The organism is Methylobacterium sp. GXF4 (assembly GCF_000272495.1).
Taxonomy (GTDB): domain Bacteria; phylum Pseudomonadota; class Alphaproteobacteria; order Rhizobiales; family Beijerinckiaceae; genus Methylobacterium; species Methylobacterium brachiatum.
In genome coordinates, this window is the sequence record NZ_AKFK01000003.1 from 1 (window position 1) to 56,650 (window position 56,650).

The window sequence follows — 56,650 nt, forward strand, 5'->3', positions numbered from 1 at the left end:
GCCTACCCCACCCCACCCCTACCCCCCATCAATTCACTGGCACCGGCCGGCAAGGGTGTAGGGCGGCGGACTTCAGCCTCCCGAACCGGTCTCCCCCGGATGCCACAATAGGGGAGCGTGTGAGACGTGACCGGCGAAAGGCCGGCTGATCTCCACGGCGCGACCGCACCCTACGCATCAACCCGGCTACGTCTGCTTCGGCAGGCTCGGGGCTCGGCGGGGTAGTGTCGAAGCGTCAGGGATAGAAGCCTCCGAGGCACCCTGGCCGCGCAACAAGGACGGATGTGGGTAGCGAGTAGCTGCCAAACCGCTAAGAACTTCGATTGCGGAAGTGACGCGTTTTGGAATGGCGAAAACTACACTCTACCCGATCCCCAAAACTTGAGCGCCGAAAGCGCCGGTTTTGGATGAGCCATCCGCGAGGGTGGTTAGAAACCACAATATTTGGGGGCGTCGCGGACCGCCATCTGCGGCGCCCCAAAACTACGCGTTTAGAATGCCCCCAAAACTTGTTTTAGTTTTTGGTGCGTTTTGGGCAGGTATGGAGACATTCGTGCCTGATTTAGAAACGCCCTAAAACTAGAATGAGTTTTTGAAGGGGTAAGTTGCGTGGACGGCAAACTTACTGCCGTTATCAATTACGTTTGGAAAGTCGGTTTGGCCCAGCCAACTGTTGTGACAAAAATAGAACACTGGGCGGTTAGGACGGCAAGTTTTTGCTGTTCTGACAGGGGTTTAGCCCCTTAGTTACTAACTTTAATAGATATATATATATTGATATAATTGATAATAGAAACCCTCAGGGAGGACGCGCAGCCGTTTTGGTGACGATCTCCGCCGCTGGACCGCCGCGCCCCGGCCGGCAACCCTCCCGCATGCTATGTCTTATCTCCAGACCCCGATCAATTATTTCAATTAGCAATCCGCCAAATACTTTTCCTAACGCTACCAGGCACTTAGCCCACTTCACCACCCTGTTTAATTGATAATCGCCACCCAACTACGCCATCAATTAGAACTTCGATTAGCAATCCGCAAACGAGTTTGCCCCTGCGCCGCGTGCAGCCAAAACGCGCCCCTTCAATTCACTAAAAACGGCCAACAAGTGTGCCGACCCGACTGCCTGAAAGTTCGGACAGTTCGCCCGGCCCAAATGAGGTGCCGATCATGCCAGCCATCCGCCAGAGCTTTAGAGTGACGCTTTCAGGCCCAGAGTTGTCTGCGCCAGCAATCGGGCATTCCGCCACAAAGTTTGGAGCGTTCGAGGCGGCCATCCGCGAGATCGCTCAACCACATCATGCTGCCAGCTTCATCGATCTGTTTCCGAAGTCGGCATATCGCATGAGCCATTTCGGCAAGCGCTCGATCACTGTGCGCTCACCGGATGGCCAGAATTCCCTCACCCTCGAATACACTCCAGATTGAGGCCCATCATGTTCCGCACCATCGCCCGTCACTTCGCCAACTTCTTCGGCCCCGAGCCGCGACCGATCCACCACGCGGTTGCGACCGTGATCCGCCACGACAACGACGCCTTCGCCGCACACCTCAACAGCAGCATCGGCAAGCTCATGTCTGCCTGTAAGCGTGCCGACCCGAGCAACCTGCCCCGGATCAAGCGTGCGCTGGCCCACCTCAACGCGGCTCGCACGCTGCACAGCCTGGGCTACATCTCCGACGCCCGTGCCATCGTCGCCCGGTGCTTCCTGGAGGTGCGCCAGAACCAGGTTGCCGGCTTCCCGGCCCTGACCTAGTATTACGTAACAGACGGTCTAGGAACTTATTCATAATATTGTTCCATGGAACATAGGAGCCATCCGCTATGTCGCTCAACCGTGTCACCGATCTGTGCCGCAACGTCCTCATGCAGGGTGAAGGCTTGCGGCCCGTGCTGCGCTATGCCCGGCTCAAGCCCGTCACAGCCATCCGCGTGGATATCAGCGTCGAAGATCCCACCCGCTACGCGGTGACGTTCTACTTCAACGGCGGCGCGCAGTGCCTGACCCGCTGGGTGTCCTGGACTGTGCTCTGCGAGTGGATCTTGGCTCGCCGGAGCTGGGCGCCTGACCGTGTACGCTTCGCCCACCGCGGCACGTTCGAGCAAGTCTTAGAGCACGGCTACGACGCCACCCTGCGCAAGCGCGGGATCGAGGTTGCCGGCCCACCCGCAATCGCCTTCGCCGCCTGACCATCCATCACCGGAGTACACGACATGGCACACTTCATTGGCACCGTTCAGGGCGCCCGCGGCGAGGCCAGCCGTCTGGGTCACAAGTCTTCCGGCATAACCGGCTACGTTGCATCGTGGTCGGGCGGATGCCGGTCTACGGCTTACGTCAGCGCTGCTGGCGTGGATTGTGTACTGATCGAGCTGGTGCCCCACCAGGGTTCTGGCACCCACCAGGTTATCTATGACGGGCCGATCTGCGGCGGCGTCGGGATGACGGACCTTGAGCGCAAGTGCGCTGTAGCCTAAGTTGTTCCGCGGAACAGGAGCCTGACCCATGCGCATGCCCAAGCCCCGTCAGATCTGCATTTTCCACCGCCAGGGGCGCAACCATCCCCCTACCCTGCTCACCGTCACGAAAGCCTGCACCCTGCATGAGGCCATCGTTACGTTCGCGGCGCTCTCCTGCTACGACGTTCGGGAGCTGCGGGCCGAGTTCGCGTAATCGCCACTTCGGACAGGAGCCCTCGACATGCACAGCCACAGCGCTATAGTTGTTCCGCGGACCAATCCGCGGAGACCCGCCATGCCGAAGTTCCCTGTGATGCCGCCGCATTCCGATCTGCCGCCCCCGGCCAATGCGCCCGGCCTGTTCGTGGTCATCGTCGCCTATGGCGGTGTCGCGTTCCTGTTCTGGGCGCTCATGGGCTTCCTGCTCTGGCCCTAAGTGTTCCGCGGAACAATTACGCTATCATTTCGCGCTGGCCCGATAGTTGTTCCGCCTTGCAAATCATGTCAGGATGCAGGTGCCGGGCATGGCACCTGTTCGCAAATACGTAGTTTGACCTAAGCCCCTGATATAGCTCAGCTTTACTCGATGGCGCGTCCGCTGCGGTGCACCATAGTTGCTGCGACAACGTGCAGTAACAAACAATTGCGCTTGTATCTAAGCTTAACCTTTTCCATCTATGCCCGGAACAACCTCCCCCGCCAGGGAACGGGCATATGAACTGGGCTGACAAAATACCGGGCCTCGATCCGGCCGACGCTAGGCGTGCGGCTGACATCCAGGCCCGCAAAGAAGCATTGAACCGCGAAGCTGCCGAGTTGAAGGACAGCATCGTCAAGCGGATCAATGCACTAGTGGATGAAGAAGTCGCCCTGTACCGCGACATCGTTCGCAAGAAACAGTGGAAAACTGCGCTGTATCCAGCCGCAATCGAGGTGATGGATTACAGCACTCTGGTCCGACTACTTGAGGGCAGGCCAGTTACTGCCGAAGCCCTGACCGAGCGCCACACAAAATCGAAAGTCAGTTGATGCTCTACCTGCGCAGCCGCGCAGGGTTGATGCAGGCAATCCGCGACGCCCGCACGGCCCGCGTGACCCATCCGCGTGCCCGTTACATTCGCCACGTCGCCAGCGACGGGGCGTTCTGCTTCTCGATCTGGCAGGGACATTGCCGGGTCGGAACCCTGGCGCCTGCCGATACATCACAGACCTGAAAAACTTCGCGGGGACTCTTGCGTCGTGAACGCACGTCCCTATAACTCTCACCTCTCACTTGTTCCGAGGAACAATCAATGCGCACCGATGCCTTCGCCAGTGCCCCCGCTGCTCCCAACGCCCCGACCCCGCCGGCCGCTGGCCAGCCCGGTGCCAACGCTTCCCCGGCACCCGCTCAGCTCAACCAGGATGTGCCGACCCCAACGCCGCCCGTGACCGCCCCGGCCGCGCCGCCCGCCTCCGACACCACCAAGGCTCCCGAGCCCAAGGCGCCGAAGCCCGCCAAGGCCACCAAGCCGGAGCCCATCGCCCCGCACATGCCGCCGGTCGGCACCGTCACCAAGGACAACCCGACCGGTGCGCCGCCCGCCGACGCCAGTGTGGGCTCCAACAGCGGCGCCCAGGACGAGGCGATGCAGGGCCTGATGGCCACCGTCGCCGAGCTGGGTGCGGCTGCCGGCCAGGGTGCCAACTCGCTGGGTGAGCTGGCCGTCACGGTCTGCGCAGCCGCCAAGAACGGCACCATCTCGGCCGCCCCCTCCAGCGATGACGTGGCGATGATCTACGCCGCGTTCCGCCGGGCCAAGGTCGAAGCCCAGGTCGATGCCTCCGGCGACAAGGATGCCGAGAAGGACGACAAGACCCAGGTCGCCACGCTCCGGGTGTTCGCCAAGCTCGGCGCTGCCGACTGGAAGGGCAACGCCCCGGTGATCCTGTCCAAGGCGCGGACCTTCATCAACGAGAAGCTGACCCGCGCCGAGACCGGCAAGTCCGCCTACTCCTCGCTGAAGATCTTCGCCCGTGCCCAGCTCAAGGCGATCAAGGCCGACGAGAAGTCCAAGCCGCTCTCGAACGACGCCATCAAGCAGCTCCTGGTCAAGCCCGAGGCCGGCGAGGACGAGCGCACCCTGGACGAGTTCGCCCGCGACGAGCTGGCCGCGGTGATGAAGAAGATCACCAAGCTGCGCGACGGCAGCGACGAGCGTGCCGGCTTCGATCACACCGACGTGGATCGGGCCTACGAGCTGATCAACCGGGTCAAGCTCCAGCTCGACAAGAAGATCACCCCGGCCACCGAGGACTGAGCGGCGGGACTGTGACGGAGCGGTATAGGGGACAGGCTCAGCCTGTCCCCTTTTTCATGGGAGCGGCGCCGTGCGGCTGAGCGACATCACCTGGACCTTGCAGAACAAGAGCGCCGAGCGTTCGCAGGTTCTGTACGATGGCGAGACGTTGTACATCCTGGTGCGGTTTGCGCGGCTGACCCCGAGCGGTGTGCCGGTGGTGCCGACCGTCTACAGCTACACCGCCTATGAGCACGGCGCGCAGCCGCGCTGGTCCGGTGAAGACCCGGCAGACTTTCTCGACAACCTGCACACTCACAAGATGACGCCGCTCGAACTGAAGTGCTGGCGCATGGAGCAAGTCAAATGAACACCGCCACGTTCACCACCCACCACGCCGGCACCAACGGTCACGCCAGCCTGGACGATCTGCTCGATCTGGGCGCCGAGCCCTTCACCGCACCCCAGCCATCCGCGCAGCCCGTCAAGCGCAAGGGCAAGGCCCCCTCTCCCGCGCAGCCCAGCGTCGTGCTGGCCCCGGTGGTGAGCGCCCCTGCCCCGGAGCCTCAAGACCAGCCCGAGCCCGCTATCATCAGCCTGGCCGACGACACCCTGGCGCTGACCCGGCGCCTGGCTCGCTCGCTCGGCATGCCGATCACCACCGACGCCCCTGCCCCCAGCGCCTTCGTGGCGGCCATCGAGAAGATCCACGCCGGGCTGACCCAGGCGCGCGGCGACCTGGGCACCTGGGCTGACGAACTGGCCGAACGCGAGCGTGCCCTCCTGGCGCGAGAGAAGGCCGTCCAGCGGCGTGAGGACGAAGCGGCGGCTTCCCTGGCTCTGGCGCGGCTGGCGCCGCCCACGGGCCGCCCTGCGCAGCGTCTGGGGTTCCTGGCCCGTCTGTTCAAGCGGAGGGGGTGATGCGGCCCGATGAGGTGCAATGGCGTAAAAGCGCCCCGCAAGGGCAACATGCTGAACTCTGGACAGCGCGGTTCGACACGTTGTCAGAAGATGGCAGCCACCGGTTAGGGCGGACTGTGAGTGCAGCGTACTGGCCGGCAAAGGGCACCTACGCGTTCACGGCGCCGGATGTTGGCCGCGTAGTAGATGCCGGCGAACTGGCGTTCAAATGCTGGCTTCAGGACAAGTGCCAAGTGTTTTTCAACGAATGGGGTGAGTTCTAGTCTGGTCCTTGACTGTATTACGTAATACCCCTAGTTAGTTGTTCCGAGGACCAGGCCATGCGCATCACCGACATCCCCTGGAAGCGATCCGGTATGGGCCAGGCCGCTACGCTGTACGGCAAGGGCGACCGGGTGTTCGACCTCTACCAGGATCGGCTGGACAACCCGCTGATCCAGGTGTGCGAGTTCCCCTGCATCGACGCGCAGGGCGACGCCCGCACCATGACCTACTGGGTCAGGAGCACCGAGGCGCTGGCGCAGCTCCTGTCGCAGAACAGTTGTTCCCCGGAACAGATTACCCGAGAGGCCGCCTGACATGGAACGGATGGAACTGCTGGACGAGCTGCGGCGCAGCTTCGTCCTGATCACCCTGACCCACCGCGACACCAACCGCCTCAAGTGCGACGGGCTGTCGAAGGAGCAGCGCAAGGCGCTGACCAACTTGCACGGCGAGATCGTAGGCGCCTTCCACGACAACTCCATCGCATTCGGCAGGCGCCGGGCGGTGCCGATGTTCATGGTGCCGGACCTGGTGGAGACCGCTGGCAAGGGGCTCGCTGGGCTCAAGCAACAGCTTGCCGGCATCGCCCCCGACGCCGCCAGCGAGTTCTCCATCGGCATCCGCTACGAGCCGGTGCCCGCGGCCGAGCCGTTCGAGGCGCTGCCCGACCGCTTCCGCCATGGCTTCACCCGCCTGCTCGTGGACGGCGCCGTGCGCGATTACGAGGCTGGCATGGAGGAGCTGCTGCTCGGCCTGCACAGCGCCGCTTCGCGATCCCTGGATCGGTGGACGGCCTACCACGGCTACATCGCCAATCCGCTCAAGGGCGAGCGCATGCTGGTCCGCGAGAGTGTGAACCTCTCCGTCGCCCACAAGGCCCGCGTGCTGCGGGCGGCCAACGTCCAGCAGGACCGCAACATCGAGCGGTTCGCCGCCATGGCCGAGTTCGCCCGCATCGACATCAAGGATCTGCGCCAGGAGGCGTCGGTGCGCCACAGGATGCTGACCGAGGCTCGCGCCTTGGTCGAGGCCCTGCGCGGCTACCTGGGCATCGGCACGGGCGACGACATCGAAGAAGACGACGAGTGAGCACCATGCAGCGTGGACGGCCCCCCGAGCATGGGCTGCGGAACACGGCGACCTATCGGGCGTGGGCCTACATCCGCGCCGTCGTGCACAACCCCAATCGCAGGGGTTACGCCACGGTCGGCGGTGCCGGGCTCAAGCACGATCCGCGCTGGGATGAGTTCGCGGAGTTCGTGACCGACATGGGCGAGTGCCCGGAAGGTCACTGCCTCCGCAGACACGACGCGAGCAAAGGTTTCGATGCCGGCAACTGCTTCTGGCATCTGCCTGGCCGAAAGGAAGGTTGATGTCGAATGAGGCTTGGGCAGGGTTAATGGTCCTGCTTGGAATAATCGCGGCAGTATTGCTGGCATACAGCAGATCGCCGTTCACGGTTCATTTTTAATTAAATCCGCCAAGACCGAGGATCACATGAAGCTGAATACTTTCGCCGACCGTTTCGTCGGGTACTACAATGCTGGCAACTGCATGACGCTGCGGTCGAAGCCCGGTCGGGGCAAGACCACGGTGATCGAGAGCGCTCCCGCTATCATCGGCGCGGCGCTCGGCAAGCGGATGGGCTACAGCTACATCTCCTGCCCGACGCTCACCCCGGCCGACACCGTGGGCTACCTGATCCCGTCGAAGGATGCCAAGGGCAACGCCGCCTCGTTCTTCACCCGGCCGTTCTGGTGGTACACCAGCGAAGGTCTGCCGCTGGAAGACTACGACGGTGGTGTCCTGTTCCTGGACGAAGAGGACAAGGCCGACCCCGACATCAAAAAGATCATCGGCGAGATGGCGCTCACCGGCCGCTGCGGGCCGCACACCCTGCCGCCGGGCTGGGTCGTGTGGATGGCGGGCAACCTCCGCTCGGATCGTTCGGGCTCGACCCGTGACCTCGACCACCTGATCAACCGCCGCTGCGAGATCAAGATCGAGGACGATCTGGAGAGCTGGAAGGCGTGGGCGATGGCGGTCGGTATGCCGCCGCTGGCCTTGGCCTTCGCCGAGAGCAACTGGCACATCATCACCGCCGACGCCCCGGAGGTGCAAGGACCGTGGCCGACGCCGCGCTCGTTCGTGATGTGCATCAACCACCTGATGCAGTTCGCGGAGAAGACCGGTGAGCATGCCGGCAAGCTCCCCCACGACAACGCTGCACAGCAGGATGCACAGGGTTACATCGGCTCGGCAGCGGCGGCGCAGCTTATGAGCTTCATTCGCCTGGAGTACGAGCTGCCCTCGCTCGCCGACATCCTGGCCGATCCGCTGGGCACCCCGGTGCCGGTGCGGGCCGACGCCCAGATGCTGGTGGCGTACTCGCTGGCCGCCCGTGTCGATGTCGGCAACATCGGCCAGATGGTCGCCTACCTCGACCGGTTCCCGCAGGAGTTCTCGGTGCTGTTCGCGGACGCCGCATGCAACCGAGACCGCAACATCTTGAACACGTCGGCGATGGATGGGTGGTGCCAGCGTAACGGCACGCTGATGGTCACGATCTCCAAGCTGCGTGCCAAGCGCTAGTTGTTCCGGGAACAACAATGGCAACAATCATGGCTGTGATCAAAGAGCTGGACGCTTTGAAATACAGGTGTCCAGCATGCGGTGCCGACCCAGGCATTCGCTGCCGAACCGATACGACGAACAACGGTAAGCCTGCTCGTCGTAAGAAGCGCAACCGTATTCACCCTGCCCGCCACGCAAAGCGGATACTTGCGGAGGGCTCGTGAATGGGCGGCATGCCACCTGTACCGAAGCCAAGCTATGGTTCGGAAGACATGGTCAATGTCTATCTCAACTTCCGTACCCTGCAATATGGCTGCCCCGATTGTGGGGCAGCTCCTGGTGTGTACTGCAAAGGCACTCAGGACTTTCTCAAGCTCAGTCTGAGCCACGACGCTCGCCACGCCAAACGAATACTCGCTGAGGGCTCATGAACCAAAACGACATCGACAACCTCGCCAAGGATACCTCCAGCACATCCCAGTTCGTGCTGGAGCTGTACACGATGAACGGGGGGTTCACCCCCGACCAACGGCGTGCCGTCGCTGAGATCATGCAGCGGGTCTGCACTGGGCTCAACGTACAGCTCGGGATGGCGCTGCCGGAGGGCTACGACATCAAGCTCCGGCACATCAGCTCTCGCCGGGGCACCACGCATATCGATGTCGGGGATGGGTGATGCGGTTGGCAGATGTGGAGTGGAGCGATGCCAGACTAAGCAAAGTCGGTTACGTAAAGACTTCAAGGTATACTTTTCGCATCAGGCAATGGAAGGGTAATTTTTCATATTCTATTTACACAAGGCTTACGGTTGTTCTTAAAGACTTAACTGATTTAGAATTTTCCTGCTGGCTTGCTGACAAGGAACCCGCCAATGAAGCTCAATTTAATTCCAGCGACGAGCCTCACACCCAAGCAACGTGAAGCCTGGGCCGAGACGCGCACCGCCCTGCTCTACCAGGCGCCGATGTTCTCGCACATCATGTACTCCATGATGACCGGCGCGGACGGCGACCAAGCCGTCTGGACCCGAGACGTGCCGACTGCGGCCACCGACGACAGCCGCATCATCGTGAACCCCGAGGGGTTCTTGAACCGCCCGCTGGGCGACCGGGTGTTCATCACCGCCCACGAGATCAGCCACGCGATGTTCCGGCACTCGGGGCTGGCGACCGAGCTGGCCCGCACCGGCAAAATCCGATTCCAGGACGGTAAGGAACTGCCGTTCGACTTCAACCTGTTCGGCCGGGCCGCCGACACCTTCATCGACAAGATGCTGATCGAGAGCGGCATCGGCACCTCGCCGCCCGAGACCATCGAAGGTCTCCAGGATGCCGACAAGTACAGCACCAAGATGTCCGTGCTCGACATCTACCGGGGCATGTACGAGGACCAGGAGAGCGACGACAAGCAGGACGATCCGCAGTCCGGCCAAGGCCCTGGCCAGGGCGCCCCCAAGCCTGGGTTCGACCAGCATCTGCCGCCCGGCGCCGGCACCGCTGAGCAGCCCCAGCAGGCGATGGACCAGCGCGACGAGGAACGGTGGCAGGCTGAGATCCAGGCCGCCCTGGAGGCTGCTGACGCGCAGGGGAAGCTATCGCAGAACCTGAAGACCGCGCTGGGTGTCCTTCAGACCACGCAGACCAGCTACCGCGACATCATTCGCTCCATGCTCGACCGTGCCGTGGGCACGGGCGGATACGACTGGCGGATGCCGGACAGGCGGATGATCACCCGCGACGATCCGGTGTTCGCCCCCGGCCGGCGCGGCTTCAAGTGCCGGCTGCTCGTGCTGGTCGGCGACAGCTCCGGGTCAGTCAACGATCCGACCGTGACGGCGTTCATGAACCAGGTCTCCGGTGTCCTGGAGGAGATGGAGCCCGAGCGCATCCTGTTCGCCTGGTGCGACACGCGGGTGCACGGCTGGGAAGAGATCACCTGCTACGCCGACATCGAGCGGGTGCACAAGGCCGGCGCCAAGGGCCGGGGCGGCACCGACTTCCGCCCGGTGTTCGACGGGCTGGCCGAGCTGGGTGAGGAGCCCGAGGCGCTGATCTACCTGACAGACGGATACGGCAGGTTTCCGGAGGCGCCGCCGCCCTACCAGGTGATCTGGGGCAGCACCACGGATGGTCGGGTCAAGTATCCGTTCGGCGAAGTCGTCCACGTGCCGGTGCAGGCCGAGTGATGCGGTTGGCGGATGCGCAATGGAACCCGGAATGGGAATGTGGCTATCCAGTTCTCACTGTATCTGATGGAACAAGTAAATATGAAGTGTACGACTATGAGCAGGACGGAGGACACTTTTGGGGATGCAGATATGTTGCGTGGTTCAGAGCCGCCATGGACGACGTAGGGAGGTTTAAGACAACACTAGAACTAGCCTGTTGGCTTGCCGACAAGGAACCATGCGAGTCTTCCTCATTCTCTGCATCTTCTACCGATACATGAGCGCCGCGCTATGAAGCCTGTCACCGACGCGATGCTGCACCCGCTGACCCTGGCGTTCGATCAGGGCCTGCGGGATGGTGTGATCCAGATCGACTACGCTCTGGAGTTCTGCAACCGGGTGTTCGACGCCTACCTGGAGGCGGTGGTGCGGCGGCATGACGATGCTTCCGCTATCATGCACGACTTCAACCTGAAGCAGATTGTTCCGCGGAACAAAAAAGAAGCCCGGCACACCGATTAAAGTGTACCGGGCTCCCTCACCGAGGATCACCATGAGCGGCCCCCGCCAGGGCCGAGCGAATAGTTAATGCAATAGAGGCGGGCCGTCAAGTGACGTTCACCAACTACATCGTGCTCGACTTTGAAAGCTTCTATTCGACTAAGCTCGGATACACGCTCAAGAAGATGACGCCGGTCGAATACATACTTGACGAACGCTTTGAGCTGATCGGCTGTGCCGTAATCGACAAGGGCCGCGGCTCGAACTTCCACGATCCATACTGGGTCGAGGGCGGCTTGGAGTTCAAGGCGTTCCTTGCCCGCCTGAACGAGCGCCGGGCGCTCGGCGAGAAGATCGTCATGCTCTCGCACAATGCCCTGTTTGACATGTCACTGCTGGCCTGGCGGTTCGGATTCGTGCCCGACCTGATGGTGGACACCATGGGCATGTCCCAGGCGCTGCTGGCACCCAAGGTCGGGTTCGTGTCGCTCGCCAAGATCTCAGAGCACCTGGGGCTCGGCCAGAAAGGCGACACGGTCATGCGCGTGGACGGCATGACCTTGGCCGACATCAAGGCTGCCGGGCTCTACCAACGCTACTCCCAGTATTCCCTCAACGACGCCGTGCTGTGCGATGGCATCTATCAGCGGCTCGCCCCTCTGTTCCCCCGGCAGGAATACCTCGTGAAGGACACGGTGCTGCGCTGCGCCGTGAAACCGCACTTCGTGCTTAACGAGGAGATCTTGCACGAACACTTGGCCCAGGTGCGTGCCGACAAGGCGCAACTCCTGGCAACGGCTGGCGTCGAGGTGGACGAATGGGGCAAGGCCCCTGCCCTGATGTCCAACGACAAGTTCGCGGATCTGCTGCGCGAGCTGGGGGTGGAGCCCCCGATGAAGATCAGCCTCACCACCGGCAAGCCCACCTACGCCTTTGCGAAGGCGGATCAGGGGTTCGCGGAGTTATTGGAGCACGAAGACCCGATGGTGCAGACGCTGGCAGCCGCCCGCGTCGGCGTGAAGTCCACCATCGAGGAGAGCCGCACCGAGCGGTTCATCAACATCTCCCGCTTGGATTGGCAGGGACGGCAAACGCCGTGCAGCATGCCGGTGCCTCTGAAGTACAGCGGTGCCCACACCCACCGCCTGTCTGGCGACTGGAAGCTGAACTGCCAGAACCTGACCCGCGGTGGCAGGCTCCGCGACAGCCTGGAGGTGCCAGCCGGCTACGTTGTCGTGACCTGTGACGCCTCACAGATCGAAGCGCGCATCGCGGCGTGGCTCGCCGCTATCATCCGCAACGAGCAATCCGCGCTGGTCGATGCGTTCGAGCGCGGCGACGATGTGTACTCGCTGTTTGCCACGGATCACATCTACCACCGCACGATTACCAAGAGCGACAAGCCGGAGCGGTTCGTCGGCAAACAGGCAATCCTGGGCCTGGGCTTCGGCATGGGCTGGCTCCGCTACATGATCCAGGTCCGCAAGGACAGCCGGCTTCAGCTCAAGATCGAGATCATCCTGACCGAGGACGAGAGCAAGGCCATCGTCAACGGCTACCGGCACGGCATGGCGCCCGCCGTGCCCAAAGCGTGGCGCACCCTCCAGCAGAACATCCCCCTGCTTCAGGGTGGCAACAGCGGGTTCCAGTTCGGCCCGATGACATTCGGGGATCGCGAGATCATCGGCCCCACCGGCTTGCCGCTGTTCTATCCCGAGCTGGAGCAGGTGCCGGGTGACAAGGGCCTGGAGTGGAAGTTCCGTTCCGGCCGCATGCACAAGCGCCTGTTCGGCGGCAAGCTCTACGAGAACATCGTCCAGCACCTGGCCAGGTGCTGCAACACCGAGGCGATGCTGAAGGTGCGCATGCGGACGGGTGTGGATCTGGCGCTCCAGGCGCACGACGAGCTGGTCTACGTGGTGCCGGGCGGCGTCAACAGCGCTGGGGAGCCCACAGGGTTCGCCAAGGACTTCCGGGACACCCTGCTGGCCATCATGCACGAACGCCCGTTCTGGGGGCCTACGCTGCCCCTGGCGGCCGAGGCTGGTGTTGGGCTGTCATATGGGCAGGCTAAGTAAATGGCTTCTTGGCGCAAAATTGAGGGTTGGCCTTACGAAGTAAGCAGGGCCGGGCTCGTGCGTAGAGTTGGTTCTCGTAAGCCGCTCAAGCCTATGTGGACTGGATGTCGTCGCAAACAATACGCGACTGTTAGCCTTTGCAATCAAGGCCATCGTAGGGACGCCAAAGTCCATGTTCTCGTCTTGGAAGCATTTGTGGGTCCGAGACAAGACGGTATGCAGGGTCTCCATAAAAGCGACAACACACGGAACAACCGTCTGTCGAACCTGTACTGGGGTACGCCCAGCCAGAACGCAGTTGATGCCGTTCACAACGGCGACCATCTAGACGCCTGGGCGATCCGTGACATTCGTGAACTGCGCGAGCGTAAAGTGCTCGGGCGGATCGTTGCTGCGAAGTACGGCATCTCCGAGCAGATGGTCTGCGATATTTTCAAGGGACGCTGCTACTCGCATCTGTGAGGCGAAAATGATCGCATATATCACCGTCTGCATCGCATGCCTGATGGTCGGCAACTGGGTCCACCACATGGAGATCGTGCGGCTTCGCAGAGAATTGAAGCAAATCCGCCAAAGACTTGACGGTCAAGAATAGATCTATTACGTAATACTCGGGCGTTGTCTTCGGGTACCGCCCTATGAGCTGTGAGCAACTGATGGCCTTCACCGCGACCACCACACGACACCGCCCCCGCTACGTCGCCTGGAGCTACAGCAAGCTCAAGAACTGGCGCGATTGTGCCCGCCGGCACGCGGAAGTCGATCTGGCCAAGAAGTGGTCCGAGGGCGGGGAGAACGAACACATCCAGTTCGGCAATGCCGTCCACGAAGCCATGGAACACCGATTGTTCCGCGGAACACCTATCCCGGCACACCTCCAGTCCACCCTCCAGATGAACCTTGAGGGTGCGGCCGGGAAGGTGCTCCAGGGCGACGCCAACGCCGAGGCGTGGATGAAGCGAACCGGTGGGCTCCTGCTGCCGGAACAGCAGCTCGCCATGACTGATGACTTCCAGCCGGCCGAGTGGATGGACAGGACCAAGATGGTCTGGCTGCGCGCCAAGATCGACGTGGCTAAAATCCTGGGGCCGGCGGCCCTCCTGTACGACTGGAAGACCGGCAAGGTCAGCGACCGCGAGAGTGACCAGCTCGTGATCTCGGCCGCGATGATCTTCGCACACTACCCCCAGGTGCAGAAGGTTCGCACCTGTTACGTCTGGCTCAAGCCGGACGCGACGACCACTCTCGACGTGACCCGTGATCAGATGTCCGAGTTTTGGACGAAGATCCTGCCGGAAGTCGCGCGCTACACCAAGGATGTTCAGACCAGCAACTTCCCTCCGCGGCCTTCGGGGCTTTGCGGATGGTGCCCTGTGAAGTCGTGCGAGCACAATCCGAAGGATTAGCGATGGCTGGGTTCGCGGTCGATAACTTCGGCGACCAGAAATTCTGCGCCGCGCTATGCGATGTACTCCAGAAGTTCATCCCGCAGAACGTGATCATCGTCCGCGTGGAAATGATGATCATGCCGGAGATAGCCAGCCGCCGGCTGATGTTCTGGTACTCGCTGGTGGATGAGGGCCTGAAGGCACGCACCGCTGGAAAGCCGGCACCTGAACATCTGATCGCGGTCAATGTGCCGATGTGGAACACTCACATCGACGCGGATCTGATCTTGGCAAAATTCGCATTGGTGAGGTGAGCATGACGCCCGAAGGCAAGGTCAAGAAGAAGGTCAAGGATCTATTCACCCAATACCCGCATATCTTCTACGACATGCCGGTGCCGGGCGGATACGGTAAATCTACCCTGGACTTCATCTGCTGTATCAACGGCCTGTTCTTTGCAGTGGAGACCAAGGCACCCAACAAGGAACCGACCAAGCGCCAGGAGGGTCTGATGAACGACATCCTGGCCGCGGGCGGTGCCGTGTTCGTAGTGGCCGGCGATGACCAGTACGGCTTCACGCAACTCAAGAAGTTCCTTGACGCGAACTCCAATGGCTGTACCTCGATTAAAGTTGTTCCAAGGAACAATGAATGATCCACGTCGATCCGAAGCTGCTTGCAGATCCGTTCGACCCCAACACCTTCGACCCCGAGCTGTTGGACGACGCGTGCTTCATCCACCTGTCTGATCGGATCGATTGCTACGCCATCGTGGATCGGCAGGACTACGAGTGGGCACGGCATCTGAAGTGGTGCCACACCTACGGTTCGGGGAAGATGTTGCCGGTCGCGAATGGCGTCTATGCCATTCAGAACCCCGACCACATCTATGCTCGCAACTGTGCAGGCGGTGAGACTCGGTTTCTCCACCGGGAAATACTGGTCCGCTGGAAGGGCTACCCGCGCCGCCCCGGCATGATCGGCGACCACAAGAACGGCAAGACGCTCGACTGCCGCCGCAAGAACCTTCGCTGGGCCACCAAGTCTCAGAACGCCAAGAACATCGCCGGCAGCAAGATCAGAGCGCGGTATCTCAGGATTGACCAATGATCCACGTAGCCCAGAAGCATAAGGTACTTGCCGTCCCGGCTATCCCGGCGGTCCTGGCGCAGTTCCCATCCGCCAAGGTCGTAGACTTCCACGGTAAGTCCGCGCTGATCCCGCACACATTCAAGGATACGCGCCTGCTGCGGGCTATGGGGTTCGAGGTGCCGGCCCCGGTCCTGCACCACTACGACTGGCCACACCCCCCTGGGCAGCCGCCGTTCGAGGCGCAGCGCAAGACGGTGGCTATGCTGACCACCAACCAGCGTGGCTACGTGCTCAACGACAAAGGCACCGGCAAGACCCGCTGCGGCCTCTGGGCGTTCGACTACCTGAAGAAGGCCGGGCTCGCGAAGAAGCTGCTTGTGGTGGCCCCGCTCTCGACCCTGCACTTCACCTGGGGCCGCAGCGTGTTTGAGATGGTGCCGCACCTCTCCCACGTCGTGCTGCACGGCGACCGCAAGAAGCGCCAGAAGCTGCTGGCCCAGGACCACGACATCTACATCATCAACCACCACGGTCTGACCGTCGTGCTGGACGAGCTGATCGCCCGCACCGACATTGATGTCATGCTCATTGATGAGCTGACTGCGTTTCGCACGTTCAACACCACCCTCAACAAGGCAGTGCGCAAGATCGTGGCGACCAAGCCGTTCGCCTGGGGCATGACCGGCAGCCCGACCCCGGAGAGCCCTGTGGACGCCTACGGGCAGTGCATGGTGCTCACCCCCGACAGCGTGCCGCGGCGGTTCTCGCACTTCCGCGACATGACCATGACCAAGATCAGCCAGTTCAAGTACGTCGCCCGCCCCGACGCCAAGGACACCGTGCTGCGCGCCATGCAGCCGGCGGTGCGGTTCACCCTGGAGGATGTCACCGAGCTGCCGGATGTCGTGGTGCAGCCGGTCAAGATCGGTATGGGTAAGAAGCAGACCGAGACCTACGAGGCGTTGCGCAAGGAAGCTTGTGCCCAGGTCGGCACCGGGGAGATCACGGCGGCCAATGCCGGCGCTGTGCTCAACAAGATGCTCCAGGTCTCCATCGGCTACGTCTACGCCAAGGAAGAAGGTGCCACCGAGCGGCACGTCATCGCCCTCGATAACGAGGAGCGCTTAGAACAACTCGTGCAGGACATCGGCGAGAGCAGCCGTAAGGTCATCGTGTTCGCACCGTTCACTCATGCCCTGCGTGGTATAAGCGAGCACCTGACCAAGAATAAGATCGATCATGCCAGCGTTGACGGATCTACACCGAGCGCCGAGCGCGACAAGATTTTCGGTCTGTTTCAGAACACCGACAAGTACAAGGTAATTGTTGCACACCCAAAAACGATGAGCCATGGAGTTACACTTACGGCCGCTGATACGATCATCTGGTTTGGCCCCATAGACAGTCATGAAACCTTTGACCAAGCCAACGGTCGCATCCGGCGTGTCGGTCAGCGGCACCGGCAGCTCGTGCTGCTCTACGAAGGCACTAAGGCAGAGGCTGCCAGCTACAACAGATTGCGGAACAAGCAACAGATGCAGGACGGGGTGCTGGCTATGTTCGCGGATGGCACGCTGTGAGCCTTACCCCCGCAGAGCGATCCGCGAACTATCGGCGCAGGCATAGAGCCGCTGTGCGCGCGTCTAAGCGTGAATCCGCATGGCTTGAACGGGAAACAAAACCCGAGATCGTGGCGCTTCGCAACAAGCGGTCGTACTTCAAGACGAAGCACGGCATTACCCTGGAAGAGTATGCAAGCATGCTTGCTGCCCAAGGGCATCGTTGCGCGGTCTGTAGCCGCGGAGAACCCGAACACAAAGCTTGGCATCTGGATCACTGCCACACCACAGGTAAGGTTAGGGCAATCCTATGCCGTCGTTGCAACATGGTCTTGGGTAGTATGGAGGACAGGCCAGAGCTTCTACGCGCCGCAGCTCAATATATTGAACAACACGCTTCCAAGACTTGATCCATTCCAAGTATTGGACTATGACTTCCCTCCCTCGCCAGGATCACCATGAACATCATCACGCCTCCTCCCCCGCCTGCCCTGGTCGTGCCGAAGGTCGGCACCGACATCTCGGCCTACATCGAGCGGTACATCAAGATCCGCGACAAGAAGGACGAGATCAAGAAGCGCCACGTCGAGGAGCTGAAGCCCTTCAACGACGCGCTGTACGTGATTGAGCAAGGTTTCCTCGATCACCTCAACGGTTCCAACAGCGACAATGCTGTGGCCAAGGGTGTCGGCACCGCCTACCGGCAGTCCAAGCCATCCGCTAAGATCGAGGATGCTTCCACCTTCCGTCGCCACATCATCGGCGCCGAGGCGTGGCACCTCGTGGATTGGCGTGCCAACGCCAACGCCATCCAGGAGAGCATGGTCGAGACCAAGGAGCCGGTGCCGGGCATCCGCTTCGCGGTCGAGACCTACGTCAACATCCGCCGGGCTTAATCGCCCGACTCACTTGTTCCGCGGAACATCACCAGAGGTAACATCATGGCAAACGGTGCACTCACGGTAGCCGGCGCGAACCCGGCAGCCCTCTTCCCCGCCGGCTTCACGCTCTCGCAGCGGGCGCTCGCCGTCATGCAGCAGCGCGGCCCGCAGCCGAGCGAGCTGGGCGGTGGCATCACCGGCGGCTTCGGCGTCATCAGCTACAAGGGCAAGGTCTGGCGGATCAAGCACGGCGGCGAGGAAGTCGCGCTGACCCAGAAGGACCCGATGACCCAGGTCGAGACGGCGCAGTCGTACATCGAGGTGGTGATTATCGCGGCGACGCCGCACCTGACCAAGACCTGGTATGAGCAGCAGTACACCGAGGGCTCGAACGCCTCGCCGGACTGCGCGTCGAGCGATGGCGTGAAGCCGGACCTGGCCAGCCCGAAGCGCCAGGCGGATCTGTGCGCCACCTGCAGGTGGAACCAGTACGGCTCGCGGGTCTCGGCCAACGGCACCGGTCGCGGCAAGGCGTGCCAGGACACCAAGCGGTTGGCTGTGGTGCCGTACCCCGACATCGAGAACGAGGGCAACGGCGGCCCGATGCTGCTGCGCATCCCGCCGGCCTCGCTCGCTAACCTCCAGAAGTTCGCCGGGCTGATGGAGCGCAACGGCTACCCGTTCTACGGCGTGTCGGTCTACCTCTACTTTGAGGGCGACGAGTCGTACCCGCAGATCAACTTCAAGCCCGCGCGTCCGCTGAGCGATGCCGAGTTCGGTGTGATCGAGGCGTACCGCACCGACGACCGTGTGGCCCGCGTGCTCAACTCCACGGAGGCCACACTGGCGCCGGCAGCGCCCCAGGTCGAGCAACCGCTGTTCGGTGCGCCCCCCGGTGCTCAGCAGCAGTTGCCAGGCCCGGCACCCCAGCCGGTTCCTCAGGCCGCTCCGCAGCCCGTCCCCCAGGCTGCGCCGGCCCCGGTGCCTCAGGCAGCTCCGCAGGCGCCCACTCTGGCTCCCGCTCCGGCGCCCACCCCTGCTCCGGCGCCCACTCCGGCACCGATGCAGCCCATGGAGACGCAGCAGTTCGCGCCGCATCCCCAGCAGGCTGCCCCGCAGGCCCACCAGGCGGCACCGCCTCCCCAGCCGACGCCTGCACCCGCTCCCCAGCCCATGGCCGCCCAGGAGGCCCCTGGCGCAGCCCAGGCCGCACCGGCTCCCGAGCAGTCCATTGACGACTACCTCGACGCCCTTGGCGGCATGTGAGTGACAGACGCCGGGGCATTCCGCCCCGGCGTTCACGTTCGTATCGAGGACTGCCGCGATGGCCCTGGAAGCAGCGAGGATCTATCTGGAGCGCGTCGTGCCCTGGATCGAGGGCTCGCACGTCAACCTCCACTGGACCGTCCCGAACCGGAAGTTCGATCAGAGCAAGCCCGAGGGTAAGGGCAACAAGAAGTTCTACCTCAACGGCATGGCGTTCACCTCGCCATCCGCGGCAATCGACCAGCTCACCTACCTGACCGGCGGCCGGGCGACCGCCCAGGACATCTACGCCTGCATGTCGTCCCAGCAGCTCGCCGAGACCAAGGTGGTCGGCGGGCGCAGCTTCCTTGAGGCCAAGCGCGGCACCGAGAACGTCGCCGGCATCAAGGCCCTCTACATCGACCTCGACGTGAAGGCCGACAGCTACGCGACCCCGGCCGCCGCCTTCGGTGAGCTGCGCCGGTTCATCGCGGAAGTCGGCCTGCCGCGCCCCACGCTGGCGGTGGCCAGCGGCACAGGCGGTGCGCACGTCTACTGGGTGCTCGACAAAGTGCTCCCCCGCGCCGAGTGGCAGCCGCTCGCCAACGCGCTGGCCGAGGCTACCCGCCGCCACGGCCTGAAGGTGGACAGCAACTGCACCGTGGACAGCGCCCGGCTCCTGCGGGTGCCGGAGACCTGGAACCACAAGGGCAACCCGCCGCTCCCCGTGGTCATGGGCAAGGCAGTCCAGCCGAACGACGTGCCGCTGGACGAAATCCGGCGCATCCTGCTGCCGTACATGGGCGCCACGGTCGTGCGGCTGCCGACCGCCAAGCCGCTGCCCGGCCAGCCTGCTATGCCTGTGTCCGAGCTGTCGGCCGGCATTCAAGCTCCCCAGGCGCCGCCCATCGACATCGACAGCATCAAACCGCTGTGCGGCTTCGTGGCCACCGCCCTCGACACGGGCGGGCAGAGCTACGCGCAGCCGCTGTGGAACCTGACGACGCTGCTCGCGACGTTCACGCAATCCGCTCGGGGCGACGGCCGGTGGGCCGCGCACGAGATGGCGAAGGGGCACCCCGGCTATGATCTCGGCACCACCGATGCCCTCTATGACCGCAAGGTCGCCGAGCGAGATGTCCGCAACATCGGCTGGCCGAGTTGTTCCGCGGTACAAAATGCTGGCTGCACTTCGTGTGCGACGTGTCCGCTCAACCACCTCAACAAGTCGCCGCTATCATTCGGTCAACCAGTCAGCGTCGTTTCGTCGGGCGCGGCGGCGTCTCCGGTCGGTCCTGGGCCGGGGACGGTCAGTGCCGCTCCTGCTGCTCCTCATCCCCTACCTAGCCCTTACGTTTATCGCCCTACAGGTGTGATCGCACGGGCGACGGTGCAGGAGGACAACACCGTAAAGCTGTTCGACGTGTGCCCCTACCCCCTGCACAGCGCCTGGGTGCAGACCACCCCATGGGTGCTGCACTTCAAGGCCCGGCTCGGCGTGCAGGGGTTCGATGCCAGCATGTCGATCCAACTCACCCACCTCAACTCGCGGGAGTACGCAAAGCACCTGGCTGCACAGGGCCTGATCGTGGCCCGGCAGTACGGCCCGCTGCTTCAGGAATTTCTCATGGCCTGGGTTCACCAGCTCCAGCAGACCCGTGACGCCGTGGTCTCATCGTCGCCGTTCGGCTGGTCCATCGTGAACGACACCCTGGAGGGGTTCGTCTACGATGGCCGGGTGTGGACCGGCGGCACCGACAAGCCCGCTGCCAGCCCCAACCAGGTCATCGCCGACCAGTACACCCCGCGCGGTTCCGTGGAGCCGTGGAAGGAAGCCGCCAAGGTCATCACAAGCCAGGGGCGGCCGGCGCTCGACGCGATCCTTGCTGGGTCGTTCGGTGCCCCGCTGATGCGGTTCACCGGCCAGTCCGGTTCGGTGATGTCGGCCTACTCGATCAGCTCCGGCATCGGGAAGTCCACCACGGCCGACGTGGCGCAATCCGTGTGGGGCCATCCGAAGAAGGCGATGAACTCGCTCAGCGACACCCAGAACTCGGTGATCAACAAGGCCGGTCAGCTCCGGTCCCTGCCGCTGATCTGGGACGAGCTGAAGGGTGAGGATCAGAAAGAAGCCTTCATGCGGCTGGCCTTCCAGATCTCGGGCGGCAAGGAGAAGTCCCGGCTCAACGCCGACAGCACACAGCGCGACCCCGGCACTTGGCAGACCATGGTCATCGTGCTGGCTAACGACAGCTTGCTCGGCAGCATGCAGAAGAAGCTACGATCCACGGATGCCGGCATCCTCCGCGTGTTCGAGTACGAGGTGCCAGACCCGCCTGCGGGGGCGTTGCAGAACCACGGCGTAGTCTCCCGCCTGATCGCCCGATGCCACGAGAACTACGGGCATGCCGGGCTGATCTACGCGAAGTTCCTGGGGTCGCAGCACGCCCGGTGCGCCGCCGAGATGGCCAAGGTGCAGGATGCGCTGACCGTGAAGCTGAAGGCGCGCAACGACGAGCGGTTCTGGATCGCCAATATGGCCTGCTGCATCCAGGGCGCCCGGTACGCCAATGAGCTGGGCCTGACCCAGATCGACGTGGCTGGGTTGACCAAGTTCCTGATCGCCACGCTGCTCACCCTGCGCAGCCAACGCGAGGCCGCCACCGTGAACATCATGCGGCCGGACGTGCTGGAGGGCATCATCGCCCAGTTCCTGGGCGAGATGGCGGCCAAGCATACCCTGACCACTGACAGCATTCCGCAGGGGCCTGGTCGCCCCAAGGACTGCACGGCTCTGGGCGACCACACCCGCCTCGATGCCATCTATGTCCGGCATGCCGTGAATGAGCGGATCTACGTTATCTCTCAGCCGGTGTTCCATGACTGGCTGACGCGCCGGGAGCTGCCGGCGTTCACCCTGATGAAGGCCCTGCGCGACGCCTACCCCGGCGCCGTGAGGACCGGTGTGCTGCGCGACATGACGAGCGGCACCAAGTGGTTCGCGGGTGGTATGCGGACCCAGACTGTGGAGTTCCACTACGCTGGGACGAACTTCCGCAAGGCGCTCGGGGATGTGGAGGACAGCACGAATCTCGCAACTGCACTTCCGTAGTTGTTCCGCGGAACAGAAAGGATCACCATGACCAATCGCCCAATTGTCACAACCCTATGTGGGTCATCCCGCTTCCCCGACGCCTTCGCGCTCGCCAACATGCACCTCAGCATGCTCGGTCGCGTAGTCATCAGCCTGGGATGTTTCGGGCATGCAGACTATCCAGTCGGTGCTCGGCATCTGACATCGGATGGGGACGAGGCCACACCCGAAAAGCAGCACCTTGACCAGCTCCACTTCCGCAAGATTGACATCAGCGATGGCATCTTCGTCGTGAACCCTGGCGGCTACATCGGGTCCAGTACAAAGCGCGAAATTGCATATGCGCAGTCGATTGGGAAGACAGTTGAGTGGCTGTTCAACCCAGGTTCCGAAGTCTGCGACAAGATCCAAATTCCAGCCGCAGAAGAGTTCGCCAACTTGGCGAATGAGCTGGATCAGCTTGCGAGTACAGGCGCGAGAAACGGCATGCAGTTGCGCGTGCTTGCGGAAACCTTGCGGGGCTCAAAGTTTGGACAGGTGAAGTCATGAGCATGGACATCAAGGACACCCTGGCTCAGCGCCAGGGCACGCATGGCGAGTTCGCGGACAACGCCGACATCATGCAGACCCTGAAGGATGCCGTGCGCGCCCGGCCGGGCTGGGCCAAACTCGACGCCACCAAGCGCGAAGCACTCGACATGATCCTGCACAAGGTTGGGCGGATCGTGACCGGCAACCCGGAGGAGCCCGACCATTGGCACGACATCGCCGGCTACGCCACGCTGGCTCGGGACCGGGTGAAGAAGCCCGAGACGCCGTTCGAGCTGACTCTGGATGCCACGAAGATGGCCGTGCTGGACAAGCTGGGCTCGTGAACGGGCTGCCAGATCAGCCCTGGCACGCCAAAGCCATCCGCTTAGCTGCGGATGGCTACACCCAGGAAGTCATCGCCGAGGCGGTGGATCGCTCTCTCGCAACAGTGCGCAAGCTACTGGTGCCGAGTGAGCTGGAGGCATGTCGAGCAAAGAGTCTGCGACGCCACTATAGGCGAATGGCAGACCCAGCATGGCGTGAGCGCGAACGTGAGCGGCACCGCCGCAAGCGAGCCGAGATCAAAGCAAGGCAATCGGAGCACGCCCCATGATCCTCCCGGCACAAGCCATCCGCCGACTGGCGCAAGCCGGTATGGTCAAGCCCTTCCATGAGCGGGGCGTCGCGCACGGTCGGACCTACGGACTGGGGCCGTGCAGCTACGACGTGCGGCTGAAGCAGGACATCTGGCTCTGGCCGTTCTGGGGGCGGCTGGCCTCGACCATCGAGACCTTCGACATCCCCAACGACGTGATGGCCGAGGTCAAGGACAAGAGTTCCAATGCCAGGATCTTCGTGCTGGTGCAGAACACCTTGATCGATCCAGGGTTCAGCGGTGGGCTCACGCTCGAACTCACGCGGTTCTTGCCGTGGCCGATTCGGTTGAAGGCCGGCATGCCGATAGCCCAGATCAAGTTCTCTAAGCTGACGGAGCCGACCGAGATGCCATATCGGGGCAAGTACTATGGGCAGTCCGGTGACCCGGAGCCAGCCCGGTACGAGGCGGCATGAGGGCAGAGGAGCACTAGAATGCCAGAATGGGTATTAATTGTTGGTGGCCTATGTTTCGCCGGCCTTATCGCATGGGTGATCCTTGCGGGGCGCGGGATGGCCAAGTGGGACTAGCATTGGGGTCGGGGCACCTGCACCAGTGTGGCGTGCCGGCAACCACAAAAGCGTGACGCTCCTATATGACACGGATCAATCAGGGAGTTGCCGGATGATCCGTGTCGTCGCGTTGCTCGGGGTATGCACCCTGTTGGCCGGGTGCAACGAGGACATCAAAGCCCAGAAAGCCTACGTGGCTTCGTCGGCAGCCTATAAGGACTGCCTTGCCGTCAGCGGCCCGCAGGCTTGCGAGAGCCAGCGCCTGACGATGGAGAGCGACAGGAACCTGTTCAACAGCCTGTCGCGCTCGATCAAGCCGTACTAGCGGGTATCGCCCCGGTTCGCCTTGACGGTGCGAATGCGAAGGTTCTTGCCGTTCCCGCCGCCCAAGCGGATCGGCACCTTGTGGTCCACGTCCTTGCCGGTGAGCTTCGCCTTACCGTGCTTCGCCACCATCTCCTTGCGGGCTGCATTGCGCTGAGCCCGCTTTTTGATCTGCTCTGGCGTGCCCTGATACTCGGCATAATGCTTCTTGAGCTGTGCCGGGGTGCGGTTGGTCATCTCTCACTCCTGTGAAACCAGAGTTGTTCCGGGAACAACTCTGGTGATTGAAGTTCAGCGAAGCCCCTGCCGAGCATCGTTCTCTCGCATCCGATCCAGGCCCGGTATGCTGAGCTGCATCCGCTTCTCGGCGGTGCGGTTGTACTGGGTGATCTGGGCTTTAACCTTCGCTCGTGACCCGGCAGAGCCTGCGTTGAGGTACTTGTTGCGCAGCTCGTCGCGCTTATCCTTGACCTTAGCCCGCTCCGCGATGATGTCGCCCTTCGCCTGCTGCTGGTCAGAGATCCGCGTAGGCTTGAAGCCCAGCGCCTGGGTCGCCGCCTCACCCGCCGACATCTTGTCGTCCAAGTAGCCGTTGAGTGCTTTGGCGGTGTCGCCGAGCACCTTGACCGGCAGGATCTTCTGGGCGGCCTTCAGGTAGTCGGCATCCTGTGCTGCCAGCACACCCTCGCGCCAGTCGCGCACGGTGCCCCCGGAGGCGCCGAAATACTGCTCGGCGACCCACTGGGAGATCTCGCTGGTCTTGTACTTGCGCGGCTCTCCGAACGTCCAAAGGTCGGCCGCCGACAGCCGGCCCGATAGGTCCACACCGATGGCCCGCCCAACCGCGCCGTCCGTCACCAGGTCGGACCACGACTTGCCGATGCTTTCCTCCAACGCCCGGCGGATGCGCCGCTCCTGATCGGCCCAGCCGGCGCCACCCAGCCCGAGAGCCGCCGAGAGCACGAACCCGACCTTGATCAGCTCCAGACCGGGGATGCCGAACGAGCCCGCCATCAGGGCATGCACGGCGACCAAGTTGCCGAACTGCTTCATCGCCGTGCGGCGATCCGTTTTGCTCTCGCCCCGGAACGCCTGGTAGAGCATCCCGGCGTAGAGGTCGGTCATTGCCTGGCCGTACTTCTTGAACTGAAGGAACGGACGCAGCACCGGGCTCGAGAACGACGGCGGGGCATTGAACGCCGAGTAGTCGAACTGCGTCTTCTGCACGATGTCGAAGGCGTAGTCCCTGGCCTGCTCGGGCGTCTTCCCCTTGCGCCGGGCCAGCCGGTATGCGGCGACCGCCGTCCCAGCCCGGTTGACGGCCTCCACAGCGGCAGGAGCCTGCCGGAACACCCGGTCGGCCTTCGCCAGAGCCGTGCCCGCCACGCCCCTGCCCCCGGCGATTGCAGAGGCAAGCTCGAATGCTGCGCTATCACCAAGTGCCCCACGCTCCTGCACATCCTCCAGCATCCGACCCAGCTCGGCACCATCCTTGGCACCGGAGAGCCGGCGCCGCACCGAGCCCACCACGTCGGTGGTGTCGAGCGCCGTATCGCCCCAGCGCCGGGCGGCGGTGTAGGTGTTGGCCACACCCTCCCCGTAGGTCCGCCAGGCGCCGATGTCGCGGAACGCCCCGGTCAGCTCGGCCGCCGCCGAGACGTTGCCATGATCGCCGCCCAGGACAGGCAGGGTGGTCATCAGCGGCTGCGCCGCGTTGATGATCGAGTGCGCAGGCGAGGCCAGCTTGCCCAGCATCGTGACCGCGAATAGGTCGCGCACGAACCCGGAAGGCTGGTTGAGTCCCATGTCGTTGGCGTTCACCCGGCCCTCGATCTCGTCGTAGACCATCTTGCGGATCTGCGACTTGTCGTTAGCGAAGGCTTTGGCCTGCTCCTCCATGGCCTGGAGGTCGCTGCGGATGCCCGGCATGTAGTTGAGCTTGCCGAGAAAGTTACTCTCCGCGGTGGCGTAGCCCAGCATGTTGCGCGAGAAGTTTTCGCCGGCACCCTGCACGAGCTTGCGCGGCAGCGACCGGTGCTGGATGCGATTGCCGGACATCATGCGGGTGGCCGCCTGCCCGACGACCGTCTTCAGGATCTGCCGCTGGCCGGGGGTGAGGTCGTCGCGAGCCTCGACGCTGCGCACCAGGCTGGAGAGCTGGGTGTAGGACAGGTCGCCCCGCTGCTCCATGCCCTCACGGTGCTGCCAATCCTCCACGGCGTGGAAGGTGCCGTCGCGTCGAGCCTCACGGATGAACTGCTCGGCCCGCGTGCGGCTGTCGAACATGTGCAGGCCCTTGGTCTGCACGCTCACCCGGTAGGCCACCCGGCTGTCGGTGTCGGCATCCACAGCCTTGATCGGCTCGCCGGTTTTGGCGTCGTAGTACCGCTTGGCGATCCGCGTCACGGTCAGGTCGGTCTTGCCGGAAAATGCGTCGGCTGCCCGGCGCGCGCCCTTCTCGGTGCCGGAGAACTCGACCACGCCGGGCTCCACCTCGGTGCCACCCATGGTGTCCGAGATGACATCGCGGGTTCGCACGACGTAATCGCCCTGGCGCATCAGGGGGAAGTACATGCCCTTGATCGACTTGAACTCGGGCGCCGACTTCAGCGCATCGTACAGGGTGTTGTTCTTCAGCAGCGTCTTGTCCTCGTCGCCGAGCCGGCCGCTGAGCGTCTTGGTCACGAGGTCGGTCCGCGCTTGGCCCGTGATCTCCGGGGCGAGCTGATCAAGGATGCCCTCCGCGAAGGCGCGGGCCTTCTCGTTCTGGGTGTCCCGATAGTACCGGGCGGCACGGATGAACTGGTCCTGCTGCGCCTCCGGAAGTGCCGAGAACCGGCGCTGAAGGTCGGCATGCTGAGCCTTGCTCTGCCAAGCCGCGGCGATGTCGGACTTCTTGGGGTCCTGGCCGTAGACGTGCTTGTTGGCCGCCTGCATCTGCTCCAGGGTCGGGGTGCCCTTCAGCAGGTTGAGGTTGGCCATGGTTACGTCGTTGGCCAGGATTGCGAACTCCTGGGCAACCTTGGGGTTGGCCCGCTTCAGGTTCTCGTAATCCTGAACGTGCACGTCGGCGGCGCGGCGCTTCTCGGTGACGTAGTTCTGCCAGCGCTGAACCTTCTTTACCAGATTGTCGAGGTGGCTGGCACCGCCACCGGCCGGGAACAGGTTGGCATGGGCCTGCCGGAGCTGGTCCATGGTGCGCACGCGCAGCACCTTAGCGGTGACGAAGCCACGGGTGGCGCCGCCGCGGTCGGTCAGCCCTTCGCGGATAGCCTGGGCACCGAGCGCGGCCGGGGCCTGGGTGCTGCGCGGCGTCGAGGGCTGGTCGATGGCCGTGCGTAGGTCGGTCAGCACGGCACCGATGCGCAGCGCCGCGTCAAGGGCGGTCGGCTGCACCGGGGTAAGGCCAAGGAACTTACGCACGCCGGCCACGAAGTGCGACCAGACGTTGCCCATGGGCAGGCGCCCGTAGGATGCGCTTGATGGGATCTTGGCAAGCTTCTCCTGGAAGTCCCGCGAGGACATCGCCTCCGACACGAACTCGTGTTCGTTGGTCATGCCGTATTCGCGGCTGGCCTGAGAGCCCAGGTGTTCACGCACCTCGTCCATCAGCGAACGGATCAGGCGCTTGGCGGCCGGCACCCGCTCGATAGTCTGCATGAACGCAGCGTGCAGACCCTCGTGGATCATCAGGTGCGACAGAGCCGCCTCGCTGATGTCGTCCTCGCGCAACACGATCTGGTGCGTGGCCGGGTCGTAGTACCCCATCACCTCGTCGGGGAACCCACCCTTGCCGGCAAGATCCTCGACCATGGCTCGCATGCCATCTTTCGAGACGATGTGGACCGGCACATCCGGGATCATCTGCGCCAGGCGGCGGGCGATGAACGGATTGATCTGCGCGGCCACACCACCGGGGGCGGCGTTATTCAGATGCTTCAGGTAGTCGCCTAGCCGGCCGGTGGACAGGATCGGGGTCTGCGCGCCCGAGCGGGACGATACCAGCATCTCGCCCGTGCCGCGGATCTCGGGCTCGTCATCGAGCAGGCTGGCGATCTCGCGAGCGTTGGCCTCTGCCTCGGCGTCGTTCTCCAGGCGCTTGGCCCGCAGCGGCATGAGGGCAGGCACCTGCCGGGATGCCAGAACACGGGCCATCTCCTTCGGGGACGGCATGGTCGAGTGCTCACGCTGCCGACCGAAGGGCTCGCCCTGGTCATTCAGAGCCTGCACCCGCACGGTGCGTTGATCGGGATCGAATGCGATCACACGATCACGGCCACCACCATAGGACGGCACGTCTTCGCCGGGTTTGAAGAACTCAGCGAGATCAGCCTTAGACTTGGCAATGGCGGCGCGAGTTGCGGCAGCCTTCGACTGTGGCTTGGCGCTGGTCTGCTGGGCAGTTGTTCCGGGAACAACTGCCGGACCTTTCGGCCCACCCTTGGCCCAGTCACGGAACTGCTCGGGCGCCATCTCCACGATAGAGCCGATACGCTGCGCACCTTTGCCGTCCGAGAAGCCGGCCTTGTAGGTCCGCGTTGCTTCCTCAAGCGAACGGAAGCCGACCATGGCCTTGTGCTCATCGAACGAGCCGTCGAGGTTGTTCTGGTTCACGATGTAGACCGGGCCGTCCTCGGCAGCCTTTGGGCCGAGATAGACATCGACGTGATCACCATCGACGCCCTTGGTGCCACGCAGGTAGCCATAGTCGGCCGGCATCTTGACCGACCACTCGCGGCCATCCGCGTCGGTGCCCGAGCGGGTTGAGCCCTTGGCATTCTCGATAGACACATCGAAGCCCAGAGCACGGACATGCTCCATGGGGTAGTTGCCGGCTTCCTTCTGTGCCTGAGTGGGCTCTCCGCGTTTCGGGTTGACCCGAATGGTAAAGCTATCGTCCTCGCCGGGAACATACTTACCCGTGAAGCCGGTATCTTCATCGGGACCGCGCATGCCTGGCGCGTACTCGACATCGTACCCACGGGCTGCCAGACGGTCGTACATCCGCTTGGCTTCCGGGGAGAGGTCATAGTCGCTGACCAGTGGCACACCGCGCTCCTGCGCGATCTTGGCAAGCTGCTCGTACATCCTGACGCCATAGCCCTTACCCCGATCTGCGGAGTGCAGGTATGAGCCCGTGACGAAGACACCGTTGTCCCGGATGTCAAAGTTCAGTCCAGCCCGGTTCACACCTTCTGAAGAACGGGCGCCAGCCGGCAGAAGGGTATATCCGTCCTTGTAGGCCACAGCCTTGAGACCAGCCGCGACTTTGAACGGCGCAGGCTTTTCAGTGGGGGGCGTAACCTTGCGCCGGCCGCGGCTCTCAACCTTGAACTGCCCGGCTCGGTTCTGCCCGGCGACTACAGCTCCAGTTGTTCCGGGAACAACTTCCTCTGTGCTGTCTCGAACGGGTGCAGGCTCAGGTTCCGCAGGTAGAACGCGCTCCTCAACATCGCGTCCTGCATCCGTAACTTCTGCTGCTTGCTCGACGTTGGCCCCTTCCGCTTCATAGGCTTCGGACGCATCGGCTCCTTCGCGAACGTCCTGTGCTGACCGCGGCGTCTCATCATACGTCGGTCCCCGCTTCAGTGCGTCCTGATTGATCTTGCGGTTGGCACGAACTTCGTCACCGGCTCCGTGTCGAACCAGAAAGTCATCCGTGATGAACTGGTGGATCTGATCCTGACTGGAGCCGTCGCGCGCCACCTCGGCTGCCGACTTCAGATGCACGAGGTGCGGGTCGTCCGTGGCACCTGCGGTGCTGGTGATACCGGCAGCCCGTGCCTTGGCAACCAGGTCAGCTGCGTAGGCACGCACAGCCTTAGGAGCGCCACGCAGGGCAAGCGCCGGCATCGGGTTGTCGTTGACGAGCTGCTGCGCGGTGTGCCCGTCCTGGATACGCTTCTCCTGCGCCCGGCGGTCGCGTGCTTCGTTCTCGGTCTCGCGACGGGCAACGCCCTCCTCGGTGCGCTTCTGGGTGCTGTCGTGCAGCGCCTGCCGAGCCGCCAGGAGCTTGGCACGAGCAGCCACGGCGGCAGGCCCCTGCCCTGTCCGGCGCTCACCGAACGCCTCCACGGCGTCACGAGCCCACTGCGGGGCCTCGCCACCGTTCGCCTTGACGGCGGCCTCGGCGAGCTTCTTGAACCGCGCCCGGTCGGACTGCTTGGTCCAGTCGGCCGGATCTGCGGACAGGGCGACGGCATCACCTTCCCCTCGTGCGATCCGCTCACGCTCGGTGCGCGAGATCCGCTTGTCCTCACGAGGGCTAGCCGGCTGCGGGGCTTCCTTCACCGGCCGCAAGACGCGCGGACCTTCCGTCTGCGCGTCCAGTCGGTCGAGCACCGCAGGCCGCGGCTCGTCGGGCACCGGGGGCAGCGTAGTCGGCTCCAGGCTATCCAGATCGATGGTCGAAGCAACCTGCGGTTTTGCGGTTGCCCCAGCCGTGTCCTGGGAGGGGGTGCCAGCGGCCGGAGTTTTCGGAGCAGTGGCAGGTAGCGCCTCGGGGGCTAACGCCTGCTCCGGGGCGGCCTGGGCAGGCTCCTGGGGCTCTTGGACTGCTACGGGTGCCGGCTCGGGCTCTGGGGCTGCTTGAGGTGCCTCGGCGATGGCGGGAGCTGCCGGCTGGCCAGGCTCTGCATCCGGGTCCGCCTCGAACTCGTCTTGAGCGATGAAGTCGGAACTGTTCCGCGGAACATCATTGGACTTGACCGCAGCCGCGACGGCCGGGTCCACGGCCGGCTGACGCAGGCGGTCCAGCTCGCCAATGGCATCGTCCACCGCGGCGAGCGAACGCTGAGCCCGACCACCCGTAGTATCGCCAGCCGCAGCAGCCGTGGCCGGATCGATGGCAGTGGCACGGGTTGCCTCGGCGGGGGCGGTGTCTGGCAGCCGATCTTCACCAGCAGCACTCGTCGCCTCACGCCCACCGATGCCCGTGACACCACCGACCGCGCCACCCAGTAAGCCACCGACGACACCGCCCTGGACGGTCTGCTCCAGGATCTTGCGCCAGTCGAAGCCCTGCATCGTGCCGGCGTCGTTCTGGCCCTGCTGGGTCACGCCCTCTTGGACGGCGTTCTGCCCGGCTTCGGTGACGCCTTCCTCGACCAAGCCCTTCTTGGCGCCCTTCAGGATACCTTCGCCCGCCTCGCCGACAGCCCGCTTGGCCGCGAGCGCAGAGGCGCCGAACTGCTCGGCGATAGCCCCGACCGCTCCGGCGAGCAGCGGCTTGTTGCCAGCAGCCGCTTCCACCAGCACCTTGCGGGCCACGCTGTCGGAGTACCCGTCGTCCCGGAGCTGCCGGTAGACGCCCGAGTTCGACCGAAGGTAGTCCTCTTTGGCGTCGAGGATCGACTTCTCGATGTCGTCATAGACCTGACCGGCCATCATCGACGCATTCACAGCGCCCGACGTGGCGGTGCCGGCAGCCGCAGCGGCGCCCGCCGTGAGGCCGGTGCGGGCGACACCCGCCACCAGACCACCGGGGATGATGCTCGCCAGCAGCGAGGGCGAAGCGTTGGCCAGCTTCAGCCCGAGCGAGTTGGCGATGGATACGTCCGGCGACCAGATCGACTTGTCACCACCGGGCAGAAACCCGGCGTTGAGCGCATCGCGCGCCGCCGGGGTCATCGCTTCGACCTGGGCCTTAGCGCCCTCGTCAGCGAACTTCCGGGTACGCTTCAGCCCGCTATCATCGTCCGTGTCGAGCACGTAGTCCGCGCCTGCCGCCGCGGAGCCGAGCACCCCGTAGGCGCCCGCCGCGGCGGCCCTCCCATAATCCCCGACCGATGTTCCGGGCTCAGCGTCGAGAGGCTGCCGGTAGTCCTTGGATACCGGCAGCGCATCGAGATCGATCGTGGTGGGCATCGCAATCCTACGGAGTATTTACATCGCGCCCGAAAGCAGCGCCGCGACCCTGTTCTCTCACTATCTTACGCATCATGGCAAGAGGAACTGTGTCGTCGGACTTGTTGAACTGCTTTTGGACACGGGCATACATAGCGTCGCCCATCTGATCTTTCAGCCTCTGGTATTCGGCTGATTTGTCCCGTGTCCGCCGGGCCGGTGCTTCCGACTGCCGAGCCTGGCGCCGATCAGCCGCCGAACGGATGTCATCCATTTCGTTCGGCGTGTACTGGTTCTCGGCATCCTGCCGCATCGGGTTCGGCACGGTCGTGGTCGCAGGAGCCGCTGGCTTGTTGCGCTGCCGGATGCGAGCGAGCGCCGCGATGGCCTGGGGCGGCATGTACACCGGGTCGGACCCGTTGATGCTGTAGGCACCGTTGTCCAGCACTTCGATCTTGCCGGTCTTGACCGCCAGCTTGGCAATGTCGGCAGCCCGCTTCGGGGTAAGCGCGTTGTCGCCCCGCAACAGGCCAGTGACGGCCGAGCCGTAATCCGACGCATCGGTCTGCTGCGCGTCGCTCAGCGTGGCGCCTTCCTTCACGCCCAGGATGCTCGGCACCACCTGATCGACCTTCGTGCCAAGGTCGTCATCGAATCCGGTGTCGCGCTTCTGGAACTCAATGGCCGCCCGCTGGTGCGGGAGCTGCGCCTGGAGCTGGGTCTTCTTCTCCGGGTCGGTCTCCCGATCCACGGCCCGCTGGAGCCGGACGAACTGCTGGTCGAGGCCGGCGACCTTACGCTCGTCCTCGGTGCCACCACCTGCCCGGCCCCCTGCCCCGCGGCCCGCCGGACGTGCGATCCGCTCAAGCTGGGGCACGTAGGCGGCGCGGCCAGTGTCGCCGGCAGCCCAATCCCGACCGGCCCTGATGGCGTCGTTGAGCGCCTTCTGAGCAGCCTGGACCTTGGGCGTATCGTCGGGGTCAGCCTGCATCTGCTCGGCGAGCGCGTCGCGGGCGTTCTCCACCGCGGCGGCGTGACCGGCATACTCCTGCTGATCGGTGCCCTTCTTGTCCTGTGCGGCCTCCCGGCGCTGATAGAACTCCTGTCGCCTGTCGTCCTTGGCCTGACGTTGCTCCTGGCTGGTCTGGGCGCGGGTCTGTGCGTCGCGCTGCACCAGCTCCTGGATGGCGCGGGCACGCACGGCCGGGGACATCTTCTTGAGCGCGTCCTGGGCCTCGGGCGAGAGTTTGGCCACCACGTCCTGATTGCCGCCACCCGCATCGAGGTAGGCACCGTAGGACTTCTCGTCCTGGGCCTTGCGTTTCTCGGCGAGCTTCTGCGCAGCAGTCAGCGACCCAGCGCGAGCATTCTGCATCTGCTGAAGCCATTCGCTGCCGTTCTTCATGCCGGTGGCGAGGTATAGAAGTTGGTTGGCCGTGGCCTGACCACGCTCGGTCAGGTCGCCATCCTCGTCCACGATGCGATAATCGACCGTGCCGTTCGGCCCGACCTTATCGACGTACATGGACGATCCATCCGGGATTTGGTTGTGTGCGCTCTGGATGTCCTTAGCTGCACCGGCAATGTCACCCGACTTCAGCTTCTGCTCAGCCGACGCGCCGGCATACTGCACAGCCTGGCGGGTGTAGAGCAGTATGCTCTCGGAATACTTCTTCGCTTTGTCGGGCTCACCGCGCTTCAGGAAGTAGTCATAGCCCGCCTTGAGGCGCGCGATGGCCTTGGCATCCGACGCCAGGCGGTTGTCAGGGTCGATGGTCTGGTCGATCTGGCGGATGTCATCGGGCGTCGCCGCGCCTTCGTTGGCGTGGTAACGGCTGACCTGGGCGGCACGGTCGCTGCGCGCGTCCGGCAGGGCGCTGGTCTGTCCGTCGAGGCCAAACGTCCTGGCAATGGACGACATGCCGGCGTCGAGAGCTTCGTGCAGCCCTGGCAACCGGTGGTAGTCCGGCTCGGCAGGCGCAGAGTTGTTCCCCGGAACATCTTGCAGCTCGGCATCGGATGGGCGACGCGGCGGTAGCGGCGGGGCGGAAGCCTCGTCATCCGCAGGCATCTGCATCACAGGTGCGATGATGCCGCCTTCCGCCGCCATCTGTGTGGGGGCGTACTGCTCGTCATCAAGCACTGCCTGGTCTCCAGGCATCGACATCGCGCGACCACCAGGGGTAGGCGCCGGCAATTCGAGTGCTGCGGCAGGTGCGGGCGCAGAGATCACTGGTGCTGCGGGATTGCGACCCTGCACAGCGGCGGGCGCGACCGCCATCCGGGGCGCGGCCCCACCGGTGACGGCACGTGCATAATCTACTGTTTTCATGTTGCCGTCAGAGAGGCCAAGCTTGGCCGCCGTCGCCAGCGGGCGACCCGAGTGCCAGACCGACGCCGCATCGGCTGGGTTGCCGTACTTCTTGATCTGCTTACCGAACTCACCCTGGAATACCTTATCCTGGGCCACCGGGTCGTTCAGAAACTCCTGGGGGGTCATCGACTTGCCCAGGTGCTCTTTGGTCCACGACGGGATGTTGGCACCCATAACTTGGTAGCGGCCATAGGCACGGTCGCCCTTCTTGGTCACAGGCCCGAGCGCATCGTAACGACCACCGCTCTCCACCTTGCTCAGCGACTGCGCGAGCGAGGTCAGATCACCCATATCGGTGGCGAACGCAGGCAGCTTGCTGAAGCCGCTGTTGGATGGCTTCGATCCACCCTCTGCTTCATCACCACCCTTGTAGGTGTAGGGCTTCACGCCACCACGACCGGGAATGCCGCCAGCGTAGCCGGCAGCCTCCTTGTCGATATTCGCCTCGTCGCGGTCGCGGTCCTGCCGCTTCATCTCAGCTTCGGTCGGGGTCGCGAGCTTGTAGCCCGAGCTGAACCCGTTCACGAAATCCTTCAGCTCCTGACCCATGCCCATGTCGATTACCTCATCACGTCGAGAGCGCCGGTCGTATCGACCTGGGGTCTTTGGATCGGGAGAGCCTGCATCCGGGGCTTCGCACCGGCCTGGCTGCGCTCCTCACCGGACTTCCTGATGAGCTGTTGAAGATGTTTCTCACCCACCCAGCGCACGGTGTCAGCGGGCAGCACGAACTCACCCGCGTTGAGGCGTGCGGGCACATCGTCGGTCATAGCGCCACCGGAGGGCGACATGTCGCGCGTGACCCGGATGCCAGCATGCATCTCGTCGTCGGTCGGCACCGTGCCGCCTTCATCGAACAGCCCAGCGATGGCCGTGCCGATCCGCCCGCCGCTGTCGTAAGATTTCAGGCCCATACCGGCTACGGTGCCGAGAATGCTCCCCAGGCCGGAACTAGACGCCTGGTTGGCTTTGTACTCGTCCAGCCTGTTTGAGTACTGCTGATTGGTCGTGTTGGCGGCACCCGCCAGGGAGCCGTTGGCAAGGCTGGTGAACTGAGTGCCAGTCCCCATAGTGCTGGCACCAGACGCCGTGGTTGCCAGGTCGTTGCTGACCGCAGAGCTACCGGCCTGGAGCCCGAGCTGGGTCTCCTGGAGGCCACGGTTGGCAGTGGTGTTGCCCTGCTGGATCGCCTGTCCGAGCATCTGCTGCCCTGTGACGGCATCCTGGCGGCGCGACACGTTCATGGCGCTGGCCCGAGCGGCGGCCTCCTGAGTGCGGGTGCCCAGATCGAGAGCAGCAGCGCGCGTCTGCGTCGGGTCCACACCATATGCTTCAAGCTGGCGTTGGGCATTGGCGCGCGCCACGTCGAACTGCTGCGACACGTCGCCAGCCGATGCCGCTGCTCGACTGTTGATCTGCGTAGGGTCAGAATACTTCTGCGCGTTCTGGATGAACTCGTATTCCAGCGGCTGGTACGTCGTGTCGTATCGCGCCCGGTCGGCCGCTGCATTGGTGTTCAGCGCGCCTTGCTGTTCAAGCGTCGTAGCCACCACTTTGTCGGTGTTGGCACGGTCGGCAGCATATTGCCCCGTGGCCCACTGCTGCTGCTGGGTCGCCAAGTTCTGCGCCGACGTAGCAGCCTGCGTCTGCGCCGCGATGATCGGCGCATAGTTAGGAGCCGCAGGTGCTTTCTGTTTGCCCATGACTAACTCCGCGGCTTCGTATTGTTCGGGCGACAATGTTAAGGAAACGGCAATCGGCCTTATACATCGACCGTATTACCATGTCACCTTCGGGAAAAACGTCTTTAAGTATTGCTTCATCCTTGAAACCAAGGCTGGCATTGAAACGCAGAGCTTCGGTATTGGATGCGCGGATCGAAGCAAATACCTTGCGCATGCCGAGCTGGTTGAATGGGAAGTCGAACGCAACCCAAAGCAGATCACGATTCAGCCAACCCCGACGAACCCCGGCAACGTGCATCTGCAAGGACGCCTGTGTGGCATTTGAGTACACAATACCACCGACGAAACTGCCGTCCACGAACCGGGCGATGCACCGCTCACCCTCCGGGTTGAACACGGCACCGCCGGCCAGGGCCATGATCCGCCGGCCGGCGTCGAGTGCATGGTCGTCACCGATGTGGATACGGTCAAGGATCATCGGTGTCGCTCAATTACATTCAAGATCAGTGGGCCTTGCGGTTCACCGTTGATCATCTTCAGGCGGTAGACGTTAACACCGGGGCTGGGTGTATCCCTGAACATCAGATGCGTTTGTGAAAAATAAATCTGGGCACCATCATCTGCCCTTACGGTGAAGAACTGAACGCGAGTGTTCCGCAGCAGTGTTACAGAGCCATCAGGGTTCGTCCGCTCAAGACTTAATAGTTTAGTACCGGCCGATACTGGATATCCTTTGTCAGGCTGGCCATCGAACTGGGCATAAATATCCATTTGCGCATGGTTTCGCGTCGTAATCTGAGCTTCGAGTTGCGGAGTATTATCTCGATCATCCGTAACCAAAACACTATTTGTAACACCGGCGATTTCAAGCTGTTCGCCCAACACTTCAACCGGAACATTAAACCGGAACACCCCACCCATATACGCGAACACCTGAGTCGGGCCGACAGCCTGCCCATTGTCCAGCGTCGGGTCGTAGAGCTGAAATTGGTTGGCGGTAAAAGATATGGCAGACGAGAACGTGCCATCGGCATTTCGCTTTGCCAGCACAGAAAAGCCGGCGACTGCATTGCCGGCTTTCAACGCAAGCTTGTACTCGGCGTAGTATCCCTGCGGTCCAGCAGTCGCGATGAACTTCAGCTTGCCCTTCGCGCTGATCCCGTCCGCGTTTGCCTTTACCTCGTCAATGATCTTTGCCGTGGACTGACCGTTTTCGGTGTACTGCTTTTCCAGACGCTGCACACTCGTACCGGCGGCCTTCACCTGGTCGGTGACGCTCGGCGTGCTGGTGTTCCGTTGCCCGACCAAGGTCTGAACGTTCTGCCGCAGCGCATTCACTGTTTGCAACAGTGAATCCACATCTGCACCAGCCTCAGGAACGGTGGTGAACGTGTAGTCCTTAGTTGCAGCCATCAGACGTTCTTCAGGTCATCGATGGTTTGCCCGAGCGCAAGCCGATGCACAACGGTGTTGCTGGTGATCTCGACTTGCCAGATATCGTCCTTGAATGAACCCGGCATGCGTCGGACTTGTCGATCCGCGAGGTCGCCTTCAAATCTGAGCACACCGTTGTTGCCAAAGACGCGAACATGCAAACCTGCAAGTTCGACGCTGGTGTCATAATATGCTTGGATCGCGCCGAAGTTGAGCGGCTTCTGTGTCTGGAACTGCTTCGATGTCCAGATGACAGTTTTCAACAGCGTTCCCGAAGGCATCCATTCGTAGATCATTCCACCTTTGATGATCCACGGCTTGCCCGAAGCAAAGTCGAGCCCACATGCGGATGTATCAGCAAGGTCGTCATAATTGACCGTGCAGTCGTTACCAATGCCAAAACCTATCTCAACGGAAGTCACGGGTACACTGCCCGGAACGTTCTGTTTCTGCCTGCCGAAATACATGCCATAGGCAAACACGGCATCGATGGTTTCGGGGTTGAACTGGGTTGCCCAGGCGGTGCGTCCGATCACTTCGTCAGACACGATCTTGGCACCTGAGAGGGTGTAGAGCACCAGGCCACTGTAAGACGCCCAGTACACCCCCTCAGGAGCCACAGCGATGCTCTGGCGGCTGTAGCAAGGCAACGGGGCAGCATTCTGGGTGAGGGCCATCGTTGCCCCCGTAGAGCCTGTCAGCGAGCACGGGTTGCTCGACGTGCAAACGATGCAGGTGTTGCCGATGACCGCGAGGCCGATGATGTAATGCTGCACCGTGAGCTGATACGCGACCGGCCAGGACCAAGGCTTGAAGTTGTCACTGATGTAGAGGTTGTTGCCTTTGAAAGCGACCATGATGCCATTGGGCATCAACGCGAGCCCTTGCAGCCCGAGCGGTGGCGGGTCGGTGTTGGTGGTATCCAGCTCAGTTGTTCCGGAGACAACAAGGTCGTCCTGCGTGTCCGCGTAGGACGTGGTGCCGATCGGTAGGTCAACGACAAAGTTGAACACCGTGGCGCCACTTGTGGCAGTCACGGTTCGGTAGATACGGACGGTCTTGATCGGGGAATAGTCGCGGTCGAACACCACCGGCTGGGGGATGTTCGAGATGTTCCACACAGCATCGGTCGGCGCCGTCGCCTCGGCTGCGGGGCTCGGCCCGCTCTCTTCGCCATACTGGTTGATGAACGTGACGACATACGATCTGGTCAAGACTTCCGCGATGAAGTCACCAGGAGCATCGTTGCCGTCGATAACACCGTCGTCGTTGGTGTCCTCGGCGGGCTCACGCTGAGCGTTGGTCGTGTCGGGTGAGACGACTGGCGTTTGCGTAGGCCGTGGCACACCAATCGCGTGGCTGGCCGACTGACCATTGCCCGCGATAATGTCGGCCTTCGTGGTCATGCGAAGGCCAGTGGTCGGGGAGCAGTAGTAATACCGCTCAAAGCTATCGTTGACCGTGGGACTCCGAACAACATCGGTGTCTTGGTCGGTAAACTCCCACCAATACCCTTGTGTCAGGTTGACCGCATAAGCATCCGGTATCGGGATGCGATACACGAACCGGGTGGTGCCAGCTACGGCCTTCACCGGGTCGGGGTACCGCACTGGCTCCAGCCCGCCAGTATTCGGGCGCTGGTTGACCGATTTAGCCGCGGCGTTGTCCGGCAGCGAGCGCACGTCGAGTTTAGGTGTGCAGCCCGTAAAGTCCTTGATGAGGATGCCGACCAACGCCGCGGTCCTTTTACTAGAGTTGTTCCGGGAACAACTTACTCAGAGACGGGGCCGTCACCGACAGCACGGGGGGTGGCCGGCGGACGGCCGCGCTTGCGCTTGGGCTGCTCGGGCTCGCCGACACCGGCCATCAAATCGGCAGCGTTCGGTTCGTCTACATGCTCCGGCTGACCGTTCTCGGTCTGGCGCTCGCCACCGAACGCCTCGGCCTGCTCTCCCTCCTCAGTCTGATCGCCGATGGGGTTGCCCCACTCGTCGTGCGTAGCCGGAGCCACTTCGTCGGTGTGACCCTGATAGGTGCCGGCAGCTTCGTAGTTGTCGGCCTTGGCGCGGTCCTGCACTTCATTCTCGGCGTTGGCCTGGGAGGCGTCGGCCTGCGCCTCGGACGCCTCCGGGTGCCCGATGAACGTGCTCTCCTCGCGCAGGCCCACGGCCTTGGCCTGCTCGGTGCGCTGCTTCACGAGATCGGCGGCCATGCCGACGACCGCGGGGTGCACCGGGGCATGGCGACCGTGGACGTTCTCGTGCTCATCCTGGATCTCCTTCTCCAGGTTCACCTTGGCGTTGACAGCCTGCTGCTCGGCAGCCTTGTCAGCGGTCTCCTGACGGGCGTCGGCGCGGGCCTTGGCCAACTCCTCGGCCTCCAGACGAGCCGCCTCGCGGGCGCCTTCCTGGGCCTTGGTATTGTAGGCCAACTGCTGTTCGGCCATGCCGACAGCCTTCTGACCGGCACCGCGCTCGGCCGCCAGCTTGTCACGCATCTTCTTGGACAGATGTGCGTGCTCGTGATCTTTCAGGCCTTCGATGGATGACATGTCAAGCACTCCTGTGCGGTATCTACTTCACAATACCATGTTCGAGCACACGGTCCAACTTGGTCTCCAGCTTCTGGACCGCTTCGATTATGCTCTTCTGGTTCTGAAGGACGCGAGTTTCGATCTTATCGATATCGTCAACCTTCATATAGTGTTCAAGAAGGTATTGACGATCCTCGCCACGCTGGTCGCGGAGCAGGTTTATCCCACCCTGTAACGCGGCGATCTTCTGATCGACTTCACGGAACCGCGCGTCACTGTCGAGGATGCGTTTGTCGAGCTTGATCTCCAGTTCCTTGAACTGTTCCTGTCGCTCGCTCGCCGCTTCCTTAAGCATTTTCTCCAGCTTGCCGACATCATCCTTGAGGCCAGCCAGCGACTTCGTGGAGGCGGCGTCAGTCTCCCCGCGCTTGTAGATGAACGAGATCACACCGATGAGCGTGCCGCTGAGCCCGAACAACGATGTGACGACGGTGAGCCACGTTTGTACGGAATCCACGACACGCCCTTGCTTGTTCCGCGGAACAAATGTTCCGGTGTGCTATTTAACCGGCGGCAGGGCGCCGGGCACGCCCTGAACACGCTCCGTGGTGCGAAGGGCTCCGAGCCCGAGAATGCCGGTCAAGACCACCATCAGGTCGTTGATCGACAGGGTGGGTGCCGGCGGGATCGCGGCACCGATCATCACGCCAGCGAGATTGGTGCCCCAAGTCAGGATCGGCGCCAGGACGAACTGGTAGCCAAACCCGGCAGCGCAGATCCATCCGACTGATGGGCGCCACCGCGCCGAGAACCGGTCGTTGCCAGTCGCCTCGGCCAGGTTGACCTGGGACTGCGCCTTGGCGATCTCCATGGTCGCGTTGACTACTGCGATCTCACGCGCCGCCAGGGCCTGCTCGACATCGGCCTGGGCCGCAGCCTTGGCGTTCGGATCGGGCACGAGGCGGTCAACGAGGATCTTGGCCGTGTCTGCGATGGACGGCATGGCCGCCCCTATGGCCGGGCCGATGCCCCCGGTCACTGCGCCCCCGATGATGCTCCCGATGAAGCTGCCGGCTCCGCTGGCCATCTCAGGCGTCCTTCTGGTTCGGCGGGAATGCGGCGCGGAGACGATCCGCCATCCGCTGCCACAGGTTGCGCGTGTCCACTGTGACCGGAACGATCACGATGGGTGGCGCGGGCGGTGCGACCACGACAGGCGCCTTCGGGATCACCGGGGCTGGGGCGACCGAGCCGCCCAGCGCCACCTCGACCGTATTGGTCGCGAAGGCGTTGCGCAGTGCCGCCTCGACGGCCTCGGGCTTCACCAACGCCTTGTTGAGGCCATCGCCAGCATAGTAGCTCTGGCCACGCACGAGCTGGCGGGTGGCGCCCTTGCACGCGGTCAGCACCGGGAACGAGGCCCACTCCTGGGCGATGGCCAGTCCGAACGCCGTGATGGTCATCTTGCCGGCCATGAACTTGTCATAGCCGCGTCGCAGCAGGAGCTGCATTGCCAGCCGGTCCTGGAAATCAGGCGTGAACAGGTCCGTGCCCATCAGTACCATTTGCTTACGCAAATCCTGAAGCGTCGCAGTCATGAACTGGTAGCGCCCGCAGGCGGACGAACCAAACGCCTTCGTGCGGCGCGACCCATCCGCTATCACCGCGTCGAGCGTCATGCTGGTCAGCGGCTTCGGCATCTGTGCCATCTTGTTGGCATAGACAGTATCGTAGCCCTTCGGCGCTTCAAACCCAGCGATGAAGTTGAGCAGCAGCGCAGCGCCTGCCGGCACGGTGCGATCCATGGCGATCCTCAAGCTGTGAATGCGAGGGTGCCGTTGTCGTACCAAGGCTGACCCGCATTATCGGGGGCATCAGTCGGCACGACAGCGGCCATGCCCTGGAGCAGGGTCATCACGGACACTGGATTGAGCTGGCTCTGATCCACGTTGTTCGCTGCCGCGATGGCCGCAGCCTTCTGGGCATCGGTCATAGGCGTGAACGACAACACGCCGTTGTTGAGCCACGGCACCCCGTTACCAGACGGGATTTCGGTCGGCAGGAGCGCCATCACGGATTGCAGAAGCAGCGCGAGTGCCTGCTGGGTCGGGGCAGGATGCTGCACACCGATGAGGGCAACAGCCTGTGCCGCGTAGAACGCCGCCTGCCGAGCAGAACCACGAGCTGCGTTCTCCGAGTACGAAGCGAACTGTGCAGCCTGCTGCGCGGCGTCCAATGTCTGCCGTGCGGCAGCAAGGACGCGGTTCTCTGCCTGTGCGACGACCTGTCGGGCCTGGTTAAGCACCTGCTGGGTGAGGGCCAAGGTCTCCCGACCCGCAGCGATCACCCGGTCCTCTGCGGCAGCGACGACTTGCTGCGCCTGCGCCAGGGACTGCGCAGCGGATGTCGCGGAGCGCGCCGAATTGGTCGCGAAAGTCTGTGACTGTACCGCGGACAGCGCTGAAGCTGCCGCCGACTGCGTAGCTGCCGCCTCGCTGTCCAGGAACTGCTGAAGCGTGAAGTCCGGCATGGCCGGACCTTTGTCCCAGATGACTGGGCGCACGCCTGGCCGACTACGCTTGATGTACGAGCGCACCGGCTGATCATCGAGCGCCAGGTAGGTGAACTCAGGCAGGGCGTTGGCGAACTGATCCATCCCGGCCAACGGGCCGGAAGCATCCCACTTGAACACCATCCCGTTGTCGATCAGCCGGGAGTATTCCGTGAGGTATCCGGGGATCAGCGCGGCTGCGCTCTCAATCGCCCTCTGGCGATAACCGACACCTGCGCTCATGCGAACCTCGGAAATCGCCAACGTTGCCGGGTCGGTAATCCTCCATCACGATCCGTCAGCGGAGCAGAATTGAGTTCTCTGCTGTAGATCTGCGTGTGGTACTGACCGAGTGACGTATTACTATAGGGTTTTGCTGTTTGCAACATCATGGCACCAAGCACACCATGGAGCAGCAAAGTGTACTTGCTCGAGAAGATATCAGCCGGCATCCACATCTGCGGATTTTCCAGATCGACATCGAGCGAAGGTGCGAGAGCCAGCGTTAGATACAGATAGTCTGCTGGGTCGAGCGTCGCGATGTCAGTGCGGATCGCGACCTTCTCTTCGGAGTACTGGATCGCTTCCATACCGAGCGTCGGATGCTGGGCATTGATCAGCATGACGATCCGCGCACCAGGCTGCGATATGCTGAACATCTGCTTGCCTGGCACAAGGCGGAATGGCACCACCTCCGTCCAGATCCGCCCGCGCTGACAGGCATCCTGAAGCATGTCGAACAGGGCAAGCCGCGTCTGGCTGTCCTTGGCCCCCGGCAGACGTGAGCGGATCGACCCAAGCAACCGCGCGCTTGGGTCGATGCTGGGCGCCTCCGCGGCGTCCGCACGGGCGTAAGACAGCAGCGTGTCGTACTGCTCCTTGTTGACCCGTGCAGTATCGATGTCAGACCAGGGTCGCTTCGGCATCGCGTAAAGGCGTGCGAGCGTGCCGGCGATCACCAGGGTATGGTTCTTCAGCCACTGATCGTCATCGAGCCAGGCCGTGAAATCCGACGCCGGATCGGTCGGAGGATCGGTGTTCAGCGACAGCCGGCACACCTCGCTCACGGTCTCGAACAGTGCGAGCTTCACGATGCGGTCGGTGGCACCGGTGACCTGGGCGCGCAGCAGCCTGTAGGTGTTGTCGGTCAGCGCGCTCATACGCTACCCCCGGAGAGCTTAGTGGCAAACAGGCTGCGAAATGAGGTCGAGCGCGCGTTGTTGGCCGCTTCGTCGTCAGTCAGCTCGCAGTAGGCCACGAGGTAATCGAGCAGTGCCGAGCGGTACTGACGGTCTACCACCTGGAGATCGATGCCGGGGCCGACCACGGTCAGCGTGCCATGGGGATCATCTATGAACAGGTCGGGCCGCAGCCGACGCATGTCATCGACACCCTGCTGCAAGCCCTCCAGCATCGTGGTGTCGGCATAGCGGTAGGGTGCGAGCGCGTCGTTCAGATTAATCCTGGCGAGGCGGATGTAGTCGGCGGTCGCGTCAAGAGCCATGGCACCCTCCCCTACGCACGAGGGCCACCACCCCGAAGGATGGCGGCCCCATTGTTCCCCGGAACAATTACTGGGTGACGACGCCCTGCACGAGGCACGTCGCGTCCAGCACCTTGAAACCGTAGACGTTGAGCCCACGGACGATATCGCCGAACGTGCTCTCCGAGCGGATGGTCTCCATCTCGGTGATCTGCGAGGCGAACGTGGTGGAGTGGCGGTGCCCGGCGAAGACCGGGAACTCGCCCGCCGCGAGCTGGCCGGTGGCGGTGGCGCTGGTCGGCAGCAGGTTCGAGATGTAGATCGTGAACCGATCGATCATCCCGAGCTTGCCGTTGCGCAGCGTGGACACACTGTCGCCCGACAGGCCGGCGTTCCGCAGGTCCGACTGCTTGATGTAAGAGCCGAACCACGACGGCGCCACGATCCAGCGGCCCTCCTCCGGGATGTTCTGCTCGTCCAGCACCTGCCCCATACGGCAGATGTACTCGATCACGTCCACCTCACCCACGCCGGGGTTGCGGGCGGCGAGGTTCACCGGAGCGCCGGTCGCGCCCAGGTTGAGCGAGTGCGAGATCGCGCCAGCCACCGCACCGCGGTTGTCCACGCTCGCCTTGCCGAGCAGGTACAGCAGCATGTCACGGTCTACCGTGAGCTTCATCTGCTGGGACGCATCATCGGTCCACATGCCGATGACATCAATGTCCATCTGCTTCTTCATCACGTCATCGAGGATCGCAGCAAAGTACTTGCCGCGGTCGATGAGCAGGCTGACGGTGGGCGCGGACGGACGCTCGAACTCCAGCGGCTGATCTGCCGAGTAGTTCTTGATGGTCAGGGTCGGACGGGTGCGGATGATGATCTTGTCACCCATCCCGGAGATCTCACCCTCGTAGTCCGTGTTGCTGATCGCAGCGAGCACGGTCGAGGCGTAGAACTTCTCCAGGAGTTTCGCCGACCAGATCTCCGGGATGAAGGTCCCGGAATAGGGCGGGTTCGGCGAAACGGCGTTCAGACCATAGGGGGTGTTGGAGACCGGAAACGACATCGTGCCCTCTCAGAGGTGCCGGGGTTGAACCGGCACCTCCTGTTCCGCGGAACAACTAAGGGCCGGCGACTACTTGCTGAGGTCGATCGTCCCATCGCGGTAGGCTTGATCAAGTTCAGCTTCGCGCTGCTTGATCTCGGCAGTCGTCATGCGCAGACGGCCGAGTGCCTTGTCGTGATGAAACTTTGTATAGTCGGAGAGTAGGATACGGCGTCCGTCTCCCTGGTCGCCGGAACGACCTGGATCAGCGACCGTCTTGCCCTTGCCCGGCGCCGCAAAACGGTCGAGAGACTTGGGAGCTGCCGCTCTACCTTGTCCCTGATCCTGCTGGCCCTCTGGCGAGGATCTGCCCTTGTCGGACAGATACCGCTTGAAGAAGAACGCTACACGCCCGGCTTCGTTGCGGTTGTAGGCGTTCTGTAACAACTTGGAATACGAAAGTCCAGAGGCTTCGTCGGTCTGTAGTAGCCAGTCCTGGTAGAAGTCCGGGTCTTTGTTGATTTCCTCCCAGTTCGGCACGTCCTTGTCCAGTGCCTTGTGCATGTCCTCGCGGCTCTTGGACTGCTCGGACTGCTCGCGCTGCTCGGTCTTGCCAGTCAAGCGCTTGATCTCGGCCTGCAACGGTGCCTGCGCGGCCTTCACTGCACGGTCGATGATGTCGGCAACATCGCCCCAGTCGTTGCGCTCCTCTTCCGAGAGCACATCCTTGATGTCGAAAGCCTTGGGCTCCTGTTGCCCACCCTCGGGACGGTTGCTCTCCAGGCTGCGCAGCCGATCTTCCATGCCGCTGACAGCCTCGCGCAGGCTGTCGTTCTCCTGGCGCAGGGTGCGGTTGCTATCGCGCAGCGGCTCGAATTGACCCTGGAGCGAACGGTAGCGCTGCTCCCAGTCCTCGGGCTTGCCATCCTGGCGCTGCTCCTGACGCTGTTCGCCCCGCGGGGGCTCAGCGCTGGTCTGTGGCGGCGTCCGCTGGTCGCCTTGGCGCTCGGTGCCCTCCTGGCGTTCCTGGCTCTCCTGGGCCTGCTCTGCGGACTGGTCGGGTGCCCGACCCTCACGCATGTTCTTCAGGGCGTCGTCGGCAGCCGCCGCCCGTGCGCGCAGGTGCTTGGGCACCGCACTCATGTCCAGAGATTCTGGACCCTTTGCCTCGATCACGGCCATTGTTGATCCCTCGGTTTACCAGCACGCTTTTCTTGGTGGGCCAGCTTTTCCAACTGACTCTCGGCGGATGCCAAGTTAAGGCAGAGCTGCTGCATAGCAACCGCTCGGCCCTGCGCGTGCAAGATGCTGCTCGGTTCGGCGGAAAGCAAGTTCTCGTTGTCAATTTCTGCTGACGCCGACAACGCCTGTAAAAAATAGCCCCAATCCTGTGGGGCTATTTTCTTCATTTTCGTGGCTGCCTCTAGCAGCGCTCGGTGAACCTGGGTGTTTGTGCTCATCGCTTAGACTTCTTCGTGGCGGGCTTCTTCGGTTTATCGACGCCGTAATCGATGGCGCCGGTCGATCCGAAGCTGATGCGGGGCTGATCCTTGTCCTTGCGCTTGGACCCGGAAGTCGCCCCCGCGGTCGAGACCGACCGGGAGGCGACGACCTTCGTGGTGCGAGGACGCCGCACTAGAGCGGGTTGCCAGCGTCGTTCTGACCGGCGCCCTTCCGACCCTTCGGGCCGGTCGAGCTACCGCTGCCACCACCGCGCTGGGTGCGACCAGCCATAGCCGGGCCGACCTTCTGATTGCCGATGCTGGCCTTGCCACCGGGCCGGGCCGAGAACCGGCTGTCGCCACCGGACTTCTTCACCCCGGTCACGCCGGGAGCCTGCGCCCCGGTGCGGGCGGTGTGCCCCACAGGGGCCTTGCCACCGGTCGGGATCGAGATACCGGCACGCACACCTTTCGACTTGTTCTTCATGGATTTCATCGTGCTCTCCTAATTGCACATCATCCGCACGGTGAGGTTCGTGCCTTGCGGAGCGGTGGTGAACGGGCTCGCGGTCAACGCCAGGGTGCCTTGCGACACCTTCACGTTGGCCGTGGCACCGGACAAACTCTGGGTGGCTACAGCGCCTGTCACCATCTGGACGAGGCCATTGATCGTGACCCACCCGGTGATGACATCGACATCGGCTGCGCTGGTGCAGGCAGACCACGCGAACGTTGCGACACCGCTGGCGTTGGCAGCGGCGGTGTAGCGCTCGATGCGTTTCGGGGTGCCAGCAGGACCGGTTGCGCCGGCTACGCCTTGCGGCCCCTGCGGACCGGTTGCGCCGGCGGCCCCGGCTGGCCCGGTCGCGCCTTGGGTGCCGGTTTCGCCTTTCGGACCGGTTGCGCCTGCGGGGCCGGTGGGTCCAGCCGGGCCAGTTGCACCAGCAGGGCCGACATCGCCTTGCGCACCCTTGGCGCCGGTCGCGCCGGTTGCTCCTGTGGCACCTGTGGCACCCGTGTCGCCTTTCAGTCCCGGCGGGCCGGCGGGCCCAGTATCGCCTTTTGCGCCAGTAGGACCCGCCGGTCCCAACGAACCATCTGAACCAGCAACACCAGCAGGCCCAGGACTGCCAGCGGGCCCAGAAGGGCCACTAGGACCAGTGGGTCCGACATCGCCCTTGTCTCCCTTCGCGCCTACAGCACCTTGAGCCCCTGCCGGGCCAGCGGCTCCGGTATCCCCCTTCGAACCAGTCGCGCCGTCCTTGCCCGCTGGTCCCGCCGCGCCCGCTGTGCCGGCAATTCCTTGAGGTCCGGCGGGACCAGCAGGCCCAGCCACGCCGTCTGCGCCACGAGGCCCAGCAGGACCAGATGGTCCGACAGCGCCAGGGCGGCCGTCTGCACCCGGAGCACCTGCTGGCCCCACATCTCCAGCGGGTCCGCGCTCACCTTGTGATCCTGCATCGCCTCGCTCACCTTTCTCCCCTGTGGGACCGGCAGGTCCGGCCGGACCTGTAAGGCCCATGCCTGGTGCGCCCTCGTCCTCGGCAAGGGCTGGCGCCGCAGCGAGCGCTACGCAGAGCGCGAGTGCCAGAAACCGACGCATCAGCTCCCACCCCCATAGTTCAGTCGGAACAGGCAGGGCGCTCCTGGATCGAACAGCGCCATGATCGACACGTATCGGGTCGACCCCTGCATCGGATTCGGCACGCTCGCCAGTGCACGGCCGGTGCGCGCGAAATAGAACGTGTCCTCGAACTGATTAACCTGTCCAGTCGGCGAGGTCACACGCAAGACGTTCGGGATCGTCTCGCCATTATACACGACGGGCTCAGTCGTGACCGGTGCCGTTGCTGGCACCGATGAGATCACGATGTCCGCAGCACACGCATTGTTGCCACGATAACTCTCAGCCTCAGCGGGCTGCGTGATCATGTACGTCTGCGACGTTGTCGTGACTGGGAACGAAAACGTCTTCTCGACGCGCTGGAATGGCACGACGAGCACACGTTGCCAGGTGTTCGCCACCTGTGCGCGCGCAGAAGGCAGAAGTCCGGTTCCGACAATGCCGAGAGCTAACCCAACGGATGCAGCGAGCCCTGCGAGATCACGAGCCTTCATTTGCAGCTCCATGCCTTGAGTGACAGTGCCTTGCGAGTCGGCCTGCCCTTCTCGTCCTCCATCGGACCCGGCATGCCTTTCATGCGGGCACAGAACGACTTCTGCCGCCCGCGCTCCGCATCGTTCTTGGCCTTCTTGACCGGTGGCTTCAGGTTCATCCCCTCACGCTTGGCCGACGCGCGACCCTTGGCGTTCAGGCCACCCGCCGGGTTCTTGCCCTCCTTCCGTGTCCACGCTCCCGCCATACCGCCCTCCCTGTTCCGCGGAACAACTCACACCATGCCACGAACCGCTGCGCTCTCTGGCTGACCGAGATCGGTGTTTGGCCCAACAGGCGCTGTGCCGCCCTGGGGAGCCCCACCAGGGCCGGGTAGCGAGCGCTCGCCCTCCTGCTCGATCTGCTGCGCCTGCGCCGCCTGCGCCTGCGCCTGGGCAGCCTGGGCCTGCTTGGTGAGCCGGTCCTGAAGCTCCTCGACCGTGGGCACGATCTCCTCGCCGGGCAGGCCGACATCCTTGGCCACGCTGTAGAGCAACGCACGCCGGCCGAGCGGCCCCATGATGCCGAAGTCGGTCGGGTTGTTCGTTCCCTGCAACAGTTCCATCTGGCGCTGCCGGTTGGTCTCACGCTGCACCGCGACCTGGACGCCCTCGACACGGATCGTCTCGTCGCCCTGGAACAGACCGGACGTGTCGGTGAGCAGCAGGAAGTCGTAGAGCATCTGGATCAGAGGCTCCATGACATCGCGGTCGATGTTGGCACAGACGTTCTTCAGGATCTTGTTGGCGTTGCCCATGAGCATCGCCAGACCCGACGCGGTACGACCGGCACCGCCCATGCGGTCGGAGCCCGTCACGTAGCGCGGGATGGCCGACAGCTCGTCGGCCATCTGCGAGATCTTCTCGTAGTTCACGAAGTACTGGGGCGAGTTGTCCTGCGGCTGGAAGAACCCGACCGGAGGCATGGCAGACGCGCCGCGATTCATCGGGTTGTCCCGATAGTGCCAGCGTTTCCACGGATAGATGTCGTCGTTGTCCCCGCCGCCCTCGATCCGATCATCATTAATCATGACCTGGGGGCCGGAAGACATCGACATGTTGTTGACGGTGGCGCGCAGGATCGCGTTGCCGACATCCTGGAGGTCGCCCAGGATATCGGGCAGCGCGTTGCCGACCGGAGTGCCCGGCACCTTCTCGAACGAGGTGATGAAGTATGGTGCGCGCTTGCGCGGGCTCGGGTGGATCTGCGCCTTGATGACATAGCGGCCGATCAGCCACGCCTGGATAAAGTAATCCAGATCTTCGTCGGGCACGTCGTCTTCATCAAAGCCCCAGTCCCGGAGCAGCTTGCCTTGGACCGAGCCGTGAAACTCCACGCAATCGATGATCCCGGAATTGTTCGTGCTCGGGCTCTCACGGTTCTCCCCGCGCGCCCGCTCGCTGTCGGTGGGATCGGTCCACGATTTCCACCCCCTGGTGCCGTAGTCGCGCAGCACGCCGCGGATATTCTCCTCGACGTAGCCCGGCACGCCGATCAGCGCGTTGAGGTCGGCGCGGGTGAACCGATTGATCTCGATCACGTCACCGTCGCGGATGTCGCTCACGCCCGGCGTCCAGTAGATGTCGAACGGCGACTTGCGCGACCAGAACATCTTGGCGCTGTTCTGCTGCACCGCCTGGGGACCGTTCGGCCCCTTGACCCACTTCATCTGTGGGGCGACGCGCACCTCCGGCCCCTTGATGCATGCGAAGGGGAAGATCGGGAGGTCGTTCAGGAACTCGGCGAGGGCGGTGTAGAACCCACCCTCCACGAGGTAGTCGTCCACCGCGTCCTCGGCGCGCTCGGCCTGCTCGCGAGCCTTGCGCTTGTTGGCGCCGATGGCCTCGTTGACCAGGCCCTGAAGGCGATCACGGATGGTGTTGGGGTCAGGCATGCCCGCACCCTGGGCCACCATGGCGCGCACCTCGGCCTGCACCAGCTCCTGGATGGCCTCCTGGATCGACTGGGGCAGCGACGGCTCCGGGGTCGGGTCCAGGCCCCAGGGTCGATCCACCTCCAAGTACACCTCACGCAGGAGCGACGTGGCGCCCCGACACTTCGTAGCCGCGATGCCAGCATACACCTCGGACCCGGAGAACTCCCGGATCTCGGCGAGCTTGCGCGGGTCGTACTCGCGATTGAACGCACGCTGCGCCGCCAGTAGCCGATGATTCCACCCGGCCGCCGACGAGCGGTGATCACGCATCACGTACCACACCCGGTTGATGTAGTTCGCAAGATCAGAAGCCACTTGCTCATCGAGCGGCTGGCCATATTTCTCGTCGCGGTCGCGGTCTTCCTTCTCCGCGAGTTCCGCGGGGGACATCGACTGCACGAATGTCCGATTGACTTGTAAGCCGGCCAAGATGACGCCCTACGATTATTTGCGTGCGCGGCACTCGCCAGAATAGCTAGTACATGATAACCGTTCGGAAAGCTATAGGTGCACCAGATGTCCGCCACGTCGATGCAAATCGAAGCAGATTTGCGCAACAAGCTTGTAGAAACCGCCATCGAAACACGCGGGATGTCCCATCGTTTGATGGTCTCACTGGCATCCGAGATCGCGATGGACATCCTGCCCGTCGAGCAGATCCTGCGTAGCCACAGCATCACGCAAACCGAGTTCGACAAGCTGATCCGGCAGGACATCTTTCAGCAGCTTTACCGCGAGGCGCTGCTGGCCTGGGGCGCCACCTCGTCGGCCTCGACGCGGATCAAGGCGAAGATGGAGACCGGCCTGGAACTGGCGCTGCCCCAGTTATTCGCCGAGATCTACAAGGATGGACTGACCACCGCAAAGGTCGAACTAATCAAGACCTTCATGAAGGGCGGCGGCATCGGCGAGCGCGCAGGCGGTGGCTCCGGCGAAGGCGGCGTGCAGATCGTGATCAACATGGATGCCCAGAAGCCGGCAGTGACAATTGACGCCACGCCGATTTCTCGGGATGCAGAAGACATTTAATTGTTCCGCGGAACAAGCGACAGCAGGATCACCATGAGCAACATTCGAGAACTGAAGCCACATGCTGCAACGAACGCCACAACCATATCCAAGCTAGAAGAGGCTCTGGCTATGGCAAAAGAAGGTCGATTGATCGAGGTATGCCTTGTCGGTTGTTTGAGTACGCGCGGAATTTTTACGTCAACAAGCAGCAGCGAAGACATCTATCGCCTGATCGGCGCGATGGAACAGCTCAAACACGAACTGCTCAACGATAAAATGCTGGGTAACGACTGATGTCCAAGATCCGTTTCGACGCGCCGCCCACCGTGGCGGCGTTCATGCGTTCGACCGCATTCTTCCGCATCGTCGCCGGGCCGGTAGGCTCGGGCAAGACCACGGGCTGCATCTTCGAGGTGCTGCGCCGCGCCATCGAGCAGCGCCCGGCGCCGGACGGTGTGCGCTACACCCGGTTCGCCATCGTGCGTAAAACCCTCAAGCAGCTTGAAGACACCGTGCTCAAGGACATCCGGCAATGGCTCGCTGGCATCCATGAGTACCGGGCACAGGCGAAGACGGTGGTCATCAAGATGCAACTTGCGGACGGCACCCGTGTCGCCTCCGAGTGGATTTTGATCCCACTGGAAGACGCCGAGGACCAGTCTCGCCTGCTGTCGTCCCAGCTCACGGGGGCGTGGATGTCCGAGGCCATCGACATCTCTACCGACCTGGTGCAGGCGATCACCGGCCGGTGTGGGCGATACCCCTCCGGCGCCCAAGGCGGGTGTACTTGGTACGGCATCATCGCCGACACCAACATGCCCTCACGCGGCTCGGACTGGCACCGCCTGATGGCGCTGGAGACGCCGACGAACTGCGAGGTGTTCATCCAGCCGGGCGGCATGGACGACGACGCCGAGAACCTGGAGTGGCTGCTCCAGACCGAGGAGACCCTGAAGCTCCCGGTCAACGATGAGCGCCGCCGTGCGCAGGGCCGGACTTACTACATCAACGCAATGTCGGCGGGTCAGGGTAAGGACTGGTGCGACCGCTACATCCACGCCAAGTACGGCGCCGACCCATCCGGCCAGACCGTGTTCGTGAACTCGTTCGACGGGGACCGCCACGTCGTCAGCAGCCTGCAACCGGTGCGCGGCCGGACGCTGATCATCGGCCAAGACTTCGGCCGCAACCCGTGCGCGGTAATCTGCCAGCAGGACGGTCGCGACCGACTGTTGGTGCTGGAGGAGCTGATCTCGGTCAACATGGGCCTGGAGCAGCACGTCAAGGATTCGCTGCGCCCCGCCCTGCTGTCGCCGCGGTTCGCCGGTCTGCCGTTCTACATCATCGGAGACCCGAGCGGTGTGGCCGGCGGCCAGGTGTTCGATGAGAGCCCGTTCGACTACCTAAACAAGGAGAACTACCGGGCCTACCCCGCACCATCGAACGCCATCGACAAGCGGCTGGCCGCAGTGGAGAGCCACTTCCTCCATAACGTCGGTGAAGACCCCGGCATCCTCATAGATGAGCAGGGCTGCCCCACGCTCGTGCGTGCCCTCTCCATCGAGTATCGTTACGCCAAGCGCCGCAACGGCAACCTAGCGCCGTTGCCCGAGAAGAAGAACCCATGGTCGGACGTGGTGGACGCGCTCCAGTATGTGTGCCTAGCGACGAACAGCGGCCTTGGCGAGTACCTGACCACACAGCTCTTCGCAAACAGAAAGGCATCCGGCGCTGTGAGACGCCGGATGCCCGTTGGTGCTTGGACTTGAAACTTACTGGAACGCGAGCGCGTGTAAAGTGCCGTTGCCTTCCATCAGCATGAACTTGTACGTTGATGGGTCTCGGTAGATCTGCACGTATCCGGGGATCGGCGCGGGCACCGGCTGACCACCATCGCGAAAGATCAGTGGCGCATCGCTGAACACGGGACGATAAGCGCCACCGCCGTCCTTGACCGTCCCGAACCCGAAGAACCGTGACAGGTAGATAGAGCCAGCCGATGGCGGGCCGGAAAAAGTAAGCCGCACCTTCTTGACGTTCACAGCGAAGTTAGTTGGCTGCCACGACACCTGGGCTCGGCCATTGTTGGCGAAGCTACGCCGCGTAGTCCATGTCGTGCCGTCAAAGGTTTCCAGCGCGACATTTGACGGTATGCCGGCAAAGTCGAAGCTCGCCCCGAGGCCGAGCAGGTACGTCGGCGGAGCCGCGTTGAAGTTCACCTCGATCGATACCGGGTAAGTGGACGAGGCGTTCCACGTCGCGTTGTTCGACCCGTCGAGGTCGAACACCGAGGAGAGCGCACCATCCACAGGCGGCGAGCCCGCTGTCTGCGTGACGGTGTAACGCTTATCGGCGAACGCCAGCATGTCGTCCTGGCTGCCCGCGAATGCCTGCCAGCGCAACGACCAGGGCATTGTCGAGCGCATGGATGGCGATGCACTGGACCAATCTTCCACGACGTTGGCTTCGATCTTAAAGGCGCCCGAACGATCCTCCACGAGATCCATGCCAATGGGTGAGCGCACGCGGTTGTTGCGCGAACCGGAGCTGAACGTAATTGCAGTCCCTGGGCTGGAGGTGGTCTGCCAATCCCAGATCATCATGTTGACCTGATTACCCTGTCCGCCAAGCACGAGAGCGCGAGTCGCGGATGCCTCAGGCTGAATAGAACCTTCGAAGAAATTGAACGCCACACCGGCAGTTGCCGCATCTACCTCCGTGACGACACCCTGCACACAGTCGAAGATCGATCCCACGTAGATATAATTCGAGTTGACGAACGCCTGCCCCGTCGCAGACAGACGTGCACCCGTGTTGAAGTTCTTGATCTCCCCAAGGGAGATACGCGCGTAATTAATCCGGTTAGCGAACGACGTCTGGGCGGACATGCGAAGTCCGTCGCCGGTGCGCTGCCCGGAAACATTCGCGAGCCGGATCGACCCGGTGATTTGCAGGTCGCTGATCGCATCCGCACCGTCGATCTCGATTGCCCCGTGCGTGAATGCGGACGAGCCACCGACAGCAATATCACCCCATCCGTCCAGGCGGCCGTACTGCCCAACCGCGAGCGCGCAGGTGTCAGCCGTGCCGTTGAGCTTGGCCCCTTCGAACGTCACCGTGACGTTGGCGTCGATCTTGATGCACGCACTCGTGCGGTAGGTTCCGCGCAGAACGACGTTACCGCGCGCGGGCTTGGCCGCGTTGATCGCCGCGTTGATCGCGCCGTAGTCATCCCCGCCCTTACCGACGTTGGCCCCGAAGTTCTCAGGGTAGAACCGGATCGCTGTCTGGCCGATCAGTTTATCAAGCGTCCCGACGCCACGGCCGTCGGATGGCGCAACGCTCATTCCCGACACGTTTCCAGACGAGACATCACCTTTCAGGATGATGCTGTCCACGTTCGGCCGGTACATGTCCGGCGACGGGTAACGTGGTGCTTTCGTCGCATCAAAAGCCAGCGCGTTGGTCGCCAGCAACAGCGGAACTAAGAACAAAGACTTGCGCATTCCGGCAACCTCCGAAGTTGTTCCTGGAACATATACCCCAAGATGTTCCGCGGAACAAATAGAAAGGCCCGCGGGGTTGCCACGGGCCAGTGTTCGTTCTGTTGTTCCAGGAACAAGATTAGCGGGTGCGTCGGCATCCCAGTGCTTCATGCCGATCCAAAGCGGCCTTGATGGCGCTCTCGATGCGGAGCTGGATGCGGCTGACCGCCTGTGGCCTGGAGCGCTCCAGCAGCTCCGGCACCGCCTTCCAGATGTCCAGAGCTGCCTCCAGGGCCATTAGGTCCACAGGCGGGTCCTGGGCGTCGCCTAGGGGCATGTGGCCCTTCTCGATACCGTCCTTCTTGTTCCAGGGCTTGAACGCCAGAAGCCCATCCACGTCCGGCCACTCACCCGTGAACTGGATGGCACGGTCGTCAATGGTGACGAAGGCCGGCGGCTTGTGCATCGGGAAGCGGATGCTGCCCCCATCGAACATGACACGGTGCTCACCACCAATGGCATTATAGACCAGCACTCCCTCAAAATACTCGGCCATCCACCGAGCCATCGCCTCTGCGCCTCCGGGCTCGTGGGAGCGTGACGACACCACCGCTACCTCAAACTTCTTCACAGCGGCCTGGATGAACTCTTTGGCGCCCGGCACTGGTGGGTCAATGACGATATCGGCCCCCTTCCAGCCTGAGGTGTAGGAGTGGAGCACCCCGTCGAAGTCGAGGACAAGAATGGGCAGGGAGCGCGTCATCAGTGGCCTACCGTGTAGCTGGAGTGATCAAAGTTGTGGCCCTGAACATTCGGCGGATCATCGGGGATGCACGACGTGAGGAAGGCGAAGAACGCCACCCAGATCAGTGCGAAAACCATGGCACATCGCAGGGATGTCATCTCGATCCAATCAGTGAGTTTGCGACCGAACAGTCGGGTGCGCATTGCTCACCTTCCGCTGTAGTTCAGGCTTCAAGAGAACCGCAGACTAGCCGATGATGTTCCGCGGAACAACTGTGCAGTGGGCGGGCTGGAAAGGTGCGGGACTCCGGGAAGAAACCTCAATGAAGTCAACGAGGGTGAAAGTCCCGCACCTTTCGGTTAAGTGCTTGATAAATATAGATCCTGCGAGAACATGCTGAAGG

At 63.1% G+C, this 56,650-nt stretch carries 59 protein-coding genes; 35 read left to right on the top strand and 24 right to left on the bottom strand.

The genetic code is table 11. The annotated features are described in order from the left end of the window. Positions 1-1,167 precede the first annotated feature (1,167 nt). The 32 genes from WYO_RS30550 (at position 1,168) to WYO_RS00835 (ending at position 24,524) form a co-directional block, all read left to right on the top strand. Entirely contained in the window at positions 1,168-1,425 is a 258-nt protein-coding gene (locus WYO_RS30550; RefSeq protein ID WP_007557810.1) for a hypothetical protein, read from the top strand. Positions 1,426-1,433: 8 nt separating this feature from the next. Further along, positions 1,434-1,754: a hypothetical protein gene (locus tag WYO_RS00705; RefSeq protein WP_007557811.1), complete on the top strand. Its 321-nt coding sequence runs from the start codon at positions 1,434-1,436 to the stop codon at positions 1,752-1,754. 68 nt (positions 1,755-1,822) lie between these two features. Beyond that, complete coding sequence (locus WYO_RS00710) at positions 1,823-2,188, top strand: hypothetical protein (RefSeq protein WP_007557813.1); 366 nt, start codon at positions 1,823-1,825, stop codon at positions 2,186-2,188. A 316-nt stretch (positions 2,189-2,504) separates the two neighbouring features. Continuing rightward, positions 2,505-2,672 (top strand): hypothetical protein, encoded by a 168-nt coding sequence (locus WYO_RS31330; protein ID WP_007557816.1) that lies wholly within the window; start codon positions 2,505-2,507, stop codon positions 2,670-2,672. 81 nt (positions 2,673-2,753) lie between these two features. Continuing rightward, positions 2,754-2,894, top strand: coding sequence for a hypothetical protein (locus WYO_RS31335; protein ID WP_165486531.1), 141 nt, complete (start codon positions 2,754-2,756; stop codon positions 2,892-2,894). Positions 2,895-3,172: 278 nt separating this feature from the next. Further along, positions 3,173-3,487 (top strand): hypothetical protein, encoded by a 315-nt coding sequence (locus tag WYO_RS30555; RefSeq protein ID WP_007557820.1) that lies wholly within the window; start codon positions 3,173-3,175, stop codon positions 3,485-3,487. Continuing rightward, positions 3,487-3,672, top strand: a complete 186-nt coding sequence (locus WYO_RS30560) for a hypothetical protein (protein ID WP_007557822.1) — start codon at positions 3,487-3,489, stop codon at positions 3,670-3,672. The genes WYO_RS30555 and WYO_RS30560 overlap by 1 nt, the downstream gene beginning before the upstream one ends. Positions 3,673-3,750: 78 nt before the next feature. Beyond that, entirely contained in the window at positions 3,751-4,758 is a 1,008-nt protein-coding gene (locus WYO_RS00715) for a hypothetical protein (RefSeq protein WP_007557824.1), read from the top strand. Between the two features lie 70 nt (positions 4,759-4,828). Then, positions 4,829-5,107 (top strand): hypothetical protein, encoded by a 279-nt coding sequence (locus WYO_RS00720; RefSeq protein WP_007557826.1) that lies wholly within the window; start codon positions 4,829-4,831, stop codon positions 5,105-5,107. After that, the gene (locus tag WYO_RS00725) at positions 5,104-5,658 is read left to right on the top strand and encodes a hypothetical protein (protein ID WP_007557828.1); all 555 of its coding nucleotides are present in this window, start codon (positions 5,104-5,106) and stop codon (positions 5,656-5,658) included. Before WYO_RS00720 ends, WYO_RS00725 begins: the two co-directional genes overlap by 4 nt. Beyond that, the gene (locus WYO_RS30565) at positions 5,658-5,921 is read left to right on the top strand and encodes a hypothetical protein (protein WP_007557830.1); all 264 of its coding nucleotides are present in this window, start codon (positions 5,658-5,660) and stop codon (positions 5,919-5,921) included. Before WYO_RS00725 ends, WYO_RS30565 begins: the two co-directional genes overlap by 1 nt. Positions 5,922-5,978: 57 nt before the next feature. Beyond that, complete coding sequence (locus WYO_RS00730) at positions 5,979-6,236, top strand: hypothetical protein (RefSeq protein ID WP_007557832.1); 258 nt, start codon at positions 5,979-5,981, stop codon at positions 6,234-6,236. Between the two features lies 1 nt (position 6,237). Continuing rightward, on the top strand, positions 6,238-7,011 hold the full coding sequence (locus WYO_RS00735; RefSeq protein WP_007557834.1) for a hypothetical protein: 774 nt from the start codon (positions 6,238-6,240) through the stop codon (positions 7,009-7,011). Further along, positions 7,008-7,295, top strand: coding sequence for a hypothetical protein (locus WYO_RS00740; RefSeq protein WP_039901848.1), 288 nt, complete (start codon positions 7,008-7,010; stop codon positions 7,293-7,295). The genes WYO_RS00735 and WYO_RS00740 overlap by 4 nt, the downstream gene beginning before the upstream one ends. Positions 7,296-7,308: 13 nt before the next feature. Continuing rightward, on the top strand, positions 7,309-8,514 hold the full coding sequence (locus WYO_RS00745) for a hypothetical protein (RefSeq protein WP_128754893.1): 1,206 nt from the start codon (positions 7,309-7,311) through the stop codon (positions 8,512-8,514). A 409-nt stretch (positions 8,515-8,923) separates the two neighbouring features. Continuing rightward, positions 8,924-9,172 carry a hypothetical protein gene (locus WYO_RS00750; protein WP_007557841.1) on the top strand — a complete coding sequence of 83 codons (249 nt, stop codon included), beginning with the start codon at positions 8,924-8,926 and terminating at the stop codon, positions 9,170-9,172. 195 nt (positions 9,173-9,367) lie between these two features. After that, positions 9,368-10,681, top strand: coding sequence for a VWA-like domain-containing protein (locus tag WYO_RS29200; RefSeq protein ID WP_007557842.1), 1,314 nt, complete (start codon positions 9,368-9,370; stop codon positions 10,679-10,681). A 273-nt stretch (positions 10,682-10,954) separates the two neighbouring features. Then, positions 10,955-11,185: a hypothetical protein gene (locus tag WYO_RS00760; RefSeq protein WP_007557844.1), complete on the top strand. Its 231-nt coding sequence runs from the start codon at positions 10,955-10,957 to the stop codon at positions 11,183-11,185. 89 nt (positions 11,186-11,274) lie between these two features. After that, positions 11,275-13,242, top strand: coding sequence for a DNA-directed DNA polymerase I (locus tag WYO_RS00765; protein ID WP_007557847.1), 1,968 nt, complete (start codon positions 11,275-11,277; stop codon positions 13,240-13,242). A 93-nt stretch (positions 13,243-13,335) separates the two neighbouring features. Beyond that, complete coding sequence (locus WYO_RS29460) at positions 13,336-13,704, top strand: HNH endonuclease signature motif containing protein (protein WP_085985762.1); 369 nt, start codon at positions 13,336-13,338, stop codon at positions 13,702-13,704. A 194-nt stretch (positions 13,705-13,898) separates the two neighbouring features. Next, positions 13,899-14,648, top strand: a complete 750-nt coding sequence (locus tag WYO_RS00775) for a PD-(D/E)XK nuclease family protein (RefSeq protein WP_007557853.1) — start codon at positions 13,899-13,901, stop codon at positions 14,646-14,648. 2 nt (positions 14,649-14,650) lie between these two features. Beyond that, the gene (locus tag WYO_RS00780; protein ID WP_007557856.1) at positions 14,651-14,944 is read left to right on the top strand and encodes a hypothetical protein; all 294 of its coding nucleotides are present in this window, start codon (positions 14,651-14,653) and stop codon (positions 14,942-14,944) included. A 2-nt stretch (positions 14,945-14,946) separates the two neighbouring features. Beyond that, positions 14,947-15,285, top strand: a complete 339-nt coding sequence (locus WYO_RS00785; protein ID WP_007557858.1) for a hypothetical protein — start codon at positions 14,947-14,949, stop codon at positions 15,283-15,285. Next, positions 15,282-15,740, top strand: a complete 459-nt coding sequence (locus tag WYO_RS29210) for an HNH endonuclease (RefSeq protein WP_007557860.1) — start codon at positions 15,282-15,284, stop codon at positions 15,738-15,740. Before WYO_RS00785 ends, WYO_RS29210 begins: the two co-directional genes overlap by 4 nt. Next, positions 15,737-17,302 carry a DEAD/DEAH box helicase gene (locus tag WYO_RS00795; RefSeq protein WP_007557862.1) on the top strand — a complete coding sequence of 522 codons (1,566 nt, stop codon included), beginning with the start codon at positions 15,737-15,739 and terminating at the stop codon, positions 17,300-17,302. Before WYO_RS29210 ends, WYO_RS00795 begins: the two co-directional genes overlap by 4 nt. Before the next feature lie 437 nt (positions 17,303-17,739). Beyond that, a complete protein-coding gene (locus WYO_RS00805; protein WP_007557864.1) occupies positions 17,740-18,177 on the top strand; it encodes a hypothetical protein in 438 nt (145 codons plus the stop codon). A 45-nt stretch (positions 18,178-18,222) separates the two neighbouring features. Then, positions 18,223-19,428, top strand: coding sequence for a hypothetical protein (locus WYO_RS31905; RefSeq protein WP_007557866.1), 1,206 nt, complete (start codon positions 18,223-18,225; stop codon positions 19,426-19,428). Between the two features lie 58 nt (positions 19,429-19,486). Then, entirely contained in the window at positions 19,487-22,519 is a 3,033-nt protein-coding gene (locus tag WYO_RS00815) for a DUF927 domain-containing protein (protein ID WP_007557868.1), read from the top strand. A 27-nt stretch (positions 22,520-22,546) separates the two neighbouring features. Further along, positions 22,547-23,050, top strand: coding sequence for a hypothetical protein (locus WYO_RS29470; RefSeq protein WP_007557870.1), 504 nt, complete (start codon positions 22,547-22,549; stop codon positions 23,048-23,050). After that, positions 23,047-23,376 carry a DUF6378 domain-containing protein gene (locus WYO_RS00825; RefSeq protein ID WP_007557872.1) on the top strand — a complete coding sequence of 110 codons (330 nt, stop codon included), beginning with the start codon at positions 23,047-23,049 and terminating at the stop codon, positions 23,374-23,376. Before WYO_RS29470 ends, WYO_RS00825 begins: the two co-directional genes overlap by 4 nt. Positions 23,377-23,641: 265 nt before the next feature. Then, positions 23,642-24,103, top strand: a complete 462-nt coding sequence (locus WYO_RS00830; RefSeq protein ID WP_007557874.1) for a deoxycytidine triphosphate deaminase — start codon at positions 23,642-23,644, stop codon at positions 24,101-24,103. Positions 24,104-24,311: 208 nt separating this feature from the next. Next, positions 24,312-24,524: a hypothetical protein gene (locus WYO_RS00835; RefSeq protein WP_007557877.1), complete on the top strand. Its 213-nt coding sequence runs from the start codon at positions 24,312-24,314 to the stop codon at positions 24,522-24,524. Here WYO_RS00835 and WYO_RS00840 read toward each other — a convergent pair. The 22 genes from WYO_RS00840 to WYO_RS00940 all read right to left on the bottom strand — a co-directional run bounded on the left by WYO_RS00840 (position 24,521) and on the right by WYO_RS00940 (position 51,396). After that, positions 24,521-24,760, bottom strand: coding sequence for a hypothetical protein (locus WYO_RS00840; RefSeq protein WP_007557879.1), 240 nt, complete (start codon positions 24,758-24,760; stop codon positions 24,521-24,523). The two genes, WYO_RS00835 and WYO_RS00840, sit on opposite strands and share 4 nt — an antisense overlap. 54 nt (positions 24,761-24,814) lie before the next feature. Further along, complete coding sequence (locus WYO_RS30400) at positions 24,815-32,389, bottom strand: PLxRFG domain-containing protein (protein ID WP_007557881.1); 7,575 nt, start codon at positions 32,387-32,389, stop codon at positions 24,815-24,817. Positions 32,390-32,396: 7 nt separating this feature from the next. Next, positions 32,397-35,297, bottom strand: coding sequence for a hypothetical protein (locus WYO_RS00850; RefSeq protein ID WP_007557883.1), 2,901 nt, complete (start codon positions 35,295-35,297; stop codon positions 32,397-32,399). Positions 35,298-35,302: 5 nt separating this feature from the next. Next, positions 35,303-36,445, bottom strand: a complete 1,143-nt coding sequence (locus tag WYO_RS00855; protein WP_007557885.1) for a hypothetical protein — start codon at positions 36,443-36,445, stop codon at positions 35,303-35,305. Beyond that, the gene (locus WYO_RS30570) at positions 36,414-36,905 is read right to left on the bottom strand and encodes a GNAT family N-acetyltransferase (protein ID WP_007557887.1); all 492 of its coding nucleotides are present in this window, start codon (positions 36,903-36,905) and stop codon (positions 36,414-36,416) included. Before WYO_RS30570 ends, WYO_RS00855 begins: the two co-directional genes overlap by 32 nt. Continuing rightward, positions 36,902-37,840 carry a hypothetical protein gene (locus WYO_RS30575; RefSeq protein WP_007557889.1) on the bottom strand — a complete coding sequence of 313 codons (939 nt, stop codon included), beginning with the start codon at positions 37,838-37,840 and terminating at the stop codon, positions 36,902-36,904. Before WYO_RS30575 ends, WYO_RS30570 begins: the two co-directional genes overlap by 4 nt. After that, positions 37,840-39,594: a hypothetical protein gene (locus WYO_RS00860; RefSeq protein ID WP_007557891.1), complete on the bottom strand. Its 1,755-nt coding sequence runs from the start codon at positions 39,592-39,594 to the stop codon at positions 37,840-37,842. Before WYO_RS00860 ends, WYO_RS30575 begins: the two co-directional genes overlap by 1 nt. A 38-nt stretch (positions 39,595-39,632) precedes the next feature. Further along, on the bottom strand, positions 39,633-40,412 hold the full coding sequence (locus tag WYO_RS00865; RefSeq protein WP_007557893.1) for a hypothetical protein: 780 nt from the start codon (positions 40,410-40,412) through the stop codon (positions 39,633-39,635). A 22-nt stretch (positions 40,413-40,434) separates the two neighbouring features. Next, complete coding sequence (locus WYO_RS00870) at positions 40,435-40,911, bottom strand: hypothetical protein (protein ID WP_007557895.1); 477 nt, start codon at positions 40,909-40,911, stop codon at positions 40,435-40,437. 42 nt (positions 40,912-40,953) lie between these two features. Beyond that, entirely contained in the window at positions 40,954-41,481 is a 528-nt protein-coding gene (locus WYO_RS00875; protein WP_007557898.1) for a 3TM-type holin, read from the bottom strand. Between the two features lies 1 nt (position 41,482). Continuing rightward, the gene (locus tag WYO_RS00880) at positions 41,483-42,199 is read right to left on the bottom strand and encodes a hypothetical protein (protein WP_007557900.1); all 717 of its coding nucleotides are present in this window, start codon (positions 42,197-42,199) and stop codon (positions 41,483-41,485) included. A gap of 8 nt (positions 42,200-42,207) precedes the next feature. Further along, positions 42,208-43,188, bottom strand: a complete 981-nt coding sequence (locus tag WYO_RS00885) for a hypothetical protein (protein ID WP_007557902.1) — start codon at positions 43,186-43,188, stop codon at positions 42,208-42,210. Further along, a complete protein-coding gene (locus WYO_RS00890; protein WP_007557905.1) occupies positions 43,185-44,105 on the bottom strand; it encodes a hypothetical protein in 921 nt (306 codons plus the stop codon). The genes WYO_RS00885 and WYO_RS00890 overlap by 4 nt, the downstream gene beginning before the upstream one ends. Next, on the bottom strand, positions 44,102-44,449 hold the full coding sequence (locus WYO_RS00895; RefSeq protein ID WP_007557907.1) for a hypothetical protein: 348 nt from the start codon (positions 44,447-44,449) through the stop codon (positions 44,102-44,104). The genes WYO_RS00890 and WYO_RS00895 overlap by 4 nt, the downstream gene beginning before the upstream one ends. 67 nt (positions 44,450-44,516) lie before the next feature. Further along, complete coding sequence (locus WYO_RS00900; protein WP_007557909.1) at positions 44,517-45,494, bottom strand: hypothetical protein; 978 nt, start codon at positions 45,492-45,494, stop codon at positions 44,517-44,519. A 69-nt stretch (positions 45,495-45,563) separates the two neighbouring features. Next, entirely contained in the window at positions 45,564-46,655 is a 1,092-nt protein-coding gene (locus WYO_RS00905) for a hypothetical protein (protein ID WP_007557911.1), read from the bottom strand. Continuing rightward, entirely contained in the window at positions 46,646-46,933 is a 288-nt protein-coding gene (locus tag WYO_RS30580; RefSeq protein ID WP_128754894.1) for a hypothetical protein, read from the bottom strand. The genes WYO_RS00905 and WYO_RS30580 overlap by 10 nt, the downstream gene beginning before the upstream one ends. A 175-nt stretch (positions 46,934-47,108) precedes the next feature. Next, positions 47,109-47,411, bottom strand: a complete 303-nt coding sequence (locus WYO_RS00915; RefSeq protein ID WP_007557917.1) for a hypothetical protein — start codon at positions 47,409-47,411, stop codon at positions 47,109-47,111. A 698-nt stretch (positions 47,412-48,109) separates the two neighbouring features. After that, a complete protein-coding gene (locus tag WYO_RS32060; RefSeq protein ID WP_165486532.1) occupies positions 48,110-48,388 on the bottom strand; it encodes a hypothetical protein in 279 nt (92 codons plus the stop codon). A 129-nt stretch (positions 48,389-48,517) separates the two neighbouring features. Continuing rightward, positions 48,518-49,033: a hypothetical protein gene (locus tag WYO_RS00930; protein WP_007557923.1), complete on the bottom strand. Its 516-nt coding sequence runs from the start codon at positions 49,031-49,033 to the stop codon at positions 48,518-48,520. After that, the gene (locus tag WYO_RS00935) at positions 49,030-49,278 is read right to left on the bottom strand and encodes a DUF6321 domain-containing protein (protein WP_007557925.1); all 249 of its coding nucleotides are present in this window, start codon (positions 49,276-49,278) and stop codon (positions 49,030-49,032) included. Before WYO_RS00935 ends, WYO_RS00930 begins: the two co-directional genes overlap by 4 nt. Positions 49,279-49,305: 27 nt before the next feature. Continuing rightward, entirely contained in the window at positions 49,306-51,396 is a 2,091-nt protein-coding gene (locus WYO_RS00940) for a hemophilus-specific protein (protein ID WP_244424018.1), read from the bottom strand. A gap of 117 nt (positions 51,397-51,513) precedes the next feature. Here WYO_RS00940 and WYO_RS00945 point away from each other — a divergent pair, with 117 nt between their 5' ends. From WYO_RS00945 to WYO_RS00950, 3 genes are read left to right on the top strand one after another with little or no spacing between them, the layout of a single operon-like run. Beyond that, a complete protein-coding gene (locus WYO_RS00945) occupies positions 51,514-52,035 on the top strand; it encodes a hypothetical protein (RefSeq protein ID WP_128754896.1) in 522 nt (173 codons plus the stop codon). Positions 52,036-52,068: 33 nt separating this feature from the next. Beyond that, positions 52,069-52,311, top strand: coding sequence for a hypothetical protein (locus WYO_RS30585; protein ID WP_128754897.1), 243 nt, complete (start codon positions 52,069-52,071; stop codon positions 52,309-52,311). After that, the gene (locus tag WYO_RS00950) at positions 52,311-53,786 is read left to right on the top strand and encodes a hypothetical protein (RefSeq protein WP_007557931.1); all 1,476 of its coding nucleotides are present in this window, start codon (positions 52,311-52,313) and stop codon (positions 53,784-53,786) included. Before WYO_RS30585 ends, WYO_RS00950 begins: the two co-directional genes overlap by 1 nt. 3 nt (positions 53,787-53,789) lie before the next feature. Here the strand turns inward: WYO_RS00950 and WYO_RS00955 are convergent, their stop codons facing one another. Further along, a complete protein-coding gene (locus WYO_RS00955) occupies positions 53,790-55,523 on the bottom strand; it encodes a hypothetical protein (RefSeq protein ID WP_007557933.1) in 1,734 nt (577 codons plus the stop codon). A 118-nt stretch (positions 55,524-55,641) separates the two neighbouring features. Beyond that, complete coding sequence (locus tag WYO_RS31915; protein ID WP_007557935.1) at positions 55,642-56,265, bottom strand: hypothetical protein; 624 nt, start codon at positions 56,263-56,265, stop codon at positions 55,642-55,644. Positions 56,266-56,650 lie beyond the last annotated feature (385 nt).

What these genes read in the sequence shown, in the direction of transcription:
- WYO_RS30550 (WP_007557810.1), top strand. Translation starts at nt 1,168, where the DNA reads ATGCCAGCCATCCGCCAGAGCTTTAGAGTGACGCTTTCAGGCCCAGAG.
- WYO_RS00705 (WP_007557811.1), top strand. Translation starts at nt 1,434, where the DNA reads ATGTTCCGCACCATCGCCCGTCACTTCGCCAACTTCTTCGGCCCCGAG.
- WYO_RS00710 (WP_007557813.1), top strand. Translation starts at nt 1,823, where the DNA reads ATGTCGCTCAACCGTGTCACCGATCTGTGCCGCAACGTCCTCATGCAG.
- WYO_RS31330 (WP_007557816.1), top strand. Translation starts at nt 2,505, where the DNA reads ATGCGCATGCCCAAGCCCCGTCAGATCTGCATTTTCCACCGCCAGGGG.
- WYO_RS31335 (WP_165486531.1), top strand. Translation starts at nt 2,754, where the DNA reads ATGCCGAAGTTCCCTGTGATGCCGCCGCATTCCGATCTGCCGCCCCCG.
- WYO_RS30555 (WP_007557820.1), top strand. Translation starts at nt 3,173, where the DNA reads ATGAACTGGGCTGACAAAATACCGGGCCTCGATCCGGCCGACGCTAGG.
- WYO_RS30560 (WP_007557822.1), top strand. Translation starts at nt 3,487, where the DNA reads ATGCTCTACCTGCGCAGCCGCGCAGGGTTGATGCAGGCAATCCGCGAC.
- WYO_RS00715 (WP_007557824.1), top strand. Translation starts at nt 3,751, where the DNA reads ATGCGCACCGATGCCTTCGCCAGTGCCCCCGCTGCTCCCAACGCCCCG.
- WYO_RS00725 (WP_007557828.1), top strand. Translation starts at nt 5,104, where the DNA reads ATGAACACCGCCACGTTCACCACCCACCACGCCGGCACCAACGGTCAC.
- WYO_RS30565 (WP_007557830.1), top strand. Translation starts at nt 5,658, where the DNA reads ATGCGGCCCGATGAGGTGCAATGGCGTAAAAGCGCCCCGCAAGGGCAA.
- WYO_RS00730 (WP_007557832.1), top strand. Translation starts at nt 5,979, where the DNA reads ATGCGCATCACCGACATCCCCTGGAAGCGATCCGGTATGGGCCAGGCC.
- WYO_RS00735 (WP_007557834.1), top strand. Translation starts at nt 6,238, where the DNA reads ATGGAACGGATGGAACTGCTGGACGAGCTGCGGCGCAGCTTCGTCCTG.
- WYO_RS00750 (WP_007557841.1), top strand. Translation starts at nt 8,924, where the DNA reads ATGAACCAAAACGACATCGACAACCTCGCCAAGGATACCTCCAGCACA.
- WYO_RS29200 (WP_007557842.1), top strand. Translation starts at nt 9,368, where the DNA reads ATGAAGCTCAATTTAATTCCAGCGACGAGCCTCACACCCAAGCAACGT.
- WYO_RS00760 (WP_007557844.1), top strand. Translation starts at nt 10,955, where the DNA reads ATGAAGCCTGTCACCGACGCGATGCTGCACCCGCTGACCCTGGCGTTC.
- WYO_RS29460 (WP_085985762.1), top strand. Translation starts at nt 13,336, where the DNA reads ATGTGGACTGGATGTCGTCGCAAACAATACGCGACTGTTAGCCTTTGC.
- WYO_RS00775 (WP_007557853.1), top strand. Translation starts at nt 13,899, where the DNA reads ATGGCCTTCACCGCGACCACCACACGACACCGCCCCCGCTACGTCGCC.
- WYO_RS00780 (WP_007557856.1), top strand. Translation starts at nt 14,651, where the DNA reads ATGGCTGGGTTCGCGGTCGATAACTTCGGCGACCAGAAATTCTGCGCC.
- WYO_RS00785 (WP_007557858.1), top strand. Translation starts at nt 14,947, where the DNA reads ATGACGCCCGAAGGCAAGGTCAAGAAGAAGGTCAAGGATCTATTCACC.
- WYO_RS29210 (WP_007557860.1), top strand. Translation starts at nt 15,282, where the DNA reads ATGATCCACGTCGATCCGAAGCTGCTTGCAGATCCGTTCGACCCCAAC.
- WYO_RS00795 (WP_007557862.1), top strand. Translation starts at nt 15,737, where the DNA reads ATGATCCACGTAGCCCAGAAGCATAAGGTACTTGCCGTCCCGGCTATC.
- WYO_RS00805 (WP_007557864.1), top strand. Translation starts at nt 17,740, where the DNA reads ATGAACATCATCACGCCTCCTCCCCCGCCTGCCCTGGTCGTGCCGAAG.
- WYO_RS31905 (WP_007557866.1), top strand. Translation starts at nt 18,223, where the DNA reads ATGGCAAACGGTGCACTCACGGTAGCCGGCGCGAACCCGGCAGCCCTC.
- WYO_RS00815 (WP_007557868.1), top strand. Translation starts at nt 19,487, where the DNA reads ATGGCCCTGGAAGCAGCGAGGATCTATCTGGAGCGCGTCGTGCCCTGG.
- WYO_RS29470 (WP_007557870.1), top strand. Translation starts at nt 22,547, where the DNA reads ATGACCAATCGCCCAATTGTCACAACCCTATGTGGGTCATCCCGCTTC.
- WYO_RS00825 (WP_007557872.1), top strand. Translation starts at nt 23,047, where the DNA reads ATGAGCATGGACATCAAGGACACCCTGGCTCAGCGCCAGGGCACGCAT.
- WYO_RS00830 (WP_007557874.1), top strand. Translation starts at nt 23,642, where the DNA reads ATGATCCTCCCGGCACAAGCCATCCGCCGACTGGCGCAAGCCGGTATG.
- WYO_RS00835 (WP_007557877.1), top strand. Translation starts at nt 24,312, where the DNA reads ATGATCCGTGTCGTCGCGTTGCTCGGGGTATGCACCCTGTTGGCCGGG.
- WYO_RS00840 (WP_007557879.1), bottom strand. Translation starts at nt 24,760, where the DNA reads ATGACCAACCGCACCCCGGCACAGCTCAAGAAGCATTATGCCGAGTAT.
- WYO_RS30400 (WP_007557881.1), bottom strand. Translation starts at nt 32,389, where the DNA reads ATGCCCACCACGATCGATCTCGATGCGCTGCCGGTATCCAAGGACTAC.
- WYO_RS00850 (WP_007557883.1), bottom strand. Translation starts at nt 35,297, where the DNA reads ATGGGCATGGGTCAGGAGCTGAAGGATTTCGTGAACGGGTTCAGCTCG.
- WYO_RS00855 (WP_007557885.1), bottom strand. Translation starts at nt 36,445, where the DNA reads ATGGGCAAACAGAAAGCACCTGCGGCTCCTAACTATGCGCCGATCATC.
- WYO_RS30570 (WP_007557887.1), bottom strand. Translation starts at nt 36,905, where the DNA reads ATGATCCTTGACCGTATCCACATCGGTGACGACCATGCACTCGACGCC.
- WYO_RS30575 (WP_007557889.1), bottom strand. Translation starts at nt 37,840, where the DNA reads ATGGCTGCAACTAAGGACTACACGTTCACCACCGTTCCTGAGGCTGGT.
- WYO_RS00865 (WP_007557893.1), bottom strand. Translation starts at nt 40,412, where the DNA reads ATGTCATCCATCGAAGGCCTGAAAGATCACGAGCACGCACATCTGTCC.
- WYO_RS00875 (WP_007557898.1), bottom strand. Translation starts at nt 41,481, where the DNA reads ATGGCCAGCGGAGCCGGCAGCTTCATCGGGAGCATCATCGGGGGCGCA.
- WYO_RS00880 (WP_007557900.1), bottom strand. Translation starts at nt 42,199, where the DNA reads ATGGATCGCACCGTGCCGGCAGGCGCTGCGCTGCTGCTCAACTTCATC.
- WYO_RS00885 (WP_007557902.1), bottom strand. Translation starts at nt 43,188, where the DNA reads ATGAGCGCAGGTGTCGGTTATCGCCAGAGGGCGATTGAGAGCGCAGCC.
- WYO_RS00890 (WP_007557905.1), bottom strand. Translation starts at nt 44,105, where the DNA reads ATGAGCGCGCTGACCGACAACACCTACAGGCTGCTGCGCGCCCAGGTC.
- WYO_RS00895 (WP_007557907.1), bottom strand. Translation starts at nt 44,449, where the DNA reads ATGGCTCTTGACGCGACCGCCGACTACATCCGCCTCGCCAGGATTAAT.
- WYO_RS00900 (WP_007557909.1), bottom strand. Translation starts at nt 45,494, where the DNA reads ATGTCGTTTCCGGTCTCCAACACCCCCTATGGTCTGAACGCCGTTTCG.
- WYO_RS00905 (WP_007557911.1), bottom strand. Translation starts at nt 46,655, where the DNA reads ATGGCCGTGATCGAGGCAAAGGGTCCAGAATCTCTGGACATGAGTGCG.
- WYO_RS30580 (WP_128754894.1), bottom strand. Translation starts at nt 46,933, where the DNA reads ATGAGCACAAACACCCAGGTTCACCGAGCGCTGCTAGAGGCAGCCACG.
- WYO_RS00915 (WP_007557917.1), bottom strand. Translation starts at nt 47,411, where the DNA reads ATGAAATCCATGAAGAACAAGTCGAAAGGTGTGCGTGCCGGTATCTCG.
- WYO_RS00930 (WP_007557923.1), bottom strand. Translation starts at nt 49,033, where the DNA reads ATGAAGGCTCGTGATCTCGCAGGGCTCGCTGCATCCGTTGGGTTAGCT.
- WYO_RS00935 (WP_007557925.1), bottom strand. Translation starts at nt 49,278, where the DNA reads ATGGCGGGAGCGTGGACACGGAAGGAGGGCAAGAACCCGGCGGGTGGC.
- WYO_RS00940 (WP_244424018.1), bottom strand. Translation starts at nt 51,396, where the DNA reads ATGTCCCCCGCGGAACTCGCGGAGAAGGAAGACCGCGACCGCGACGAG.
- WYO_RS30585 (WP_128754897.1), top strand. Translation starts at nt 52,069, where the DNA reads ATGAGCAACATTCGAGAACTGAAGCCACATGCTGCAACGAACGCCACA.
- WYO_RS00950 (WP_007557931.1), top strand. Translation starts at nt 52,311, where the DNA reads ATGTCCAAGATCCGTTTCGACGCGCCGCCCACCGTGGCGGCGTTCATG.
- WYO_RS00955 (WP_007557933.1), bottom strand. Translation starts at nt 55,523, where the DNA reads ATGCGCAAGTCTTTGTTCTTAGTTCCGCTGTTGCTGGCGACCAACGCG.
- WYO_RS31915 (WP_007557935.1), bottom strand. Translation starts at nt 56,265, where the DNA reads ATGACGCGCTCCCTGCCCATTCTTGTCCTCGACTTCGACGGGGTGCTC.